Genomic DNA, 56580 nt, shown 5'->3' on the forward strand with positions numbered 1-56580 from the left:
CCAACGGATACTGAACAGGCATCTCCCAACCCGCAAAATCAACCATCTTTCCACCCAACTCAACATGAAGAGAGTACAAGGGAGTGCGTTTCGGGGAAGTCATGGCGGGTACTGCCTTTCGTCTCTAATGGTCGCAACGCATGCGCATCAGTCTGCCGCAAGCAGCAAAATTTGCAACGATTCAGCCCCGGATTCTAACTGCGGGGCTTTGCTGCGGCAAACCTGTATACGGGCGTATGCATCAATAATGTTCCTATAGGAAACTTTTTTCCGTTAGGCAACACTCGTTGCAATAGACCCTGCGCTTCACCGAAATTAATCAAAGGCGCGAACCCCGCCAAAGGGACTTACCCTGGGGTCAATACGCTGAGAAGTCTGGATATTCCATGTCTTCTATTCAGATTACCCAGCCAAAGCTCTTACAGCATGTTCCAACACGCAAAGACCAGCGACTAGGTCATCCTCGGCCGTATCCTCGGCGAAATCATGGCTGATTCCATTGATCGAGGGCACAAATAGCATCGCAACTGGCATCAGGCGGGCGACATTGGTGGCGTCATGCAGCGCACCCGATGGCATTCCGCGCCAGTTGTCGGGCGAGACCTGTTGCGCACCACGCTCCAGCGCCGCGCGCAGGGTCGAGTCCATGGCCACCGGCTCCAGCCCCAGCATTGGGCCGTAACTGAGGGTCATGCCAAGCTCGTCGGCGACCTGCTGCGCGGTGGATCGAGTGATCTCCTCCATGCGGATCAGCCGGTCCCCATCGCCATCGCGCCATTGCATCGAGAACCGTACACGCCCCGGCACGATGGAGGATGCATTGGGATGCAATTCGACGCGACCGATAGTCCATACGGTCTGAGGGGTCACCACGTTACGGAAGCGGTCATTCAATCGCGCGTTAAACAAAGACAAGGCCTGAAACGCATCGCGCCGCAAATGCATCGGCGTGGTACCCGCATGGTTCTGTTGCCCCTCAAACGTGATCGACATATCCCGGATTCCGACAATATCGGTGACAACGCCGATTTGCTGCCCCGCTGCGTCCAGCGCGGGGCCTTGTTCGATATGCATCTCGATGAAACCGCGGAACCGGGATGGTTCGACAAAGCCTTGTGTCAGGTCAGCCATCGCAGATCGGGCCGCGCCAAAGGGAACTCCAGAGCCGTCGGTCAGCTGATCGGCCTGTTCCAGCGGCAGCCCACCTGACCAAACCGCCGATCCAGTGGTCACGCCAAAGCGACCCTCTTCATCTTGAAAACTGACAACCGAGATCGGTTGATCGCTGGCCCGTGCAATCTCGAGCGCGGCAATCACACCCAGCGCCCCGTCCAGCCAGCCGCCTTCTGGCTGGCTGTCGGAATGTGATCCCATCAGCAAGGACGTGCCTGGGGCAAGTCCAAACAGGTTCCCAACCGGATCAAAATGCGGCTCCAGCCCCGCTTCGGTCATACGGCCCGCCAGCCATTGCCGTGCGGCAATGTCCGCTGGGGAATAGGCCGGACGCACGACACCTTTGCCAACACCCGACGCCCCGAATTCGCGCAGCTTGTGCAGATCGGCCAGAAAACGATTTGGATCGATGCTCATAGGTCCTCCAGACGCATAGTCGCGGCAACCATAGCCAGAACACAAAAAGCTGTAAGGATTTTTTGCCACCAGAAGGAAACCCCTCTGGCCCCGGCCCGGAACCTGCCCTAAGACATCCGCATAAGAGGGACCGACATGTCACATATTACATTGGTGCGGCACGGGCAGGCCAACACGGCGGCGCGCGACGAGGCAAACTATGACAAGCTGAGCGATTTGGGGCATAAGCAGGCCCGTTGGCTGGGTGCGCATCTGCGCGACACGCGCAGCCATTATCCCCGCGTCTATTGCGGCACGCTGACCCGGCACGCCGAAACAGCGGCGAGCATGGAGCTAGCCGACCCGATCCGTGACCCGCGATTGAATGAGATCGAATACTTCACCCTCGCGCAATTGTTCGAGGAGCAACACGGCGTTGCCATCCCCACAGATCGCGAAGGCTTTGTAGAACATTTGCCCAAGACGTTTGCCGCCTGGGCCAATGGCGAGATCGAGAACGCGCCCGAGACCTTTGAACAATTCGAAACCCGCGTCAGAGATGCGCTGCGAGACATCGGGACCGAAGGTGGGCCGGCTATCGTTGTCACATCAGGCGGGTTGATCTCGATGGTGGTGCGGCAGGCAATGGGTCTGGATATCCCTTCGATGGCACGCGTCGCCCTTGCCATCATGAACACGTCGCTGCATCGTCTGCACCCGATTGGCGCACATCTCAGCCCGGTTCTGTTCAACGCCGTTCCGCATCTGGAAACGCCCGATCGGCAATTCGCACAGACGCATCTGTAAGGAGACCCCTATGCAGCTTTACTACGCCCCTCTCACCATCTCGGTTGCCGTTGCCATCGCTCTGGAAGAGGCGGGGCTGGACTATGAGGCCATCAAGCTGGATTTCGCCGGGGGTGAGCAGACCAAACCGACCTACAAACAGATCAATCCCAAGGGTCGGGTTCCTGCGCTGGCGGTCGACGGAGGCATCCTGACCGAGACCGGCGCGTTGCTGGAATTCATCGCGGCCAAAGCGCCCAATGCCGGGTTGGTGCCTGCCGATCCGGTGATGGCCGCCCGAATGCGCGAGGTGATGTTCTACCTCGCCTCAACCATGCATGTGAACCACGCGCACAAGCAGCGTGGCCATCGCTGGGCGGACAAGGAATCCAGCTGGAAGGATATGACGGCCAAGGTCGCGGAGACAATGACTGCGTCTTGTGACTACATCTCAGCCAACGGGCTGCGCGGGCCTTTTGTGCTGGGTGAAGCGGTCTCGCTGGCGGATGCGTACCTTTACGTGGTGTGCAGCTGGCTTGAGGGCGACGGGGTAGATGTTTCGGCCTTTCCCAAAATCGTCGCTTTCCGTGATGCGATGGAGGCGCGGGGGTCGGTTCAGGCCGTGCGTGCCGCCGGAATGCTCTGAGCAAAGGAAACTGCATGACACATCTGTGGGTCCGGGCAGAACAGCGCCCGAACGAGGAACGGGTCGGTCTGACCCCCGAAGGCGCCGCCGCGCTGATCGGAGCGGGTATCCGCGTGACAGTCGAAGAAAGCTCGGTCCGCGCTATTCCGATTGATGGGTACAAAGACGCAGGCTGCGAGATCGCGGTCGAGAATTCCTGGCCCGAAGCCCCATTGGATGCAATCATCTTTGGCCTCAAGGAATTGCCCGAAGATGGCTCGCCCCTGCCCCATCGCCACATCATGTTCGGCCATGCCTATAAGGGTCAGCATTCGGGGCGCGCGTTGTTGCAGCGATTCAAGGCCGGGGGCGGCACGCTTTATGATCTGGAATATCTGGTCGATGAAGATTGTCGCCGGGTGGCCGCCTTCGGATACTGGGCCGGATACGCCGGGGCGGCTGTCACCCTGAAAACTTGGGCCGCGCAACAACGCGGCGAAGAATGTCCGCCAGTCGGCGTCTATTCGAACAAAGATGCGCTGAACGCCGAACTGCTGGCGGAACTCGACGCTACGGAGACCACCCGCCCCCGCGCCATCGTCATCGGCGCTCTTGGCCGCGTGGGCACCGGGTCAGCAGACCTGTGCGAAGCGATGGGCGTCAGCGTCACCAAATGGGACATGGCTGAAACCACCAGCGGAGGGCCATTCCCGGAAATCCTCGACCATGACCTGTTCCTGAACTGTATCTTCGCGCGCCCCGGCACGCCGGTCTTTGTTCCGCGCGAGGCGCTGACCGCGCCGCGCAACCTGACCGCCATCGGCGACGTGGCCTGCGACCCGGACAGCGATTACAATCCGGTGCCCGTCTATGACCGAGCGACCACGTGGGACGCCCCCGCCCTGCGCATCGCCACCGAACCAGTGATGGACGTGATGGCCATCGACAACCTGCCCTCGATGCTGCCCGTCGAAAGCTCGCAAGATTACGCCGCGCAATTGCTACCCTCTCTGCTGACGCTGACCGATCTGGACAACGGCGTCTGGGGTCGGGCAGAAGCAACCTACAAAACTCATATCGAAGGACTCTGAGCGATGACGATTCACTGGTGTGGCACCGGCCTGTCGGCCATCCCCGGCCTGCGCCGCCTGATCGAAGGCGGTCAAAAGGTCACTGTCTGGAACCGGACCGTCGACAAAGCCCGCGCCGAAGTCGGAGACCTGACCAACGACATCCACGCCTTCGACATCAACACTCTGGGGGCAGTGCTGGAGAAAGGCGACGTGATCGTCTCGATGCTGCCGGGCGACTGGCACGTGCCGCTGGCGGAGCTGGCGATCTCGAAAGAGGCGAACTTCGTCTCCTCCTCCTACATAGCGCCCGAGATGCGCGCGCTGGACGACAAGGCACGCGACGCCGGTGTGGCGCTGGTCAATGAGGTCGGGCTGGACCCGGGCATCGACCACCTGATGGCGCATGCTTTGGTGGCCGACTACCGCGCCTCGGACGCGTTCGATGCGCAAAACCACCTCAGCTTCATCTCGTATTGCGGCGGTATCCCGAAGAACCCGAACCCGTTCCGCTACAAGTTCAGCTGGTCACCACTCGGCGTGCTGAAAGCGCTGCGCTCACCTTCAAAATCGATCCGTGAATACGCCCCACTGGACGTTGCCCGCCCATGGGACGCGATCAGCAGCTATATCGCGCCGCTGCCAACCCCCGAGAGCTTTGAGGTCTACCCAAATCGCGACTCGCTGCCCTTCATGGCCGAATACCAGTTTGAGGATCACTGGCCGGTCAAAGAGTTCGTCCGCGGCACCCTGCGCCTGAACGGCTGGACCGACGCCTGGGCCGACGTATTCACCGAGATCGAAACCCTCTCAGGCCCCGAAGGTGACGCGCGTCTGAAAGAGATGTCGGACCAGTTCTGGGCCGAAAACGCCTATGACGAAGGCGAGCCCGACCGCGTAGTGCTGTGCGTCGGCCTGAAAGCTGAGAAAGACGGCATTGAAGTCTGGCACAAAACCTATGTGATGGACGCCTGGGGCGACGAACGCGGCACCGCCATGGCCCGCTTGGTGTCGATCCCGGTGTCATTGGCCATCGAGGCCGTCCTGAACCGCGCGATACCGGCTGGCGTTCACGCAGCCCCAAACGACCCGAAACTGGTGCAGGGCTGGATGGCTGAGATCGACACCCTGGCCCAGCATTTGCAGATCGTGGATCATTTGGTCTGACAATACCTGCCGGAGCAGGCCGACCAATCCTTCTTCTGTTCAAAAATACCTCGGGGAGCCCGAGGGGCTGGCCCCTCGTTTCCAACTTTAGCAACGCCTACATCAGATCGTTTTCCACATCCTCGGCCGAAATCCCCAGCGCATCCAAGCCGTTCTCCAGATGGTCCGACAGATGCGGCGTTCCGATCAGGTAGTCAGCACATGGGGTTGAGGCCTCCGACCTTGCGGTCGCAATCGCCTCAGCCAGATCCTCGGCGAAGAAGCTCTCGCGCCCAATCCACATGATAGCGACCAGCTCGGCCTGCTCATCCTCGCTCATCCGGTCGACAAAGGCGCGTAACTCACCTTCGGCCCGCTCCAACTCACGGCCCATCATGGCGACCTGGGCGACTTTTCTTGCTGAGATTTCCAGCATGTTTCCAGCTCCTTCTGTTCGCGGTCTCAGAGCATCAAACCCGTTCCAAGGGCCCGAGTCTTTGATCTTACGCAAACAAGAGATGGCTTAGCGCCGACTGCGCGATACTGGGTGATCCGGCACGGGCGCGTGACGGAACGGGCGAAACCGGGCTTTCTTGAGCCAAAGCTTCAGCGCTTGCCAAACGATCAGGGCAAATGTCCGCCGCGCGCCGAAAGGCCGGCGCAGCAACGACCACAGGATCGTGCGATTGGTCAGTGGCTGTCGTGGCCCGGTCAAAGTGGCGATCAGCCCCCCGTCCGCACGTTCGTAGTCGATCCAGACCCCGATACGGTCAGAGCAATAGTCGAAGCGAAACGTGTAGCTGCCCTCGATCTGCTGGAACGGAGACACATGCATCAGCTTGTCCGCCACCACACGGTCAGACGGGCCAATAGGCGAAAAATCCGGCTTATGGCAGACATAGCTGTGACGGGTTCCATAGGTATTGGTGACCTCGGCAACAACCACGTACAGCTGCGCCTCAGTGTCAAAGCAAAGCCAAAAGCTGACAGGGTTGAACACATGGCCCAACACGCGGGGCTGCGTCAGCAACATGATCTGCGCGGGCTGCGGCACCTCCAATTCATCAAAGCGGGCACGCAACCAGCTTGCGCCAGCACCTTGCTTTGGCACGCCTCCGTGATCAGTACGCCGCCAGTTGAAGACATTCGCACGATCCATCGAAAACAGAAGGGGTGTTGTCAATTGCGCCTCGGGGTCGAACAGGATGTAGTCAACCGAATATCGGAACGCATTTTCAATCGCACCTTTGCGACCATGATATGTATGGCCTGCGATATGGTCGATTTTCTTCATGTCGTCGCGTATCCTGTCTGACCCGTAAACCGTTAGAATGGCGCTCTTTTCCTCAAAGAGCTGACATATCTAATACGAAATCTAGCGCGGATTGGATTATTTTGTCTCAGGAAAGTGATCCGCCTTGGGCCGCCCCGCGTAATGTGGTTATGTTTACCGAGATCAATACCGTGACCTTGGACGAACCTGCGGCTGAACAGGCCGCCCCTCAGCCTTGGCGCGCGAAGAAACGCATCAAGGGTAGACAGGTGAACGGAACGAACGGCAGTTGCGACACCAGGACTGAGTGGGTGGACCAAGTCAGGCGTATCCGGGATGCGCAGGACCAGGCGGCCTTTGCCGAGCTGTTCCAGCATTTCGCGCCGCGTATCAAGGCGTTCCTGATGAAGTCAGGGTCTGACGCCACGATGGCCGAGGAATGTGCGCAAGAGGTGATGGCGACCTTGTGGCACAAGGCCCATCTGTTCGATCCATCGCGGGCCACAGTGGCCACCTGGGTGTTCACGATTGCTCGGAACAAACGCATTGACGTCCTGCGCAAGCAGCGCCGCCCCGAACCCGAGGAACTGGGATGGGGACCCGAGGCCGAGCCTGATCAGGACGATGTCCTTGCGTTACAACAGGAAACCGCGCAGCTGCGTACCGCCCTATCGGCGTTGCCAGACGCGCAGAGACAGCTGATCGAGAAGGCGTACTTCGGAGATCTGAGCCATCGAGAGATTGCATCTCAGACCGGATTGCCGCTGGGCACGATCAAATCACGGATACGGCTGGCGCTGGACCGCTTGCGCCACGCGATGAATTGAGATGAGTAATATGAGCAACCCGATCAAACATCACCTGACGGATGATCTGCTGATGGCCTACGCAGCTGGCACCCTGCCCGAGGCGTTTGACCTTATGGTCGCCACCCATCTGTCGCTATGCGACCACTGTCGCGCGCGTGCTGAAAGCTTTGACGCCGTGGGCGGGCATGTGCTTGAGGATCAGTCAGACAGCATTAGCATGAGCGATGCGTCACTTGCGGCCACCATGGCTTTGATCGCCCAAGGCGCACCGACCCCCAAGCCCGCGAAACCGGGCTGCGCCGTTCTGCCGACTCCACTGCAGGACTATGTTGGCGGAACCGTGGATGACATCCAGTGGAAATCCATCGGTATGGGGGTGAAACAGGCGATCCTACCCACGTCCAAGGATGCCACTGCGCGGCTGCTGTTCATTCCAGCGGGCGTTGCCGTGCCGGATCACGGACATCACGGGACTGAGTTGACCATGGTGCTGCAAGGCGCTTTCTCGGATGAGGTCGATCGGTTTGCCCGTGGCGATGTCGAGATTGCGGATGAGGATCTGGAGCATACGCCTGTGGCTGACATGTCAGAGGATTGCATCTGTCTGGCCGTCACCGATGCGCCATTGAAGTTCAATAAGCTGATGCCCCGGCTGTTCCAGCCTTTCCTGCGTATCTGACGTGCAGTCAGGCGCTGCAATCCGGCCGGGGTATTCCGTATACATCCAACGCACCGCTGCGCCCGCGTACCTCTACCGGGGGCAGCGATATCAGTTCGGTATCAGACACCGAGGCACTTGCGGCGTCGAGTAACGCGGCGGACATAATCAGGGTCATATCTGCTGTACGCGTCAGGCTTTCCAACCGGGCCGCAATGTTGACCGTGTCACCAAACACCGAATACTCCAGCCGCTCCTGATCACCGATCACACCAACAAAAACCTCACCCCAATGCAGGCCGATGCCCGTTTCCAGCGTGGGCAGGTCCGCGTGCCTGCGCTCGATACTCCAATCGCGCATCTCGTGCGACAACCCCAGCCCACATCGCAAACACCGTTCAGCCGCGCGTTCACCCTCAAAAACGATCATCACCGCATCCCCGATGAATTTGTCGATGATGCCATTCTCTTGCCGAACCACCTTTGAGACACGACTGCGATAAGAAGTAATTAGCTCGGACACCTGCTCGGGCTGCAAGTTTTGCGATAAGGTCGTAAAGCCGCGCAGGTCTATGAAAATCACTCCGGCCAGCTGCCGCCGCCCCTGTTTCAGCGCTGACAAACCGCTTTCGCCCAGATCTCCGACCACTTGCGCAGGCAAGTATCGGGTCAGGTTCGCGCGACGCTGTGCTTCGGTCACCGACTGAAACAGCAGAGCATTTACGCGATAGGCGGCAACGATCAGAACCACACCCGCAAGTGTGATCATGAACAGACGGATCAGGTTGGGTGGCGGCGACAAGAACAGCCAGATCGGATTTGTATCTTGCCCTCTCGAAAGTCCCGCATCCTGACCGATGAGATACAATAGTCCAAGAACAAGCAGCGCAACTTGCAACGCCATGACCTTGGGGTTGCCGCGCAAAACGCCAAATGCCAGCACCACGGGCACCAGCCACACCGCTGGCAGTACAAACATCGCGTCGCCGGATAGGCCGACATTGCGCATTCCCAGCCAGACATTGAAAACCAGAAACAGCGCGTCTGCGGCGGAAACCGGCCAGGCCATCCAGCCGGCAAAGCGCTGTTGTCGCGCAACCGTCCACGTGACCAAGCCAAGCGCAAAATAGGCGAACATAGTGCCAAGGGCGGATACCCATTGCCGTTCCAACACGGCATGACCCGTATTCTGGACCGGTTGCACTGTTACCAGAAAGAACACCCCCAAACCAAAAGCCACCAGCATACGCAACAGACCAACAATCTGTTCAGCATCCTGCTCAGCCTTGCCCAGCAGTTCGGCAATCTCTGACGGCGGAATATCTTTTGCCATATCTCTGCCAGTGCGCCCCATGATCTTGCGACGCCGATACAGGCCAGGCTTAGCCTTCTTGGCGCGCCAGCGGAACAACGTCATGTGAGTCGTCCGGAGCTAACTCCTCAAAGTCGAAATTGTCCAGCCGGCGCGCCCTGCGCCCAGCCTTGTCAGCACTGATCTTGATCTCCGAGATATCCTTGGCCGCCTGTCCGAAATGACGATCCAGGTTGGTCACCCGATCACCCAGACGCTCAACATCCTTGTGCAGCGCACCCAGTTCCTTGCGGATCGCGCCCGCCTGTTCGCGCATACGGGCATCTTTCAGGATCGCGCGCATGGTGTTCAGCGTCGCCATGCAGGTGGTGGGCGAAACGATCCATACCCGTTTGTTAAAGCTTTCCTGCACCAGTTCGGGGAACTTGGCGTGCAGCTCGGCATAGACGGCTTCGGACGGCAGAAACATCAGCGCGCCATCGGCGGTTTCGCCATCCAGAATATACTTCTCGGCAATGTCGTTGATGTGCTTGCGCACGGTGCTACGGAACATCTGCAGCGCCGCTTTCAACTCCATATCATTGGTCGAGCCAATAAGCGCCTCATAGGCCTCCAACGGGAACTTGCTGTCGATCACGATGGGGCCCGGCGGGTTCGGCAGATGGATCAGGCAGTCGGCGCGCCGCCCGTTCGACAGCGTTGCCTGCAACTGAAAGCTGTCCGATGGCAGCGCCTTAGAGACGATGTCATTCAACTGAATCTCACCAAACGCGCCGCGCGTCTGTTTGTTCGACAGGATATCCTGCAGCGAAAGTACATCACCAGACAGTTTGGTGATATTGTCCTGCGCCTTGTCGATGGCCGACAGACGTTCCTGCAATTGGGTCAGCGAAGTCGCGGTTTGTTTCGACGAGCCATGCAGCGATTCCTTCATCCGTTCCTGCATCTCGGCCAGCGCACGCGCCGATTTCATCGCGTTATCGGCCAGCCGATCGTTCATTTGCTGCTGGACCGAGGACAGGCGCGCCTCGACCGTCTGAATCACCTGCACCTGCGCATTGGCCTGCGTGTCCGAAACGTGCTGCAATCCGCCGCGTAACTGTTCCTGCCCCTGCCCCAATTGCTGCACATGCTGGCCCAAATGCGCGATCTGTCGCGACAGCGGTTCCGTCATCCGAGCCGAGCGATTGGCCGCCCGCAGCGACAGGAACAGCATCAGCACGATCAGCGCAACAATCCCGGCTACGGTCAGGACAACCGGGTCATTTATTGCAATCTGTGTACCTGCGATCTGGATCATGTGATTCAATATGTTCTCGTTTTGTTTCTATCTTCTTAACGGGTCTGGAACACCGGATCAACTGCGCCCGAACAGCCGCTCGATATCGCTCAGTTTCAATTCCACGTAAGTCGGCCGCCCATGGTTGCATTGGCCGGAATGGGGCGTCGCCTCCATCTCGCGCAGCAGGGCGTTCATCTCTTCGGCGCGCATCCGGCGGCCGGAACGGATCGAGCCATGACAGGCCACGCGGCTTAGGATCGCCTCGATTTTGGCCTGAACCATCTGGCTTTCGCCCTGATCCGCCAGCTCGTCGAGGATATCCAGGATCATCGCGCGGGCATTGACCTCACCCAAAATGGCCGGGGTCTCGCGCACGGCGATTGCCCCGCCACCGAATGGCTCTAGCGTCAAGCCAAGGCGGGACAGATCATCGGAAACGGCCATCAGGCGGGCGCAATCGCCCTCGGACAGTTCTACGATCTCGGGAATCAGCAGGGCCTGCGCGGCGACGCCACTCTCGGCCATCTGAGCCTTGAGTTTCTCGTAGACCAGCCGTTCATGTGCAGCGTGCTGGTCGACAATCACCATGCCATCGGCGGTCTGGGCGATGATGTAATTCTCGTGCACCTGTCCGCGCGCCGCGCCCAAAGGCAGGTCCTGTGCCGGTGGTTCTTCGGCGACCGGTTCGATCGGGGTCGGTGCAACAATGCTGCCGCTATAGTCATTGGCCAGTTCCGCAAAACCCGGAGATTGCGTCCGGTACGCGGCCTGGCGCGCCACAGGGGTTGGCCGGTCCATCTGATAGACCCGCGCCGGGGTCGCCTGTGCCGGTTCCGGGCGCATCGCCCCAAGCGTTGCATTAGCCACGGTCGAGGATGCACGATGCCCAGCCTCGGCCAGCGCATGGCGCAGGCTGGACACGATCAGCCCGCGCGCAACGCCCGGATCCCGGAACCTCACTTCGGACTTGGCCGGATGGACGTTCACATCGACCAGCATAGGATCACAATCAATGAACAACGCCGCGGCCGAATGGCGATCCCGGCTGAGAAAATCGAAATAGGCCGCGCGCAAGGCGCCAGTCAGCATCTTGTCCCGGACCGGGCGACCATTGACGAACAGGTACTGCGCCACCGCCGCGCCACGGGAATAAGTCGGCAGGGCGGCATATCCGTACAGGCGCAGCCCTTCGCGTGTGGCATCGATACGCAGAGCGTTTTCGGCGAACTCGCGGCCAATCACGCGGGCCAGGCGGGCGTGCAGTGCGTCAAATAAATCGCCATTCTCACGGTCAGCACGAAAGGTCACGCGCCCCTCACCGCCTCCCGAGACATCGCGCAGGGAGAAGGTCACGGCCGGTTCCGCCATCGCCAGCCGCTTGACGGTATCGGTGATCGCCTGACCCTCGGCCCGATCCGTGCGCATGAATTTCAGCCGGGCGGGCGTAGCGTAGAACAGATCGCGCAGTTCAACCACCGTGCCCACGCGCAGAGCAGCGGGTTTCACCGCCTCCATCTTGCCACCAGCTACGTGGATTTGCGCAGCCTCGGCACCGGGCACTCGGCTGGTGATCGTCAAACGCCCGACAGCGCCGAGCGAGGGCAGAGCCTCGCCTCGGAACCCGAATGTATGGATATTCAGCAGGTCCGAGCCGTCGATTTTCGAGGTCGCATGCCGCGACAAGGCCAGCGGCAAATCCTGGGCGGAGATACCGCAGCCATCATCCGTGACCCGGATCAAGGTCTTGCCACCGTCCGCGATATCTATGGCCACCCGGCTGGCGCCAGCATCAATGGCATTCTCAACCAGTTCCTTCACAGCCGACGCCGGGCGTTCCACCACCTCGCCCGCCGCGATCCGATTGATCGCTGCATCGTCGAGTTGCCGAATAACCGGGCGAATGTCGCTGATATTGGGGTTTGCTTGCGCCATACCACCACAGCTAGCACATGGCACTACGATTCCGCCACCGATTTTGGCATCGGTTTCGATTTGATTTTAAACCTGAGAGAGGGGGTGTCCGGGCAGTTGCGGGCGGGTTCCAAATAAGGTGCCGCTTGTCCTCAACCACCCGGACGTTCTGAAGTGAGTGGTAGGTAACGAAATCTTACCGTCACGCGTACCATGCGCATTTTCAGAAGGCTCATTAAGAGTCACATTCGAACAATCTGGGCAGAGTCCAGCCGATGACCTGCGGAAAGCACTGGCAGGAAAGCGCCAATTCACGCTGTCGTGTGCGCACCAACTCTGGCTCGGCAAGGGCCGAACATCGCACTCAGAGCCAGAATCACACCCGACATTGTGGCAATCATACCGGCCGCGCTGACCGCATCCGCCGCGCCCAGCCAAAGCGGTCCGTAACCGGCCAGCACATATCCCGACACAGCAGAGATCACGGCGAACACAACGCTCCAGGCGACCTGAGCCTCAAGCCGGTTGGTCATCATCCGCGCCGCAGCGGGCGGGCAAATGAACATGGCGATCACTATGATAGAACCGACCGCATCAAACGCTGCCACGGCGGCAATTGCAGCTACAACCACCAGTGCCAACCCAAGCGCATTGGTACGAATCCCCAAGGTGCGGGCGAACCCCTCATCGAAGGTTGAGATTTTCAGTGGACGCCAGAATAGCCAGGTGAACAGCAGAACCCCCAGCAATGTAATTGCGATCCGGGGCAGTTCAGGCGGCAAACCGGCCAGCGCCTCGATATCCCAAAGCGAGGACCAGCCCGTCGCATCCAGCCAGATCAGGCTTTCCAGATTGCCATAGAGCGCGTGTTCCACGTCCAAATGCACGGTCGAGGTATCGGTCTGTTCCAGAAGCAGTACACCGCCTGCGAACATGGTGGTGAAAACAACGCCCATCGCCGCACCGGGTTCGATCTGACCCAACCGCCGGATGGCCTCGATCAGGACCACCGCGACAATCGCCGCACCTGCCGCGCCCAGCATCATGGGCCAGGTTGAGATTGCACCGGTGACCAAAAACGCCACAACAATACCCGGCAACACGACATGGCTGATCGCATCCCCGATCAGAGCCTGTTTGCGCAACACCAGAAAGTTGCCGGGCAGCGCGCAAGCAATGGCGGCAAAGGTGCCAATCAGCAAGGGCGTCAGGGAAAGGGGAACGAATTCTTCACCACTCATACCGGAACCTCCTGAGGGCCACCGATCTGGCGGTCGATCTCGGCGATCTGGTCGCGGGTTAGCACGGTTTCGATATCTCGCAACCCGTCATAGAGCGCCGCCGTCGCCTCATGCGCCTGATCCGCGCGCACAACCTCCCAACGCTTTTCGTCTCGCAACGCCTTGGCCGCACGAGCCTTTCCGGCCTCGGTTGCCACCCCATCTGCACGAACCAGATCGGCACGGCGCAGCAGGCGTAGTGTCAGTGGCTCATATATCTTTTGGTCGTGCGCTAAGGCCAGCAGCCCTTGCCGGATATGCACACGGCGCTGAAACCGCAGGTGACGCAGAACAGCGGCCAGAACACCTCGGATCGGGGCAAAGAATAGCGACAGGACAAAGAAACCAAAGCTGACCAGAACGATGATCGGTCCGGTGGGCAGGTTCGGCGCAGTGGCAGACAAAGCGGCTCCGATATAGCCTGCCAATCCACCGGCCAGACCGGCCAGTATCACAACCCGATCAGAACGGTCGGACCAGAACCGCGCCGTGACGGGCGGGATAATCAGCAAAGCGACAATCAAGATCAGGCCAACGATTTTCAGCCCGACCACGGTGACGGCCATCACCAGCCCCATCATCGCCAGATCAATCCGATGCACTGGAAAGCCTTGGGCCGTCGCATAATCCGGATCAAAGGCCACTAAAGTCATCGGGCGACGCAGGATCATGACCAGTACCAGGGTGGCCGCGCCACCAATCGCGATGATCATCGCATCCGCCCATAGCATACCGGCGGTGGAGCCCAGCAGGAAACCTTCGAGCCCCGCCTGACGACCCACACCCATGGTCTGAATGACAGTCAGCAGGACGATGCCAAAGCCAAAAAACACTGACAGGACTGCGCCAATCGCAGCGTCTTCAGCCAGCCGCGTGTGGCGTGTCAGCCAGTTCATGCACAGCAGCCCAATCCAGGCGGAAACCGCCGATCCCGCCAGCAGGCCCAACAGATTGCGCCCATCCCCACCGAACGCGACCAGCACCATGAAAGCAAGGCAGACACCGGGCAGGGTTGCATGGCTGATCGCATCACTGACCAGCGCGCGTTTGCGCAGAAAAAGAAAGGTGCCAGTGACACCCGCCGACACCCCCAGCAACGTCGCACCAATGGCAACGAGCGTGGCGTTATAGCCAAGCTGCAGGCTAAGCGCATCCCAAAGCATGTGTTACCCGACTGCGCGCGAAATCTGATCGATCTGCGCGGTAGCCAGAAGCCCACCATATGCGGATTGCAGAGTTTCTGCGGTGAACGCCTCAGACACCGGACCTTCAGCAACCTTGCGGGTGTTGATCAGGAAGACATGGTCGAAATAGTCAGTGACGGTTGCCAGATCGTGATGCACGACGACCACGGTCTTGCCCGCCTCTTTCAGCGACTTCAGCACTGCGATGATGGCCTTTTCAGTGGCCGCATCGACCCCGGCAAAGGGTTCGTCCAACAGATACAGGTCGGCATCCTGCGCCAGAGCGCGGGCCAGAAATACCCGCTGCTGTTGTCCACCCGAAAGCTGGCCGATCTGGCGATCTGCGAAATCACGCATCCCGACCCGGTTCAGGCAATCCATCGCGCGGGCCATGTGGCGCGCACGAACCCGGCCCAACAGGCCCAGCTGCCGCGACAGACCCATCAAGACCACGTCGATCACGCGGGTCGGGAAATCCCAATCCACACTGGCACGTTGCGGCACATAGGCGATCCGGGCACGTTGATCTTCTAGCGATTTCCCGAACACGGTTACCAGACCGGACAGAGGCTTCACGATCCCAAGCGCCGCTTTCAAAAGGGTCGATTTCCCCGCGCCGTTCGGACCAATAATCGCCGTCATCGCACCCGGTTGAACGGTCATATCAACCGAGAATACCGCCGGTTTCTGACCATAAGAAACGGTCAGACCCCGCACCGCCAACGGGCTGGATTCAACGCTTTGATCTTCGATCGAAACACCCTGTGAAGCGGCCAGTTCCAGCATCGTTTAAAACCCCGCCGACAGTTTGCCGTTCAGGCCGCGCTCGGGCACGTCTGCACCCAATGCACCTGCAATCACGGTGATATTGTGATCCAGCATGCCGACATACGTGCCTTCATAGGTGCCATCGACACCCATTGCGTCAGAGAACAGCTCCCCCCCAACAGAAACCTCGTGCCCCTTGGCCGCAGCCCCTTCGATCAGTGCGCGCATGGAACGGTCAGAGACCGAGCTTTCCACGAAGACGGCGGTCAGTTGACGGTCAACCAACGTATCGACGAGCTCTCCGATCCGGTTCAAGCCGGCTTCGGATTGGGTTGAGATCCCCTGAACGCCCATGACCTCATAACCATAGGCCGCCCCGAAATATCCAAAAGCATCATGGGCGGTCAGCAACACACGGCTTTCTTCTGGTACAGCCGTCAGAGACTGTTCTGCATAAGCTGCCAGCGCTTGCAGCTCAGCCAGATGCGCCTCGGCATTTGCCGCAAAAAGGTCTGCCGATTCAGGGCGGGCTGCGGTCAGTGTGGCCTGAATCTCGGTCACAACCTCGCCCCACAAGGCTGGGCTCATCCAGATATGCGGGTCGTATTTGTCGGCATAATCGTCATGGGCACGCAGCTTGGATTTATCGATGCTTTCTGCCACAGCAACCACAGTCTGTTTGCGCGAAAGGTTTTCAAAGAAGTCCTCCATCTGCGCTTCCAGATACAGGCCATGCCACAGAACCAGATCCGCACGGGTCATGGCAACGATGTCGCTGCGGGTCTGGCGATACGCATGCGGGTCAACGCCAGGCCCCATCAGGCCCTTCACATCAACTTGATCTCCACCAACCTGACGCACCGCATCTGCGATCATGCCGGTTGTTGCGACGATTTTGAGAGGAGCCTCGGCCCAAGCGGCAAGCGGTAGCGTTGCAGCAACAGCCAATGCGGCAAGGAAATGGCGACGAATCATATTCAGACCTCGGAACTCGGGCTCAGTTGAGATTGAATATGAGAACCATTCGCAACTAAGTCAATGCTATTGAGAATTATTCGCAACAAATTCCGCATTATTTGTCCAAATGGTCAAATTATTCTGTGTCGCGCGGTTCTGATGCCTTCCATTTAGCCGCAGCCCGTGCGATTTTGGCGCAAACCTCCCAAAGGACGTGACAATGGAAACGCAGAGCTCAGACAGCCCCGTGCGCACCGCGCATCTGCCGCAAGTGACCGAACCCCGCAACCCCGGTATGGACCTTGACCTGGACTGGGTGCGCGCCGTGCAGGCAAACACCTCTGCGATCGAACGCCGAGCGGCCACCCTGCCGGGTCGGCGGTCGGTGAAGAAAGACTATCAAGCCGCATGGCTGCTGAAGGCGATCACGATGATCGACCTGACCACCCTGTCGGGCGATGACACTGTGGGACGGGTGCGTCGACTGTGCGCCAAGGCACGCCAACCGGTTGCATCCGCCACCTTACAGGCGCTGAATATGCCCGCGATCACCACAGGCGCGGTTTGTGTGTATCACGACATGATCGAAACTGCGGTTGATGCGCTCAAGGGCACTGGGATTCCAGTGGCAGCCGTTTCCACCGGCTTCCCCGCCGGCTTGTCCCCGTTTCACTTGCGTGTGGCCGAGATCGAGGAAAGCGTGAAGGCCGGCGCCGAAGAGATCGACATCGTGATCTCGCGCCGTCATGTACTGTCGGGTGACTGGCAAGCGCTGTACGACGAAATGAAGGCGTTCCGCGTGGCTTGTGGAGATGCACATGTGAAGGCGATCCTAGCGACCGGAGAACTGGGCAGCCTGCGCAACGTCGCCCGTGCTTCGCTGGTGTGCATGATGGCGGGGGCGGATTTCATCAAAACCTCAACCGGTAAGGAAAGCGTCAACGCTACCCTGCCCGTTTCTCTGGTGATGATCCGCGCGATCCGCGACTACTATGACCGCACTGGGTATCGCGTGGGATACAAGCCTGCGGGCGGGATTTCCAAGGCCAAGGACGCGTTGGTCTATCTGTCGCTGATCAAGGATGAGCTGGGCGACCGCTGGCTGGAGCCCGATCTGTTCCGCTTTGGCGCCTCATCGCTGCTGGGCGATATCGAGCGGCAGTTGGAACATTATGTGACAGGCGCGTATTCCGCCGGTTACCGTCACTCCATGGGCTGAGGACAAAACAATGACAGTCAAAGAGATTTTCGAAACCATGGATTACGGCCCAGCCCCCGAAAGCGCTGCCGAGGCACTGGCCTGGCTGGTCGATCAGGGCGACAAGTTCGGCCACTACATCGACGGGGCCTTCACCAAACCCGGCAAGGGGTTCGACAGCCGCAACCCCGCGACCGGAGAGGTTCTGGCCAAGCTAACCCAGGCGAAGCAAGCTGATGTGGACGCTGCCGTCGCCGCTGCCCGCAAGGCGCACCCCAAGTGGGAGAAACTGGGCGGCGCAGGTCGTGCACGGTACCTCTATGCTATTGCACGTCTGTTGCAGAAGCATTCTCGCCTGTTTGCCGTGCTGGAGAGCATGGACAATGGCAAGCCGATCCGCGAGTCCCGCGATATCGACATCCCCCTGGCGCAGCGACACTTCTACTACCACGCCGGTATGGCGCAGCTGATGGAAAGCGAACTGCCCGATGCTGAGGCCTTGGGCGTTTGCGGCCAGATCATCCCGTGGAACTTCCCTTTGCTGATGCTGGCGTGGAAGATCGCGCCTGCGCTGGCGATGGGCAATACAGTGGTTCTGAAGCCGGCCGAGTATACCTCGTTGACCGCGCTGCTGTTCGCCGACATCTGCTCGCAGGCTGGATTGCCGAAGGGCGTCGTTAACATCGTGACCGGAGACGGCGCGGTGGGCGAGATGATCGTGAACGCGGATGTGGACAAGGTTGCCTTTACCGGCTCGACCGTGGTTGGCCGCCGTATCCGCGAAGCAACCGCTGGATCAGGCAAGGAACTGACTTTGGAGCTGGGCGGAAAGTCCGCTTACGTCGTGTTCGACGACGCCGATATTGACTCAGCTATCGAAGGTTTGGTCGATGCGATCTGGTTCAATCAGGGTCAGGTCTGCTGTGCGGGTTCGCGCCTGTTGGTGCAGGAAGGCATCGCCGACCGCTTTCACGACAAGCTGCGCGCCCGGATGGATGGCTTGCGCATCGGTGATCCGCTGGACAAATGCATAGACGTCGGCGCTGTGGTGGACCCGGTTCAGCTGCAAACGATCAAGGGCATGGTCGATAGAAACACGGTTGGGCATGTGCATCAGGCCGCCTGTGAGTTACCGGAAAACGGCTGCTACTACCCTCCGACACTGATCTCGGGTCTCGAAACTTCGGACCCGCTGATGCAGGAGGAAATCTTCGGCCCGGTACTGGTCTCGTCCACTTTCCGCACTCCGGAAGAGGCGGTGGAACTGGCCAACAACACCCGTTACGGTCTGGCCGCGACGGTCTGGACCGAGAATGTGAACCTGGCGCTGGATATCGCGCCCAAGCTGGTCGCGGGCGTGGTCTGGGTCAACGCCACCAACCTGTTCGACGCCGCCGCAGGGTTTGGCGGCGTGCGCGAAAGCGGTTTTGGACGGGAAGGTGGCTGGGAGGGGCTGACGGCCTATACCAAACCCAAAGGCAAAGCTAAGCCGCTGGCCAAGGTCGAAGCGGCCATGGGCGAAGGGGCTCCGGTCGATCCCATCGACCGCACCGCCAAGATGTATATCGGCGGCAAACAGGCACGACCCGACAGCGGATATTCAAAACCAATCTGGGGCAAATCCGGCCTGCTGGGCCATGTGGGCTTGGCCAACCGCAAGGACGTCCGCAACGCGGTTGAGGCTGCGGCGGGGGCGAAAGGTTGGTCCAAAACTACCGGCCATCTGCGGGCGCAGATCCTTTATTATATCGGCGAGAACCTCTCGGCCCGCGCGGGTGAATTTGCCGCCCGTATCGACGCCTTGACCGCCAAAAAAGACGGCGCGAAAGAGGTCGAAGCCTCGATCCAGCGCCTATTCACCGCCGCCGCCTGGGCCGACAAATATGACGGTCAGGTGCATGGCGTTCCGATCCGGGGCGTGGCAATCGCCATGAAAGAACCCGTGGGCGTGATCGGCGCGCTCTGTGCGGATGAGGCACCACTGCTGGGTCTGGTTTCGGCCTTGGCCCCAGCGATTGCGATGGGCAACCGGGTGGTGCTGGCAGCGTCTGAACCCTACCCGCTGGCGGCGACGGATTTCTATCAGATCCTCGAAACCTCGGACGTGCCCGCCGGTGTGGTCAACATCCTGACCGGCAGCCACGCGGAACTGGCGAAACCGCTCGCCTCGCATCTGAACGTGGACGCGGTCTGGTCGTTCTCATCCACCGACCTATCGAAAGAGATCGAAGCCGCCTCAGCCGGGAACCTGAAACGGACCTGGGTCAATAACGCGACGGCAATCGATTGGAGCGTGGACCAGTCGCGCCGCTTCCTGCAAGCTGCGACCGAAGTCAAAAACATCTGGGTGCCCTACGGCGAGTAGGGCTCCTGCCAACGGAGGCCTACATGGATTTTTCAGGAAAGACCGTCATCGTCATTGGCGGGACCAGCGGTATCAATCGTGGCATTGCCGAGGCCTTTGCAGCCTCGGGCGCGAAACTTGCGGTGGCTAGCCGGTCGCAGGAAAAAGTGGATGATACTGTCGCGGCCCTGAAATCCACAGGCGCTCAACAGGCCATCGGAGCAGCCTTTGATGTGCGCGATCCCGAGGCCGTTGCAGAAGGCCTGGAACAGTTCCACGAAGCCTTGGGCGAGTTCGACGTTTTGGTTTCCGGTGCGGCAGGCAACTTTCCGGCACTGGCGGCTGAGATGTCGGTCAACGCATTCAAGACAGTGATCGATATCGACCTGATGGGCACGATCCACGTGATGAAAGGGGCCTACCCCTATCTGAAACGTCCCGGTGCTAGCATCATCAACATCTCGGCCCCGCAATCCTATCTGCCTTACGAAGGCCAATCCCATGTCTGCGCCGCCAAAGCCGGGGTCGACCAGATCACGCGCACGCTGTCGATGGAGTGGGGGATCGAAGGGATCCGGGTGAACTCGGTCGTGCCTGGCTTCATTGAAGGAACCGAGGGCGCCAAGCGCCTGACACCTTCCGAAGACGCGCATGAAGAAATACGCAAGGACATCCCATTGGGCCGCTGGGGGCAGCCGCAGGATGTGGCCAATGCCTGCCTGTTCCTCAGCTCGGACCTGGCCAGTTACATCAGCGGGACGGTAATGGCCGTGGACGGTGCACTCTATCAGCGTGGGTCGGGCAAATTCGGTCAGATGATGGGGGGTATGCTGCGCACGCAGGCAAAAGCACGGACATAATCGTTAATAGATTGTGAAGCTGTTCATATACAGCATCCAGTTTTGAAGACAGCCTTTGGCCTATCACATCGCAAGGGTGGGCCTGAAGATGCTAATACTGCCGACGGACGTCACAGACATTGCACAGCTGATCGTTATGATCGGCGTATTCGGTGCCGGGCTATACATTCTCAACTACTTTCTGTTGCAGATGGGTATCGTGCGCGGGTCGGGCGTTTTGTATCCCGTTCTGGTCATCGTTGCGGCAAGTTGCGTGCTGATCAGCATGGCGGAAGAGTTCAATCTGGCAGGATCAATTATCCAGTTGGCTTACATCCTGATCTCGGTGCTGGGCCTGTTGCGCGGATATCTCTCACATCATCTGGTGCGTTTTTCCGAACCCGAGCAGCAGTTTGTTGACAACTACCTTGAAACGCTCAAACCCCATCACGCGCGCAAGCTGCTGAATACCGCAAAGCTGATCACATACGAACCCGGCGTCACCCTGATCGAGGAAGGCATGACCAGTGACTTTCTCGCTTATGTCCTGTCAGGTCGAACAACAATCCTGAAGAACAGTCAGGTGATTAATCAATGCGGCCCAGACCAGATATTGGGAGAGTTGACCTTCGGCATCGGCCTACCCGCAACAGCCACGGTGCGCACCGATGAGCCGACGGTCTGCCTGGTCTTTGACAGCCAGCGTCTGGCCCGGGTGTTGCGGCGCAACCGCCAGATCGACGATGCGCTCAAGGCCGCGCATTTCCGGCATGCGCGCCAGAAACTGCTGAGCAGCAATAATCACACTGTCAAGGCGCGCACGATGTTGGCGGCTGCGGCCTGAGCTTTATCCGTCCAGCCCGACTGGCTTGCCCACGACAGTGAAGTGCAAACCTTCTGGGTCCAGCAGTTCACTCGCGACCCGGTTCACATCCTCCAAGGTCACCGCATTCACCTGATCGTTGCGGGTTGCAATATAGTCGATAGGCAGACCTTCCATCTGCATTCCAACCATGATCCCGGCGATCTGACCATTGCCGTCAAAGCGCAAAGGGTACGCCCCCGTCAGATAGGTCTTGGCATCATCCAGTTCTTTCTGTGTCACGCCTTCGCTGGCTGCGCGTGCCCATTCGTCGCGAATAACCTCAACCGCTTCGGCGATGCGATCATTGGAGGATGAAACCGACCCAATATAGACCGAGGCCAAATCCTTGGGCACAAGATAGGTGCCGACACCGTAAGTCAGGCCGCGCTTTTCGCGCACCTCCTGCATCAGGCGACTTTCAAACCCACCGCCGCCAAGGATGTGATTCAAGATATAGGCCGCGAAGAAATCCGGATCGTCCCGGTCGATCCCTTTCTGGGCGAACAAGGCAACCGATTGCGGCGTGTCAAAGTCGACAACGGTGACCCCGCCTTCGATCGACACTTCTGCCTTGCCCGGAATTGGCTTTGCGCTGTCAGGCAGATCAGCCAGCAATTTGTCCAGAAGCACGCCCAGTTCTTCGGCGGTGATGTCACCAACCGCACCGACATAAAGCCGGTCTTTGGCGAAGACACTGTCATACGCCTCGACCACGTCATCGCGGGTCAGGGCCGATACGCTGTCAATGGTACCTTTGCCTTCAGACCCATAGGGATGATCGCCATAGGCCATCGACGAGAAACTAAGACCCGCAATATCATTGGGGTCGTTGGCATCAGATTTAAGCCCGGATAGGATCTGCGCCTTCACCCGGTCGACCGCGTCCTCATCAAACCTGGGTTCGTGGATCGTGGTGCGCAGCAGGTCCGTCACTTCATCACGGTTCTCAGTCAGAAAGCGCGCTGAGATCGAGACGGTGTCATCGCTCGCGTTGTAACTGAATGACGCGGCCAGCGCTTCAAGCTCGCGGGCATAGGTACGGGCATCCATGTCGCCTGCACCTTCTTCGATCAAACCGCTCATCAGGTAGACCGCACCGCGTTTTTCGGGGTCATCCAGTGATGTCCCGCCACGGAAACGCAATTCCAGCGCAGTGAACGGGATCGCATGATCCTCGACCAGCCAGGCGGTGATGCCCCCGGGCGATGTCACCTCTTTGATCTCAATCTCTGCCCATGCCGGCAGTGCGACCAGAAGGGCGAACAGAGTTGTAAAAAGCCGTTTCATTGCGTCACCTCATCGTCGCGCATCAGCCAGCCGGTCACCGAGGTCTCGGGCTGCAAGACCTCGCGTGCGGCCGCGATGATCTGGTCACCGGTAACATCCTGCAGGATATCGGGCCAGGCCTGTACGTCTTCGACTGTCAGACCGCTGGCCAAGGCACGACCGTAGCGGTTGCCGATCCCATCCACATTGTCACGGGCATAGATCTGTGAGGCGCGGAGCTGCATCTTGATCCGGTCCAGATCCTCTTGGTTCACGCCTTCAGCGATGAAGTCTGCTACGGCCTGATCCATGGCGTCTTCGGCCTCTTGCAACGTTACGCCCTGCGCTGGGACAACCAGCAGATCAAAGGTCGTGTCATCCAGCGAAACGCCGCGATAGAACGCACCGGTATAAACCGCGATCTGCTGATCGAATTGCAGTTCTTCGTTCAAATAAGATGTGGTGCTGCCCCCCAGCAGTTCGGCCAGTAGGAACAACGCGGCGGCTTTCTCCTGTTCGCCCGGGTCACGTTCGGGTGCCAGATAGCTGCGGTGCACATAGGGTTGCGCCACGCGCAGGTCCTTGTAGATCAGGCGACGCTCCGCTGTCTGCGGTGGTTCCTGTGGGCGGGCGCGCTCGGCAATCTCGGGATTTGATGGGATGACGCCATAATACTGATCGGCCAACGCGCGCACTTCTTCAGGATCCACATCACCGGTGACAACCAGAATGGCGTTGTTAGGTGCATAATGGTCAGCGTAAAAGGACAGCGCGTCGTCCATGTCCAGCGCCTCCATCTCATGCATCCAGCCGATGATTGGCACGCCGTAGCCATGGTTGAGATACTGTGCCGCGCTCAGCTGTTCGCCAAACAGGGCACGTGGGTTGTTTTCGGTTCTCTGGTTCCGCTCTTCCAAAATCACGCCGCGTTCAGCGGTGATATCATTTTCTGTCAGGCGCAGATTACGCATCCGGTCGGATTCCATCTGCATCATCAGCTCCAGCCGATCCGCAGCGACGCGCTGGAAATAGGCGGTGTAGTCGTATGAGGTGAAGGCGTTGTCATCGCCGCCATTGGCTGCAACGGTCGCCGAAAACTCCCCCTGTTTCAGGGTGTCCGTCCCTTTGAACATCAGATGTTCCAGGAAATGCGCGATACCTGATACACCCGCAGGCTCATCCGCCGACCCTGCCCGATACCAGACCATATGCTGCACGACAGGCGCACGGTGGTCTTCGACCACGACCACTTCCATTCCGTTATCAAGCGTAAATGTCGTGACCGCTTCTTGACCATCCTCGGCAAAAACCGGGGTCGCGGCAATCAGGGCGGCAGAAAGTGCCAAGGCCCGAACCATGGGGCATCCTCCGTTTCGTTATGAGCATAAACTACGGTGGCGCGCGGCAGGTTCAAGTCAGATGACAAAAAGTTAAAATTTATTCATCTGGCGGTGACGAGGGCGTTTCGAGCCCGGCACGGCGGGCAGCTTCCGTCTGCGCAAAGGGATCCAACGCCTGACGTTCATAGACCTGCTGATAGCGATCCACCGGGAACAGGCGCAGGCCGGTCCACCGGCCACGACGTTGGCGGAACTCATCGTCTTCGGCCTGAACGATCTGGCGCGTGTTCGCCGGCACACCATAGCGGCTGGACGCGGTCACCAGCGCGGAATCCGAGGCCGGGATCGCCCCGTTCGGGTTCGTCGCTGCCGGTTTACCGCCCAGTGCAAGAACCGCATCTGCCTTGGGATTCGGATCTGTCAGATTGCTACCACCCGGGGTTGGGGCGGGCAGAAATGCATAATCCTTGGGTTCTGTCAGAGGTTTGACCGGCAGCACCGAGAACTCATCCGGGCCATCCCCGGGAGGCGTCAGTTCGCGCAAACCGGGGTTCGAGCACGCCGCAACTGCAGCGGCAAAGAACAAAACATAGGGTGCGCGCGACAACCGCATCAGAGTCTCCAACCAGTTTCGGACGTTTTATCGCATATCCTTCGGCGCGTCACGAGGGCTTTTTCCCGTCAAACAGAACGAGCCCGATGGCCCCTGCGAAAACAAAAACATCCGCCAAATTAAACACATACGGGTTGCTGATACCGCAGCAAGACATGTTCAGGAAATCCAGAACAAAACCGTAAAGCACCCGGTCAACCACGTTACCCAGCGCGCCACCGATCAATAAACCGCCGCAAATCAGCATCAGTTTGGACGGTGTTGAACGGCGTAGCCAGATAAAAACAGCGACACAAATCGCAACGGAGATCGCGACCAAAACCCAGCGCGCGGCATCCGAATTGCCCTGAAACAGGCCAAAGTTGATACCGCGGTTTTCACCGTATTTGAACACGACCAAAGGCGGCAAAATGTCGATACCGCCGGGCTGATCCGCCACGCGCATGACCCGAACGACCAGATATTTGCTGATCTGGTCGATCAGAATGGCCACCAGCGCAGCCCAGTAGAGCAGCCGATAGGACATCAGTGCCGGAAGTGCCGCATGCCGGTGAAGACCATCGCCAGCCCGGCCTCATCCGCCGCTGCGATCACCTCATCATCGCGCATTGAACCACCGGGCTGGATTACGCAGGTCGCTCCCGCCTCGGCGGCCTCCATCAAACCATCGGGGAAGGGGAAGAACGCATCCGACGCGACGGCGGAGCCGATTGTCAATGGCTGGGGCAAGCCCAGAACATCGGCCATGCGCTCAGCTTTCTTGGCTGCGATGAGTGCGGAGTCGACACGGCTCATTTGCCCTGCACCCACACCTACAGTTGCTCCGTCTTTGACATAGACGATGGCGTTGGATTTGACATGCTTGGCCACCTTCCACGCGAACAGAAGGTCTCGCATCTGTTCGTCGGTTGGCGCTTTCTTGGTGACCAGTTTCAGGTCATCCATGCCAACAAAGCCGTTGTCCTTGTCTTGGACCAGCAGGCCACCGGCCACCTGACGCACGGTTTTGCCACCGGCGGTCACGTCCGGCAGAGCCTCGGTTGTCAGCAGGCGCAGGTTCTTCTTGGCCGCAAAGATCGCCTTGGCCTCATCCGACGCGCCGGGGGCAATGACGACCTCGGTGAAAATCCCGGTGATTTCCCGCGCGGTTTCAGTATCGAGCGGTTGATTTAGGGCTACAATGCCCCCAAAGGCTGAGGTTCGATCGCAATCGAAGGCCGATTTATAAGCGTCGAGCAAGGTTTCACCTGTCGCAACACCACAGGGGTTGGCGTGTTTGATGATGGCGCAGGCCGCGCCCTGTGTCGGATCAAACTCTGCCACCAACTCAAAGGCCGCGTCAGTGTCGTTGATGTTGTTATAGCTCAGCTCTTTGCCCTGATGCTGAACTGCGGTCGCTACACCGGGACGGTCGCTACCATCGGTATAGAACGCTGCCTGCTGATGGCTGTTTTCACCATAGCGCAGGGTCTGTTTCAGTTCGCCGGCAAAGGCACGGCGCGTAGGCGCCTCAAGCTGCAGCGCGTCAGCCATCCAATTCGACACCGCTGTGTCATAGGCCGCCGTGCGGGCATAGGCCTTTTGGGCCAGCCACTGGCGGAACCCGTATGAGGTCTTGCCGTAATTCTCTTCCAACTGATCCAGCAGGGACGAGTAATCTTCGACATCCACAACAACACTCACAAAGGCATGGTTTTTTGAAGCCGCGCGGATCATCGCTGGGCCGCCAATGTCGATATTCTCGATGCATTCATCATAGCCTGCACCTTTGGCGACAGTGGCCTCAAACGGGTAGAGGTTCACAACCAACAGGTCGATTGCACCGATGCCATGTTCGTCCATCGCGGCGACATGGGTGTCGTTGTCACGCAGCGCCAACAAGCCGCCATGCACCATCGGGTGCAGCGTCTTGACGCGACCATCCATCATCTCGGGGAAGCCGGTCACATCGCTGATGTCCTTAACCTCAAGCCCCGCGTCACGCAGCGCCTTGGCAGTACCGCCGGTCGACAACAACTCAACCCCGCGCTCGGCCAATGCCTTTCCCAGCTCGATCAACCCGGTCTTGTCGGAAACGGAAAGCAACGCGCGGCGCACGGGGTGAAAATCTGTCATGGGTCCAAAGGTCCTTTTGGCGTCAGTCGAATTCTGGCTCGTCCCGGTGCAGGTCACGCACGGCATAGGCAGTATCCTGCGCCTTGCTCAACGTCCACTGGATGCGCGTCGCATACTCCATTGCGCGGCCAGATAGAACGATCTGTTTTGTCGCGCGTGGCTTTAGGCGGCCTTTTTCAAGGTAAACGCTTGGCTGAACGTCCAATTTTCCTATGCCATCATGGCGGAAAACCCAGATCTCACCACTTTTGAGCGCCATCGACACCGCCGCCCCGCCCAGATCAACTGCTGTATCCACATCCGGATGCAGGTGAAAACGGATATCAAAGGGCATGCCCGAGAGGCCCGAGGCGTCCATCGCCTTGTCAAACTGCCGTTTCGCTTTGTCGGTTGTGGCCAGAAGGATGTCTTCGACCGTCAGTTGACGCCCATCAAAGCGCAGCTCAAAGGTGCGCGCATGCGTCAGGCCAAAGACTTTGGCGTAGCCATCATGCCCAGTCATAAAGCGAATGCCTTCGATCGCATCCTCAAAATCAAACGGAACACTGCGCGGGGCATCGACAAGCGCCTGTTGTTCACTGCCCGGTGTCGGCTGAGCCAGACGGGCGCTGGAATAGCCGTCCAGACATAAGGTGGAATGCGACGGCGTTGCCCGGCCCGCCCGTCGCCAATCCAACCCGAAACTGGCCCCAGACCCGCAATTGACGATCAGAGGCCGACGGCCCGACGTTAGTTCAAATGCCAAGGTCGAGGCATGCGCGTTGAACGAGGCCGCACCGGATGGCGGCGGGCTGGCATCGATAACAACCGTGGTCCGTCCAGCAGAGAGGCAAGAATACCCCATCGGCAGCTCGGTCGCCGCTTTGTGCTTGACCCCGCTTTGCGCCAGCGCCTGTTCCAGCCGTCCCTCGACCCCGCGCCCGCCGCCATGGAACCGGGCCAACGCTCCATCCGCGTGGCGCAAACTGCGCAATGTGGGAGCAATCCGCTTGATCGCGCTGGCCTGCGCCACAGGTGCACCCCGGCCCACATCGTTCAGGGCGGCCGCTGTCCAGCTGAGCAGGGTGAAGACTTCCAACAACTCCTCGGGGTTGCGGGTCGGGATGCCCCCTTGCGCATCCACCTGACGTTCGCATTCCCGCGCCAGAGCGCGGACTGCCGGGTCAGCCATTGCCTCCAGCCCTTCCAAAGCCAACCCCGATTGCACCAGCCCAGCTAGCGCTTCGAACCGTGGCAGGCCCGGCGTCGCCGCATGCCAACGCTTGGACAGGAACCACGTTTGTTGCGCCAGAGACCGAAAAAACAGCTTGCTTTGGGCATCATCGACGCCGCGCAGCAAGAACAGCGCATGGTTGATCCAGCGCATAACCCGTCGGCCCGTCAGATCGGGCACCCACCCGGGCCCGCGGCCGCGGCCATGGGCAGCGATCCAGCCCCAGACCCAGCGCTGCGCCTTTTCCCGCGCGCGACTGTCTCCAACCGCAGCCAGATCATCAAGCCAGGCAAAGCCGTGGCGTTCATCGTCAAATCCAACGCTTGGGGCCGCGACCTCCCACAAACCCGTATCTTGCGCCTCGACCAGATAGCCGGAGAACAGCAGGTTTCCGGCGACCAGCTGACGCCCCCGCGCATAAGACCCAACGGTGCGCGGTTCGGGCTGTGAAACAAACCCGGTCACCGCCCGCTGCCTTTGACTTAGACGCGCATAAAACCGGTTCTGAAACCGCATCCACCGGCTGGTCATGGTGTCCGTTTCTGACATGACGCGTTTTACTCTGCCCCTTGCGCTCTGCTGGCGCTTGCGACCCAACGATAGACCGGGCTGATCGTCAAGTCATCGAAAAGCGTGACCTCAGGCGGATTTACTCAGGCAGGCGATGTAGAACCCATCCATGCCGCCGTGATCCGCCCAATAATCCGGCCGCAGGCGCAAACCGCCTTCCTCGGTGATCCAGCTGTTTTCGACCCCCGGCAGGTTCAGCGCCACGCGATCCACCACCATATCCGGATGGCTTTCCAGCGCCTCTTCGATCTGCACCTCGCCTTCGTCTGGCAACAAAGAACAGGTGCAATAAACCAACCGCCCGCCAGGTTTTAGCAGACCCCAGGCATGAGCCAGCATCTGCGCTTGAAGATCGATCAAACCACCAAATTCGGACCCATCCTTGGCAAAAGGCAGATCGGGGTGCCTGCGGATGGTGCCCGTGGCCGAACAGGGCGCATCCAGAAGGATGGCGTCATACTGACCCTGATGTTCCAGTGCGTCGCCGACAACAACCGCTGCCTTCAATCCGGTCCGTGCGAGGTTCTCTCGTACCCGCTCCATCCGCGCCTCTGAGATATCCAGCGCCGTGACATCTGCCCCGGCAGCGGCCAGTTGCATCGTCTTCCCGCCCGGCGCGGCGCAAAGGTCCAGCACCTTTTCACCCGGCTTCGGGGCCAGAACGCGCACCGGCAGGGCAGCCGCCGCATCCTGTACCCACCACGCCCCGGCCTGATATCCCGGCAAGGTCGAAACCTGACCTGCATCTTTGATACGCACCGACCCGGTTGGCAGCGTTTCACCCGACGGCGCAGATGCCCCCGGCTTGACGGTCAGATCCAGCGGAGCCCCGGCAAAATGGGCCTGTTCCATGCCGATAACAGCACCCGCGCCCCAAGCGGTGATCAGGGGATCGCGCAACCATTCGGGCAGACGTGGTACACGCATCTTGGGCCAGGCCTCAGGCCCTTCGGCAGCGACCTTGCGCAATACTGCATTGACCAGACCCTTAAGGCGACCATGCTTGCGTGACCGGCTGACAATCTCGACCATGGAATTCACCACCCCATGCGCGGCTTCGCCATTGCACAGCTCAACCGCACCAAGACGCAGCGCATTATGCACAGTCAGGGCGGGTGTCCGGTTCAAATGATTGTCGAGCAGCCGATCGGCCCGCTCCAGCCCGCGCAGCGTTTCAACGGCCAGGCGCTGCGCACGCGCGCGATCTTCGGGGCCCAGCCGGTCCAGCGCACCTGCGGCCAGGCATTCGGACAGCAACCTGCCCTCACCCAGCACCTGATCCAACAGATAGATTGCGCTGCGCCGTGCTGCTGTTGCGCTGTTTGACATGATCCCGCCTTCATATGACCTGCGCCCGCATTGCCATTGGCGGACGCGGGCGTATATCAAGGCTGTGCCCGGAAAGGAACCCGATGTCATGAGTGATGACCGCAAAGACCTGCCCCCCGCGGCCCAGCGCGCGCTGGCCGAAGCGGAAGAACGCCGCCGTAAGGCCGAAGCCAAAGCAGAGGCATTGCCCAAAGAACTGGGCGGTCGTGACGGGCCAGACCCTGCCCGCTATGGCGATTGGGAGAAAAAGGGCATCGCCATCGATTTTTAGGCGATCAGCCACGCAGCGCTTGCAGAAAATCCTGAATCAACGCGCGCTGTTTCTTGGATGTCGCCCGGTCTTCAGGCCATGTCAGCCAATAGCCATCCTTGGTCTGCAATTCTGGCAAGTCTAGCCTTTGCAATCGCCCCGATTGCAAATCCGCCTGCGCCAGAGGCACCGAGCCCAGTGTCACACCCTGCCCCTGCCGGGCTGCGGAAATCGCATGTTCCATCGAATCAAAGCTCACTTTTGACGGCGGAAGCTCCGCCCCGCCCGTTTTCCTTGCCCAGTCCCGCCAGCCCGGGCGTTCGCCACGCAGATCAATTAGCGGCGCGCCCCAAACGACACCGGGTGCGGCCATCGGCACCAGAACCTCGGACGCGATCAGCGCGGCATCGCGCCCCGGCCACGCTTCGCGCCCATAGCGGATTTGCAGCCAGGTGCGCTCTTCATCCAATGACGACCGGCGCGCAACCGAGTCTGTCATCACGCGCACCTTGGGCCGCATGTCCTGAAATCGGTCCAGACAGGGCAGAACAAGCGCATGAATGCTCGATGATAGCCCTGCAACCCGCAGCTCACGCGGGGATTTTCCGAACAAGTCCTCGGTATTGCGTTCCAACGCCTGCAAACTGTCCTGCACCAGCGGCAGATAGCTTTCACCTTCGACCGTCAGTGACACGCCGCGCGCTTCACGCACAAACAAGGACCGGCCCAGCCAGGATTCGAGGTTGGCAATCCGCTGGCTAACCGCCGCCTGCGTCAGCCCGAACTCTTTTGCCGCCGCTGAAAACCCACCGAGCCGGCCAGCAGCTTCGAACACCCGCAGCCAGTCCAGGGGCGGCAATCCGATCTTTTTCTTAGCCATAAGTTTTTCCGAGCCTCAGCCGAAAGAAGGATTAATTGTCGTAATGCCATGAACATCGTATCTGCTCAACCAAAGCTCGCGCCGAACAGGAGACCCCCCATGCTGCGCACCGCCACTCACACCGCCTCTGTCGTTACTGTTGTGTTTGACAGCGGAACCGAGGCCCGCTTTCACGCCATCTGGCTACGCGACAACGCGCTGGACCCGGACACCCGTGCGCCCGGCAATGGCCAGCGCCTGATTACTATCAGCGACATCCCCTCCGACGTCTCGGTCAGCGCGGTGCAAGTTGTTGCGGGCGATCTACAGGTCACGTTCCGGCCCGAGGGCAAAACAGTCACCTTTCCTGCCGACTGGCTGGCTGAACATTGCTATGACGGCGATCATGATGGTGCACTGGGCCGCGTCGCGCCCGGCATCACCACATGGGAGCGTGGCATCGATGCGCCCAGCGGTGACTGGTCTGAGGTTCATGCGAATCCTTCCGCCAAGCGCAACTGGCTGGCAGCGGTGGCTGAATATGGCTTTGCCAAGCTAACCGGCGGCCCGACCGAGGCGGAATCGCTGCTGAAAGTGGTCGACCTGTTCGGCTATGTGCGCGAAACCAACTATGGCCCCTATTTTGAGGTTCGAACCGAAGTGAACCCGACCAACCTGGCCTATACCGGGCTTGGATTACAGGCCCATACCGACAACCCTTACCGCGACCCGGTGCCCACACTGCAAATCCTCTATTGTCTTGAAAACTCCGCCGAAGGCGGCGATTCCATCGTGGTTGACGGATTCCGCGCGGCCGAAAAGCTCCGTGATCAGAACCCCGTAGGCTTTGCCCTGCTGGCAGGCTACCCGGCCCGGTTCGAATACAAAGGCTCAGACGGGGTCTGCCTGCGGTCGCGCCGCCCGATGATCGAACTGTCCCCGGATGGAGAGTTGATTGGCATCCGCTTCAACAACCGCTCCTCGGCCCCGTTTGTTGACGTGCCCTTTGACAAGATGGAAGCCTACTACGCCGCCTATCGCCAATTGGCCGAAATCATCGATGACCCGGCGATGGGCGTGTCGTTCAAACTGGAACCGGGCGAAAGCTTTATCGTCGACAACACCCGCGTGCTGCATGCGCGTCTGGGCTATTCCGGTGCGGGATCACGTTGGCTGCAGGGGTGTTACGCAGACAAAGATGGCTTGCTGTCGACCTTGGCCGCGATGGAAATGGCCCAGCCGGAGGCGGCGGAATGAAACCTGATTTCACGACGCTGAGCCGCGACAATATCGTGGCTTTCATCGGCGACATCTTCGACCGACGCGGCGGCGAAGAGTATCTGGGCGAACCTGTCACCATGGCCGAACATATGCTGCAGGGCGCCACAATCGCAGAACAGAACGGCATGGCCGAAGAGATCATCGTGGGCGCGTTGCTGCATGACATCGGCCATTTCACCTCCGAGTTCGGCACGTATCATCCCGACGACACCGAGGACCGCCATCACGAGGATGCCGGGGCTGAAGTGCTAGAGCAGTTCTTCCCCTCGGTCATCACCGATTGCTGCCGATATCACGTTGCGGCCAAGCGCTATCTCTGCGCCACCAAGCCGGAATATTTCAACCGGCTGTCCGCCGCCTCGGTCCATACGCTGGAATTGCAGGGCGGCCCGATGAGCGCCGTAGAGGTCGCGGAGTTCGAGGCCAATCCAAACCTGAAAGAGATCATTCAGGTTCGCTACCTCGACGAAGCAGGCAAACGCGCTGATATGGAAACACCGGATTTCGCTCATTTCGCGCCGATGGTGCAGCGCATGGTCGATCGTCATCTGAAGACCGATTGACGCAATCACAAGCGACTACCGAGGGCAACAAACACTTGTCCTCGCTGGTGCTGCGCAGGGCTACAGTCCCAGAACATCCACCATGTCATACTGACCCGGCGATTTCCCCTGTCCCCAAAGCGCGGCTTTCAATGCGCCTCTGGCAAAGATTGCGCGGTCGGTTGCCAGATGGCGCAGAACAATACGTTCGCCCGGTGCTGCGAACAAAACGTCATGTTCTCCTACAATGTCACCACCACGAATAGCGTGAAACCCGATATCGCCACGTTTGCGCGCCCCGGTGATACCGTCGCGGCCCCGATCCGAGACATCGGCCAGCTTGACTCCACGCCCCTCGGCAGCAGCCTCGCCCAGCATCAGCGCGGTGCCCGAGGGCGCATCGACCTTGTGGTGGTGGTGGCCTTCGATGACCTCGATATCGAAGTCTTCATCCAGCGCGGCGGCGACTTTTTTGGTCAGTTGCACCAGCAGGTTGACGCCGAGGCTCATATTGCCCGCCCGTACGATCACCGCGTGGCGCGAGGCGGGTTCCAGCGCGGCGATCTGTTCGTCGCTCATGCCGGTGGTACCGATCACGTGGACACAGCGCGCCTGTGCCGCCAATGCTGCGAATTCCAACGTCGCCTCGGGTGCTGTGAAATCGATCACGGCCTGCGCCTGCGCAAAGGCTTCCAACGGGTCATCGGTGACTGTGACACCCAGCGCCTGACCGCCCATGGCCTCACCTACATCCTGACCGATCCAATCATGGCCCGCGCGCTCGACCACGCCGACCAGACGCGCCTGATCGCTGTCGCTGACGGTCTTGATCAGCATCTGCCCCATACGGCCCGAAGCCCCTGTGATAACGATCCCCGGAATATGGGTCATGGCGGTGTTCCCTTGCTGCAAACTGCTCAAAGCCTCCTACCCGGTTCGCGCCCGCTTGGCAAAGCCCTGCTTTGCGCTTAGATCGGGGTTTATGGCAAAGAACAAATTCCACGATGGCCCCGGCCCGTCCCAACGACAGCTGCGAGTCGGCGAACTGATCCGCCGCACCCTGTCCGAGGTTCTGGCGCGCGGAGATGTCCACGATCCCGACCTGAACCGCATGTCGATTACTGTGGGTGAGGTGCGCACCTCGCCCGATCTTAAGATCGCCACCGCCTATGTGCTTCCACTCGGGGGCAAGGGGCAGGAGGACGTGATCGAACTGCTTGCCCGTAACAAGGGTGAGCTGCGGCGCGTGATAGGCAAGAAACTGAACCTGAAATTCTCTCCCGATCTGCGGTTCCGTCTGGATGACACGTTTGACCGTCTGGACGACACCCGCCGCATGTTCGAACAGGACGCGGTACGCCGCGATCTGGACGAGTGATCCGGTCACTGACCATTTTGGGCGCGGTTCTCTGGGCCGTGCAAGCGGGTGCGGTGACCTGTGAGAAGGTCACGCATCAGGACAAGCGCTATACGATCTGCGAGGTAGATGCCGCCAGCGAAGACCTGCGACTGTTTCTAAACGATGAAAACGGCGATCTGCTTGGGCACTTTTCCTCGGTCAACGAAGCGCTTGAACCCGGTGGCAAACGCCTCGTCTTTGCGATGAACGCGGGCATGTATCACGACGACCGGTCGCCCGTGGGCCACTATGTCGAGTATGGTCAGGAACAGATGCGCGTGATTGCCAATCCGGGCCCCGGCAATTTCGGTTTGTTACCCAATGGCGTGTTCTGCATCCGCGACGGGCGTGCCGATGTGTTTGAGACGTTGGAGTTTGTCGAACAGGCCCCGCAGTGTCGTTTTGCGACTCAATCCGGTCCGATGCTGGTGATCGATGGCGAACTACACCCACGCTTTCTGCCCGATTCCACCTCGGTCTATGTGCGTAATGGGGTCGGCACCAGCGCGGATGGGACGCGCGCAGTGTTCGCGATCTCTGATGACTACGTCACTTTTCACGAATTCGGCAGCCTGTTCCGGGATGTTCTGGAAACACCAAATGCGCTGTTCTTCGACGGCAATATCTCTCGCATGTATGAACGTGCCAGCAACCGGTCGGATGTCGGGTTCTCGTTGGGGCCCATCGTAGGCGTGGTCGAGGATATGCCTGTAAATTGACAGCGTCTGGGCGATCCGCTAACTCGCGCGCCTCAGCAAGATTCTAGGTGCAAAATGGGACGCAAACGCAAAGGTCGCGATATCTCTGGCTGGCTGGTGGTGGACAAGCCCGCCGGCATGACCTCGACCGCGGTGGTCAACAAGGTGCGTTGGGCGATGGACGCCAAGAAGGCGGGGCATGCAGGGACGCTAGACCCTGAGGCGACTGGGGTTCTGGCCGTGGCTCTGGGTGAGGCGACCAAGACCGTTCCCTATATCACAGATGCTTTGAAAGCCTACACCTTCACTGTGCTTCTGGGTCAGGCCACCAATACCGACGATGCCGAGGGTGAGGTGATTGCACAATGCGATATGCGCCCCTCGGATGACGAGATCAAGCAGGCGCTTTCCCCGTTTCTGGGCGACATCATGCAGGTGCCACCTAAGTTCTCGGCGGTGAAAATCGACGGGCAGCGCGCCTATAAGCTGGCCCGCGATGGCGAGAATGTGGAACTGTCCGCTCGCCCCTTGTGGGTCGAAGAACTCATACTGGTTGATCGCCCCGACGATGACCATGTGGTGCTGGAGATGACTTGCGGCAAAGGGGGCTACGTCCGCTCCATCGCGCGTGATCTCGGTGAGGCTTTAGGCTGCTACGGCCATGTTCGCGAGCTGCGCCGCATCTGGTCCGGCCCGTTCGAGGCCGAGGATGGCCTGTCCATCGAGCAGATCGACGAGATGGCCAAGACCACCGCGCTGGACGACTACCTGCACCCGCTGGAAACCGGCCTGTCGGACCTGCCCGAACTGAAATGCACCCCCGAAGGCGCCACCCGCCTGCGCAACGGTAATCCGGGTATGGTTCTGGCCTCAGACGCAAAATACGGCGATGAGGCCTGGGCCTCGCTCGACGGCAAAGCCGTGGCGGTGGGCATCTATAAATCGGGCGAATTGCATCCTAGCCGGGTGTTCGTTGCCTGACCCACGTGCTAGGCGATGGGCATGATCACTCGAACCCACACCAAGGGCGATGCGCCATCAACCGCTGTTTATTCTGATTGCGAAAACTATCGCTATAGCCTCACCCGAATCTGGGATCCCGAGGGTCGCAAGGCGCTGTTTGTGATGCTGAACCCGTCGACCGCGACTGAGGTGCAGAATGATCCCACGGTTGAACGCTGTGAACGCCGCGCGCGCGCTTTAGGCTTTGGGGCGTTTCAAGTGACAAACATCTTTGCTTGGCGCGATACCGACCCACGCAAGATGCGCGCCGCTGTCGATCCGGTAGGCCCCGAGAACGACGCGGCCATTCTGGATGGCGTTCAGTGGGCCGATCAGGTCATCGCCGCCTGGGGCACCCATGGCGCGCATCTGGAGCGCGGACCAACAGTGGAAACCCTGCTGCGGAACACCGGGCACCCTCTGTTCCATCTGGGTCTGACGAAAGACGGCCACCCGAAACATCCGCTGTATATCGCATACACCCAACAGCCCGAAGCCTGGTGACAAAGGGTTAACCACACCTCCAGCTTGGCTTTGACCAAGCAACAGGCCGGATGGGATAGTCCATCCTCGGAGCAGTTTGCTTTCGGAGGGTTCCCATGTTTCTGGCCGGACTAATTGGATTGGCAGCCGTTGGTGGCGCAGCATATGCGATTGGCGATGTTCTGACCTCGGAAGAAGACGAGCGGGACGAAGACGAACCGCAGGACAATATTGCCGACGACATCCCCGAAGGTGAGTTTCTGGAGGTCGGCGAAAATGTCGATCCACCCGCGACAGAATACATCCCCGACATTTCAACAGGTACGGTGATTTCCGAACATCTGGGCGATCTCGTGATCGCAGGAACGGATGGCGTGGATGAGATCACCGGGCAGGAGGGCGACGACCAGATCAACGGCTATGCCGGCGATGACCTGATCAACGGCGGATGCGGCAATGACGTTTTGCATGGCGGCGATGGGCAGGACTTGATCTCAGGCGGTCATGGGGAGGACACGCTGCACGGTGAAGATGGTGACGACCTGCTGTTCGGCAATCAGGGCGACGACCTACTTGCGGGTCATTTCGGTGACGATGAACTGGACGGTGGCGCGGGCGACGATACGCTCTACGGTGGTCAGGGCGATGATGAACTGGCGGGTGGCAAAGGCGATGACGCGCTGCATGGCGGATATGGCGATGACAGGCTGACGGGGGGCGCGGGCAACGACGCGCTATTCGGGGGCGATGGCGATGATCTGCTGCTTGGCCGTGACGACGGAGGGTTCGACCAGACCGACTTTCTGAACGGGGGTGATGGCGAAGATACCATCGTGGCCCATACATCAGATGTGGCCAATGGGGGCGACGGGGCTGATAACATTGTCCTAAGTTCGGAGGCCGAGGATGTCACCATCATGGGCTTTGAACCGGGAGACGACAAATTGTTTATCACCTGGGAAGACCAGACCAATCCCGACATTCAGATCGAACGGGATGAGGACACTCCCAACCTGACCCGTATCGTGGTTGACGGAGAAGAGGTTGCCCAGGTCTTTGGCGCTGACGGCATCAGCCTTGATGATATTCAGCTGATCACCGAGGCCGAACTGGCCCAATATGGATCGATAGGCTAGGGCCCCAGAAACCCTTTGCCATTCCTTTCAAAAGCGCCTATACGCGCCCATCCGCATCGGAATCGGTGCGGTTTTCTCCATGGGCCTGCGCTGGACGACATCCCGGCCTGCGCCATTAACTCTAACCTTTGAAGGAGACCCCGATGTCGATCACTGCCGCTGAAAAAACACGCGTCATGAAAGAATTCGCAACCAAGGACGGCGACACCGGTTCGCCAGAAGTCCAGGTTGCCATCCTGACCTCGCGCATCAACACCCTGACCGAGCACTTCAAGACCCACAAGAAAGACAACCACGGTCGTCGTGGTCTGCTGAAAATGGTTGCCCAGCGCCGTAAGCTGCTGGACTACCTGAAGGGCAAAGAAGAAGCGCGTTACCAGGACCTGATCAAAAAGCTGGGCATCCGCCGCTAAGGTTGGATCTCACCGCTTGCAGAATTCAAACGCCCGCCACTTTGGCGGGCGTTCTTGGTTTCCGGCCTAGATCGCCTGCCACTTTTTGTAGGTATCAACCGCCAGCGCGGTATCGATTACGAACATCGCCACCGCAGCGACCATCGCGACCATCGACAGCCAGAACGATCCGCTGGCCGAAGCCAAAGCCAGTGTCATGCCGCCCACGCAGGTGGCAATCGCGGCCGCCTTTTCCAGACCGCTCATATCGGTCAGAACGATACCTGCCAGCTTGGTGAAGCCGACCGATGCTTTGGCCACGCCCAGCATGGCCTTCATCTTGGCGACATCACCGCCTGCTTTGCCAGCCTTTGCGATGGCACCTGCATGGCGGGCAATCGGTTTGCTACATTTGACAGCGATACCGGCACCTGCCTTTGTCACGGTTTTGCTGCCTAGCGCTTGATAGACCCCCAAGGCGGCCATCGCCATGGTGATGATATCGGCAAAGGCCTTTGCTGCCGCGCCGATAAACGTATTCAATGCAGCCTTTTTCTTCTGGCTTTTGCTGGACCCAAGAGGTGCGCCCAGCAATGGCGTATTGCCTTGCATCAGGATTAGGCTGTCCGCCGTTTCTTCAATCGAGAAAGGCGCATCATCGATCGGGACAGTCGCGGCATCAGCTTCGGAGATCGGGTCCGGCGACAGGAAACGCGCCTTAATCTGTGCCTGCTGTTCTTCGGGAAGCGACCGGATATCGGCCCCCTCGTCAGAGTTATAAAGCTCTTGCCACGCGCTTTCCATGATCGCAGCAACATCCGCGTCACTTGGCTCGGCGGTTGGCGCGGCGGTCATCAGCGGCATTTCAGTAGTTTCGTCTATATCAATATCCTCGACCGCATCTTCGGGAAGATTGTCGAGCATATCGACAAATGATTCATCGAACACATCGGGATTGAATGAAATGCCTGAGGCGGAATGAAGCTGCATGAGAAAACCTTTGCTAAACTATGAAACAACAACGCGGGTAGAATAGACGGGTTTTGGATTTTCTCTGTGGTTAACCTCACACATAAAAAACGCCCGCCAAATAGGCGGGCGTTTCATTTTCTCATGGCTTAAGGTGTTTTACATCTTCGCCTTTTCTGATTTCAGTGCCAGCCACAGGCAATAGCACATGATCAGAACCACCAGTGTAAACGGTATGCCCGTAGACACCGCAGCACCCTGCAGGGCGGACAGTCCGCCACCCAGCAACAGCGCGATGGCGACCAGACCTTCGAGCGTGCACCAGAAGACCCGCTGGATCACCGGCGCGTCCATCTTGCCGCCTGCGGTGATCGTGTCGATCACCAGCGAGCCCGAATCCGACGAGGTAACAAAGAACACCACGATCAGGACCAACGCGATGGGCGCGACGATCCCGTAAAGCGGCAGCTCTTTCAGGAAGCCGAACAGGGCACCTTCGGGCGCATAGCTGTCGATCACTGTGGCACGCACTCCTTCGGCTCCACCCGCGTTCAACATGTCGATGGCGGCGCCGCCAAAAGTTGACATCCACAGCGCGCAGACCGCTGTCGGAGCCAGTAGCGCGCACAGGATAAACTCACGCACCGTGCGGCCCTTCGAGATGCGGGCGATGAACATGCCCACAAAGGGTGACCACGCGATCCACCAGGCCCAGTAGAAGGTTGTCCAACCATGGAAGTAACTCGTGTCCTCGCGCCCGAATGGGTTTGACAACGCGGGTAAATGCGTCACGTAATCCACCATGACGTTGAAGTACCGGGCGATGGCGGTGCCGACGCCGGTCACGACGATCACAAAGATGAACAAGCCAACGGCCATGATCATATTGATCTCGCTCAGCCGTTTGACACCTGCATCCATGCCCATCAGAACCGACCCCAAGGCGATCAGCGTGATCCCGATGATCAACAGAACCGTCACGGTCGGGCTGGGTTCGATACCAAACACCTCGTTCAGACCAGCAGCAACCTGTTGCGCGCCCAGACCCAGCGAGGTTGTCAGACCGAACAATGTGGCAAATACCGCCAGCGTGTCGATGAGGTGACCCCACCAGCCCCAGACGCGCTCACCCAGGATCGGGTAGAAAGCCGACCGCAGGGTCAGCGGCAGGTCCAGATTATAGGCAAAGATCGCAAGGCTCAGACCAACAGCTGCGTAAACGGCCCAACCTTCCAGGCCCCAATGGTGGATCGTGCCCACAATACCGGCGTATTCATTGCCCGGAACCGCGATGTCGATACCCAATGGCACAGCGTTACCGCCTTCGGCAAAATTGTAGTAGACCGGTTCCATCACGCCAAAGAACAACAGACCGATGCCAATACCGGCGGCGAACATCATCGCAATCCATCCGGCATAGGAATAGTCAGGTTTGGCATCCTTGCCCCCGATCCGCACCTTGCCAACCGGCAGGACGATCAGAACAAGACAGAACAGGGTGATTGCATCGACTGAAAGCACCAGAAACCAGTCAAACGTACTGGTCAGCCAGGGCCGCAGCCAGCCAAAAAACGTAGCAGCGGATTCCTGATTGGCCAAAGCGATCAGAACGAACGCAAAGATCAAGATACTTGAGATCAAAAAGACAGGATTGTGGATGTCGAGACCGAAGGGGCGGACATTGTCCTGCCCCAGCTCGTATTCGGTCTCAAAATCATAGATCCGTGGATCCGGATCCAGCATTTTCTTGGTTTGAGCCATTCGACTTTCCCTCAGTTTGCTAGGTGCAAACGCCAAGGTCTTCGGTCGGAGGCGGCATCTGTTTTTGTGTTACCTTGGCGCGTTACCGTCCTCACGACCATAGGTCTTGTAGGCCAAGCCTACACTGTCACTAAATTTACACAAAACTATTCTGCTTTTCGAATGTATCTTTTGTCCTGTGGTATCGGGTTAAGGTGCATCGACAGCACCGCTGGACTTTCGCCCCAATGCTGCGCGTAACCGATCATGCAACGTTAGAAATTCATTGAATTGAACCTCCCCGCCGTCCAGAATCTCGGCCTCCTGAACCTCCATGCTGAAGGTTGCGTGCATAGGAACCTGCCCATCGATGACAAACGTCTCGTACCTGGTTGGTGCAATCGCTAGACGACCGATCAGACGCACATGCTCATAGTAGCCGGCCGGGGCCCAGTGATCTGAAAGCAGGAGCCGGATCATCTGGTTGGGCGGCGGCGGCGGCAGATGGCTGCACATGCCGGGCTGAGGCACCAGATAGGCAACCGTGCGACCCTGTTCATCAGGCGGTACGGGGATGACGTAGCCCGCGATCGAAATGATCTGATCGTCGAGCACAGGGTTGCCTGTGATATTGGCAGTCTCGCGCCGCTGGATCACCGCCTCGCGCTGAGACATGAGCCAGTCGATATCGATTTGATCAGCAGCCAGGGCGGCTTCGGTTTCGACCAACATCTCTTGCCATTGCTGCCGTTCCCCTGCGCTGCCGACATTCTGTTCCAGCCGCCCACGCAACCGCAGCGCAAACCTGATGTCATCGGCCTGCTCATCATTGAGATCACGAAAAGGATCTTCGAAGACCTGCGCTGCGGGGTCAGGCAAGGCGGACCACTCAATAGGTTTGACGGGCGCTGCTAGTGATGAAACGCCTGAAAGGGCCAATATGATGACGGTCAGAAACCGCTGGCAAAAGGTCATCGCATCCTCAGTTATCAGATATGTATGACCATGTATGCAATCCTACGCCGTTTGCCATGGCGTTCATTTGGGTGGGCCTATAGATGCAGGATGGCGACCCGCCGCTGCTTTGTTCGGTTTCGCTTCCCTTCGGCCCCAATCTCCTGTATGCGCGCGCTATCTGAGACGTTGTGCCCTGACCCCGGCACTCGAATGGAAGATAAAGTGGGGTCGGCGGCAATGGGGCCGCCATGCAAACCGGAGACCCGCAGGGGCGGGAGTGCTCCGTTCTAGGATACGCATATGTTTGATGTAACGAAGAAATCAATGCAGTGGGGCGAGGAAACGCTGACACTGGAAACCGGCAAGGTTGCCCGTCAGGCCGACGGCAGCGTGATTGCCACGCTGGGCGAAACCAGCGTCATGGCAAACGTGACCTTTGCACGGGCGCAAAAACCCGGTCAGGACTTTTTCCCGCTGACCGTCCACTATCAGGAAAAATACTATGCCGCCGGTAAAGTTCCGGGCGGCTTCTTCAAGCGCGAGGCGCGCCCGACCGAGAAAGAGACGCTGACCGCGCGTCTGATCGACCGTCCGATCCGCCCGCTGTTTGTTGACGGCTTCAAAAACGAAGTTCTGGTGATGTGCACCGTGCTGTCCCACGATCTGGTCAACGATCCCGACATCGTTGCAATGATCGCTGCATCCGCTGCCCTGACCATTTCCGGCGCGCCGTTCCGTGGCCCGATCGCTGGTGCCCGTGTTGGGTTTGAGGATGGCGAATACGTCCTGAACCCGACCGTCGACGACATGCAGGACCTGCGCCTGAACCCCGAACAGCGTCTGGATCTGGTTGTCGCTGGCACCAAAGACGCCGTGATGATGGTTGAATCGGAAGCCTACGAGTTGTCCGAGGCGGAAATGCTGGGTGCCGTAAACTTTGCTCATGAGCAGATCCAGCCGGTGATCGACCTGATCATTTCGCTGGCCGAAGAAGCCGCAAAAGAACCGTTTGACTTCCAGGCGCCGGATTACTCTGAGCTGTCCGCTGCCGTTAAGGCCGCCGGTGAAGAGCAGATGCGTGCCGCATTCGCGATCACCGACAAGCAAGAGCGCACCGCCGCTGTTGCCGCTGCCCGTGAAGCGATCAAGGAAGCGCTGACCGAGGAACAGCTGGAAGACGGCAACCTCGGTTCCGCGATGAAAAAGCTGGAAGCCGGCATCCTGCGCGGCGACGTCGTCAAGGGTGGCAAGCGGATCGACGGTCGGTCGACCACCGATATCCGTTCGATCGTTGCAGAAACCTCGATGCTGCCGCGTACACACGGTTCCGCCCTGTTCACCCGTGGTGAAACTCAGGCGCTGGCCGTGACTACGCTGGGCACTGGCGACGATGAGCAGTTCATCGACGCGCTGCATGGTAATTTCAAATCGAACTTCCTGCTGCACTACAACTTCCCCCCCTATTCGGTTGGTGAAGTTGGCCGCGTGGGTGGCCCCGGTCGACGTGAGATCGGCCACGGCAAGCTGGCATGGCGCGCCCTGCAGGCGGTGCTGCCTGCGGCGACCGACTTCCCTTACACGATCCGTATCGTGTCGGAGATCACCGAATCCAACGGCTCCAGCTCAATGGCATCGGTCTGCGGCGGTTCGCTGTCGATGATGGATGCGGGCGTTCCGCTGAAAGCCCCGGTTGCCGGTGTGGCCATGGGTCTGATCCTGGAAGATGACGGCGAATACGCCATCCTGTCGGACATTCTGGGTGATGAAGACCACCTGGGCGACATGGACTTCAAGGTGGCGGGTACCGAAAACGGCATCACATCGCTGCAGATGGACATCAAGGTTGCGGGCATCACGCCCGAGATCATGGAGAAAGCCCTGGCGCAAGCCAAGGACGGCCGGATGCACATCCTGGGCGAGATGGGCAAAGCCCTGTCCGAGACCAATGAATTCTCGGTACACGCCCCGCGCATCGAGACCATGAACATCCCGACCGACAAGATCCGTGAAGTGATCGGCTCGGGCGGTAAGGTCATCCGCGAGATCGTCGAGGTTTCGGGGGCCAAGGTCGACATCAACGACGATGGCGTCATCAAGATCGCCTCGCCCGATGGTGAATCGATCAAAAAGGCCTATGAGATGATCCACTCGATCGTCGCCGAGCCGGAAGAAGGTCAGGTTTACACCGGCAAGGTCGTCAAGATCGTCGACTTCGGTGCTTTCGTAAACTTCTTTGGCAAGCGCGACGGTCTGGTGCACGTGTCCCAGATCGAAAACCGCCGCCTGAACCATCCGTCGGATGTTCTGAAGGAAGGTCAGGAAGTTAAGGTCAAGCTGCTGGGCTTTGACGACCGCGGCAAGGTCCGTCTGTCGATGAAAGTGGTCGATCAGGAAACCGGCGAAGAAGTCGTGCCCGAGAAGAAAGAAAAGAAAGAAGACGCAGAATAAACCGCCCTTTCTTTCGATATCAAAGGCCCCGGTTTCGACCGGGGCCTTTTTACATGGTGGGTTGTGGTAGCGCGCTTCCCTACAGGTGCTCAGTTCATTCCCGATGTCGGCTTCGAGCCCAAAGTGCCACATGCTGCGCACTGCACCAATGACGGCTTTTAATTTCGGGGCGTTACTCTGCCGCGCGGCACAGGTATGTCTCCAACCATGTTGAACTCCTTTATACTCGCAACCGTTACTCTGGCTGGAGCGGTCTTGATCTGGCCCCGGCTGGCCAATGCGCAACTGTGGCGCGCCACCATCACACCCTTGGCGTCGATCATTGGCAGCGGTTTTCTTGTTCTGGGACCCATTCTCGATGTGAGCTTTGGAGGTTATGCGCCGCTTGTGATGATCGGTCTGTGTGCGGTGGCCTATCTGTTTGGCACTGCGATCCGGTTCAACATCGCCGACATTGACCGTCAGCCGCACACCTCCCCGGTCATAAATGCGCTCGAAACGATGTCGTCCTGTGTCCTTGCCTTCGCATTCGTGGTATCCGTTTCCTATTACCTCAACCTGTTTGGGGCATTTGGCGTTAGCTTGACGCAGCTTGATGACGCGTTCCACGCCAACCTGCTCACCAGTGCGGTCTTCCTCCTGATTCTGTTTACGGGTCTGACGCGTGGCTTTGCCGCGCTGGAACGGATGGAACAGATTTCCGTGGGGTTGAAGCTTGCCATCATCGCGGGCTTGCTATTTGGCCTTGCCGTTCATTTTGGCGACGTGGCGGGGCAACACGCGCTGCAATTCGAGACACCGCAGGTCACGGGCTGGACCGCCTTCACGCTCATGGCCGGGTTGATCGTCACGGTTCAGGGATTTGAAACATCGCGCTATCTGGCCGGAACCTACGATGCCGCGACTCGCATCCGCTCCATGCGCTTGGCGCAGGTGCTGTCGACCGGCATTTACTGTCTGTATGTCGGATTGTTGACCTTTGCCTTCGAGACCGATCCGGAGTCGCTAGACGAAACCGCGATCATCGACCTCATGCAGGTTGTTGCCCCAATCCTGCCGCTGCTTTTGGTCGTGGCGGCGTTGAGCGCGCAGTTCAGTGCCGCTATTGCAGATACCAGCGGATCAGGCGGTTTGATTGCAGAAGTGAGCGGCGGGTTTGTCTCTGAAAAGTTGGCTTATGCTTTACTAGTTGCTGCTGGTCTTACGCTGACCTGGACCGCCAATATCTTTGAAATCATCAGCTATGCGTCGCGGGCCTTTGCGCTTTACTATGCGCTTCAATCCATGGCCGCCACGATCCGCGCCGCAAGATCCCGCGATCCTGCACGCATGGTGTTCTTTACAGCCTTGGCTTTGCTCGGGTGTGCTATCGCTGTCTTCGGCACCCCGGTCGAATGAAAGGCGGACCTTTGTGGACGAAGCAGTGAAAGGCAGCTTCGTCGGCATCGCTACAATCGACCGTCCACTGAATGGCACAGTATTTCTCGCGCCGCTCCGCCGACGAAACAACCGCACCGCGGATTGGTAAATCAATTGTTAACTCTTATCGCGTGTATTTGCTCAACCTTAAGGTTTGTTTTGTCAATTCCAGGGATGCCTTTCGATCGTGGCCTCAGTTACCGTATTCGAAATCAGTGCGGACCCGTTCAGCAATCGCAGCGTCGACATCACGCAGGCGTATTCGGTTGAGATCATCGACAATGATGCCTTCCTCCAAGACCCTGACCCAGACAGCGCCCAACTTGATCTGACATCCCTGCCCGGGTTTTCGGGCTCCTCCCAGAACTTCAGCACATTCGAAAGCTACACCGGCACGGTCAACGGGGCGCCGGTGCGCTTTACCCTGATCCAGTTCAGCAACCCGCGATACATCATCGTCACCTCGGGGCAGGCTGCGCTGGGTGACACAATCTCGGATACCGGCTTTGCTGGAACCGCTCAGTCGGCGGCGTATCAATCCCTGCCCTCCTTCGTGTGTTTCACGTCGGGGTCTCTGATCCTGACACCCAATGGCCTCCGCAAGGTCGAGACGTTGCAACCCGGCGATCCGGCCTGCGTTGCCCAAGGTCAAACCAGCACCATCCGCTGGATCGGCCGACGTCGCCTAAGCCGCCTCGATTTGCAGGCCAACCCCCATTTATGCCCGGTTCGGATCAGGGCAAACAGTTTTGGCCACGGTTGCCCGCGCCGCGATTTGCTGGTCTCTCCACAACACCGGATCGCCGTCACGTCCCCCGTCATGGAGCTGACACATTGCGAACCGCTCATGCTGGCCACAGCCAAAGCGCTGATCAATCAGAACACTATAACGCAGGAAACACCCGAGAACGGTGTTGAATACATCCACATCCTGTTCGACCGGCATGAGCTGGTGAATGTAGAAGGACTGTGGTCTGAATCCTTTTTTCCCGGCGATACAACCGTCAATACAATGGCTCCTGCAACCCGCCGAGAATTGTTCGAACTGTTTCCGGATCTTTCGAAAGGGGCAGTAGGCTACGGTTCAACAGTGCTACCTGTGCTGAAAAACTACGAGGCGCGAGCGCTGCAATCCGTTCTCACCGCGCCACAGTTGGAGATGCAGCACCACGCCCAAGAGAAAGCGGCGTAACGCATACGACACCAATTGCCCTGCACCGCGGAATCGACACACCTCCAATCGAGGGATGCAGGAACAACTTGGAACAGGAATTTATTCCCTCACCAGCTTCCAATTTAGAGTGATCCAACGTGAAGGCCCGCTGCCTTTTCTTCTGATCTTGCCCGCTCATATTGCTGCGAGAAATCAATCGGAACAAAGGACAACGATCATGGTCATTCGCGGTATTCTGGCATCGGCAACCCTGGCCCTTGCCGCAACGCATGCCTCAGCTCAAAGCCTGACTGATGGTGCATATATACAGGGGTTTCTGGGCTATAGTCAGCTTCAGGACAGTGACTTCTCCGGCACGATCGGAGGCGCAACACAATCTGTCGATACCGATTTCGATGCAGGCTATGGCATTGGTATCGCGATCGGCAAAGAAATTCCGCAATGGTCAAATGACCGGATCGGCACTCGCCTGGAGCTGGAACTGTCCTATCGCGACAATGATGTCGATGGCGTAAACTTCTCGGGCAACGGGCCAGCGCCAGAAGGCAATATTTCGGGCGATATCGCGCAAACCTCTTTGTTTGCCAATGTTCTGCTTGATTTCAAACAGTCCGGTAAGGTTACCCCGTTTGCTGGCTTTGGGCTGGGCGCTACCTATTCTGACATCGACTTTGCTTACGGCCCGGGCGTCGTTCTTGATGACAGCGATACCAACTTCGCTGCTCAATTGATCGCGGGTGTGGCCTATGAAATCAACGCGTCCACCGCCTTCACGGTTGATGCCCGTTATTCACGCGCTTTCGATGTGTCGTCGGCCCGCTTGGCCCCCAACGGCGCGCTGACTGGCACGGTCGAAGATGATCTGGATACGTTCAGTGTGAACTTCGGGCTGCGCTACAGTTTCTGATCCGCTAAAGTTCTGCGGCCGCGTGCACCCCTGAGGGCCCGAAGCCACTTGCTTCATCTGGCCACAAATATCCTCGGGGGGAGTCGCGCCACTAGGCGCGACGGGGGGCAGACAGCCCCCCTGACCCGGTCCCGCCTTACGACGGGGCCTTGGTCTTACGCAGATAGGGAAAGATCGTTTCAAACTCACCAAATTTCGCCTTGGCATCTTCGTTTGAAACGCTCGGCGGGATAATCACATCTTCGCCCGGAATCCAGTTGGCAGGCGTCGCCACACCTTTGGCCGACATCTGCAACCCGTCCAGCGCCCGCAGGATCTCGGCAAAGTTCCGGCCCACGGTCATCGGGTAGGTCATTGACAGTTTTAGCTGCTTGTCGGGCCCGATGATAAAAACAGACCGTACTGTGGCACTATCGGCCGGCGTGCGGCCATCGGGCAGGTAGGCTTCGGCAGGCAGCATGTCAAAGGCTTTGGAAACAGCCAGACCATCGTCGGCAATAATCGGAAAGCCGGGATTGGCCTTGCCGTATTCCTCGATGTCCTTTTTCCACTTCTTGTGATCCTCAACCCCATCGACCGAGACACCAATCACCTTGGTATTGCGTGCAGCCCATTCATCGTTCAGCTGAGCCACGGCCGAGAACTCGGTCGTGCAAACCGGGGTAAAGTCCTTTGGGTGCGAAAACAGGATCGCCCAGCTGTCACCAATCCAATCGTGAAACTGAATGGTGCCCTGATCTGTTTCTGCGGTAAAATTCGGGACCGTGTCGTTGATGCGCAAACCCATGGGGCATCTCCTTCTTTGGTTACTGACCGAGTCGAATGCTGTGAACCTAACCACTTTGCGCCAGAGTTAAACCTTCCGCAAATCCAGCTTTGCTTTTTTCTGAGTAAGCACCCGCAAGAAATTTGATCAAATTCTCCTCTTGTCGCGCGCCGGGGTCGGTGACAGTGTGTGCGCAACCCCAGTTTAGGACATCACGATCCCGGAGGATTCGCCATGATCGAAAAGCGTAATTTCTATATCAACGGTGAATGGGTTGCCCCGTCCCAAGCCCATGATTTTGAGGTGATCAACCCATCGACCGAAGATCCCTGTGCAGTGATTTCACTGGGGTCCGAGGCGGATACAAACGCCGCCGTGGCAGCAGCCAAATCCGCGCTGCCCGGCTGGATGGCCACTCCAGTCGAACAGCGGATCGCGCTCGTCGAGAAACTGATCGAGATTTACCAGACGCGCAGCGAAGATCTGGCTCAAGCCATGTCGCTTGAGATGGGCGCGCCCATCGATATGGCCCGCACACAGCAGGCTGGTGCCGGAACATGGCATCTGCAAAACTTCATCAAAGCCGCCAAAGCCTTTTCGTTTGAACGGCCCTTGGGTGATCATGCACCAAATGACCGCATCATTTACGAAGCAGTAGGCGTCGCGGCCCTGATCACCCCCTGGAACTGGCCGATGAACCAGATCACGCTCAAGGTGGGGGCAGCTGCAATTGCGGGATGCACCATGGTGCTGAAACCCTCGGAACAAAGCCCGCTGAACGCGATGATCTTTGCCGAAATGATGGATGAGGCAGGTTTCCCGCCCGGCGTATTCAACCTTGTGAACGGTGACGGGGTCGGGGTTGGCTCGCAACTGTCGGCACATCCGGACGTGGATATGGTCAGCTTCACCGGCTCGACCCGCGCCGGGACGGCCATTTCCAAGAATGCGGCAGATACCTTAAAAAAGGTGCATCTGGAGCTTGGAGGCAAGGGCGCGAACCTAATTTTTTCCGACGCCGATGAGAAAGCCATTAAACGTGGTGTACTGCACATGATGAACAACACGGGCCAAAGCTGTAACGCCCCCAGCCGGATGCTTGTGCAGCGCCCGATCTACGATCAAGCCGTTGAAACTGCTGCTGAGGTGGCCAATTCCGTATCTGTCGCTAGCGCGGCGGAGGAAGGCCGTCATATCGGGCCTGTGGTGAACGAACTTCAGTGGACCAAGATTCAAGATCTGATCCAGAAAGGTATCGACGAAGGCGCGCGCCTTGTCGCCGGTGGCACCGGGCGGCCCGACGGGCTGAACAAGGGCTACTATGTCCGCCCCACGGTCTTTGCCGACGCCAACAACCAGATGACCATCGCGCGCGAGGAAATCTTTGGCCCGGTTCTGACCATGATCCCCTTCGACACCGAAGAAGAAGCAGTCGAGATAGCAAATGACACACCCTATGGTCTGACCAACTATGTCCAGACACAAGACGGCGGGCGCGCCAACCGCATGGCAAGGGTATTGCGGTCAGGCATGGTTGAGATGAACGGTAAATCGCGCAGCGCTGGGTCGCCGTTCGGCGGCATGAAGCAATCCGGAAACGGGCGCGAGGGCGGCGTCTGGGGGTTGGAAGACTTCCTGGAAGTCAAAGCCGTCGGCGGCTGGGTTGCTGAGTAACTCAACGCGTAATTAGTCATGAAAGGGCGAGGCGCATCCAGTGCCTCGCCCCTTTTTATGCCGGTTGAACAACAAGCTGAGGCTCGCCGTCCGATGTGCACCGGGTGGATCGGCCATCCCAACCGATCACACCTGTAACGCGCTGCCGGATCGCCGAAAAACTGTCGAACCGCACCACATCCACGGGCGCGTCGAATTGCAGGGTCAACCGACGTTGCGCACCATCACCCAGAACGGTCAATCCGCGTATCTCCGCAGTGAAGGGCTGACCCAGATATCGGCCCTTTACCCGGTCACCCACGCTCAGATGCATTCGGCTTCCGGCGATTGCCGTCAGCGTGTTCCAATCCCGCACGCCGTGCTGCCGGGCCAGAAGCTCCAGCGCCGCGCTGTGCGAGACGATAACCCCGGTGGTTTTCAAAGCCTCCCGCAGGCGTTTCGCTTGCGATTTCAGCTCCGCCACTGGGGCGATTGAGTCAGATCTTGTCATCATGTGCCTCGTTTTCTGTAACGGGCGCGAAGTCAGAACGGGGTTCGCATTTCCATCCACGCGCCAGAAAAGGGCAACAGATGTTCATTCAAACGGGTTTCACCAAAGCCAAGGGCCGCGAACGGCAGGAGACCCGAACCTGCCGCGCCTTTTGGCGATGTTTGGATCACTTGTCAATCAGGCGTCAGCTTGCGCGGCTTCATAGGCCAGCATCGCCCGCTTGACGGGCAAGCCCCAGTGATACCCACCAAGGCCGCCTGATTTGCGTAGCGCCCGGTGGCAGGGGATCAGCCAACTTACCGGGTTGCGCCCGACCGCCGTTCCGACTGCACGAACGGCCTGTGGCGAGCCAACCCGCTGCGCAATTTCAGAATAGGTGGTGACTTGACCCGAAGGGATGTGCATCAGCGCCTCCCACACTTTGATCTGCAGGGGTGAGCCGATCAGGTACAATGGCGTCGGCTGCAAACGGTCGCTGACCGACCCAAAGGCGCTCAGAACCCAGGGCCGCAGGTGCATCGGATCCTCGACGAACGCAGCCTGTGGCCAGCGCGACAGCATATCCTCCATCGCCTCTTCCTCGCCAGTCTCGGCCCCGAAGGCCATGCCGCAGATGCCCTTGTCGGTGCCCATGACCAGCGCAGGGCCAAAGGGACTTTCGAACCAGCCCCAATAGATCGTCAGATCCGCGCCTTTGCGGGCGTATTCGCCGGGGCTCATGGATTCCCATTTCAGGAACAGGTCGTGCAGGCGACCGCTGCCAGACAGGCCGACGTTATGGGCGGTCTCCAACGTGGTGAACCGTTCCCGCAGCAACGCCTTGGCGTGGCCCAGTGTCAGATATTGCTGGTACCGCTTCGGCGACACCCCGGTCCAGCGCGAGAACAGGCGCTGGAAATGGGCAGGGCTCATATCCATCTGTTGCGCCAGTTCCTCAAGGCTGAGGCCCTCGCCGCCCTGATCGATCAGCTCGATTGCGCGTCGCATGACGTTGTAGTGATAGCCGCTTTCCGGGGTCTGGATGTTCATGGTTCTCACCTCATTCTGTGGCCTAAACCATAGCGCGCGAGACACGTCCAAGCGACCCGGAACTTGCGCATTGGCTTTGGGCTTGTGTCATTGGCCCTTGGGCGGCATTAAGGCTCAGATGGCAAAGCAACTCGATTACCACACGATCCGCGAGATCTTTACGCGCTTTCAAGAGGCCGACCCCGAGCCCAAGGGCGAGCTGGAACATGTGAACGTCTACACTCTGGTCGTCGCAGTGGCGCTGTCGGCGCAGGCGACTGATGCGGGCGTCAACAAAGCCACGCGTGAGCTGTTCAAGATCGCAGATACTCCGCAAAAGATGTTGGATCTGGGCGAAGAGGGCCTGATCGAGCATATCAAAACCATCGGCCTGTTCCGCCAGAAGGCGAAGAACGTCATCAAGCTCAGCCGCATACTGGTTGAGGACTATGATGGCAAGGTTCCCAACTCGCGCGCCGCGCTGCAATCGCTGCCCGGTGTCGGGCGCAAGACGGCCAATGTGGTTCTGAACATGTGGTGGCGGCAGCCGGCCCAAGCCGTGGACACCCATATCTTTCGCGTTGGTAACCGCACTGGTATTTGCCCCGGCAAAGACGTAGACGCTGTCGAACGCGCCATCGAGGACAATATTCCAGCCGACTTTCAACTCCATGCACATCACTGGCTGATCCTGCACGGGCGCTATCACTGTAAAGCGCGCAAGCCGCAATGCCCGACCTGCATCATCTGTGATCTCTGTCAATTCGAGGACAAGACCCTATGAAAACCTACCAACTGACCGGCATCGGAAATGCCGTTGTGGATGTCATTTCCCAGGCCGATGACAGTTTCCTGGAACTGATGGGCATTGAAAAAGGCATCATGCAGCTGATCGAGCAGGAGCGCGGCGAAGTGCTCTATGCCTCGATGGAGGGGCGGGTGCAGACGCCGGGCGGCTCGGTCGCGAACACCATTGCGGGCGCGGGTGCGCTGGGTCTGGATGCAGCCTTTATTGGCCGTGTGCATGATGACGCGCTGGGTCGCTTCTATGCCGATGCGATGAACGAAGACGGCGTGGATTTCGTGAACCCGCCTGTGCCGGGTGGCGAGTTGCCGACCTCACGCTCGATGATATTTGTCTCGCCTGATGGTGAGCGGTCGATGAACACCTATCTGGGGATTTCGTCGGAACTGTCGTCTCAGGACGTGTCGGACGAGGTTGCCGGGAACAGCCAGATCATGTTCCTCGAAGGGTATTTGTTCGACAAGGAAAAGGGTAAAGCCGCGTTTCTTGAGGCCGCGCGCGCCTGTCACAAGGGCGGTGGCAAGGCCGGTATCGCCATTTCCGATCCTTTCTGCGTCGAGCGTCACCGGGTCGATTTCCTGCTGCTGATCGAGAATGAGCTGGACTTCGTGATCGGCAACGAGGCAGAGATCAAATCTCTGTTTGAAACCGACGATCTGGAAGAAGCGCTGACCAAAACGGCCGAGATTTGCCCGCTGGTCGTGTGCACCCGGTCGGGCGACGGCGTGACCGTGCTGCACGAGGGTCAGCGCGTGGATGTGGCGGTCGAAAAGGTGGTTCCGGTGGATGCAACCGGCGCAGGCGATCAGTTCGCTGCAGGGTTCCTGTTTGGCATGGCCACAGGTCGGGATTTTGAGACCTGCGCCAAGATCGGCAATGTCTGCGCCCGCGAGGTGATCAGCCATATCGGTCCGCGCCCTGAAGCGAATATGGTTGAACTGCTTAGAAGCGAGGGATTGCTTTAAGCGGTTCTGCTTAGCGACCTTAATAAGGCCGGAGCGTGCGCTCCGGCCTTTTCATCTGTTCGAAAACAGCGCGAGCCAGATACCCGCAAACATGAATATCCCGCCGATATTCACGCAGGAATGCCAAATCGCATAACGAAACGGCATAGTTTTTCGCGCATAGAAAACCGTTCCGACTACATAGCTGGCAGCCCCAGCCACGATGCACCACAGGGTCGCCACCGGAACAGTCGTCATATCGGGAATTGCGCTTAATCCAATGGCCCCAAGCCCAAGATAGGAGGCGGTCGACCATTTGGATTTGATGGTTTCATTTGCGATCTTGTTCCAGACCGCCACAATGGTCAGACCCCAGCACAGCCAAAGCAAGGTCATGGTCCATGTCGTGCCTGCCTGAACGAAGAAGGGCGTAAACGTTCCGCAGATACTGGGGTAGATTGCTGCGTGATCGATCCGGCGCAGCACCATGCGACGATCATGCCAGGGGGCGAAGTGATAGGCCCAGGACGCCAGGTTCGAGACCAATGCGCACAGAACATAGACCACAACCGCAAGAAACAAAGCCGTCTCAAGTCGGGCATAGGCATTGATCACAAGAACGCTGCCCGCTGACAGGATCAGCAGCAACCCGACCGCATGAACGGCCATGTCTGCACTACGGTGTGCCCGAGCGGTGCTTGGAAAGGTCGTATACGTCATGAGTAGCCCGAACATGCCATCTCCGCGCTACCCATCAGCCCGGGAAATGTCCAACCTTCCCTTACGTTAGGCCTTACGCAAAGGGTGGGTTCAGGACAGATGCGCCTTGAACGCGCTCAGAACCCGTTCGTAGACATCACGTTTGAATGGCACGATCTCATTCACCAATTGGTTGGGCTCTTGCCATTTCCACTGAGCGAACTCGGGATGATCCGTGGCGATATTGATCTGATCATCGGTCCCGATGAAACGCAGCAGGAACCACTTCTGCTCTTGCCCCCGATAGCGGCCTTTCCAGATGTTCGGCACGATGTCATGCGGCAGATCGTAGGGCAGCCAGCCCGCAGTCTCGGCCAAGACCTCGATCAGGTCAGCGGTCACCCCGGTTTCTTCCCTAAGCTCGCGCAGAGCCGCATCGCGCGGGTCTTCACCCTTGTCCACTCCACCCTGCGGCATCTGCCATGCGTCTTGTGGGCCGTCGTTTCGCATACCCACAAAAATCCTGCCGTCGGCATTCATCAGCATCAGCCCAACGCAGGGGCGATAGGGCAGTTTGGCAATCTCTTCAGGGGTCATATGTGGCCTCGTCACTTGTCCGGCCAACCTCTAACAAGGGTAAAAGCGCCCGCAAAGGGGGTGACGTTAGGTTTCGCGTGACAAAGGTGACGTGCAGGTCAATTTAGAGCCCAACTTCGGGAGGGAGAGTTTCGCCATGACTGCGTACCCAAACATGCTGGCCCCGCTGGATCTGGGCTTTACCACGCTGAAGAACCGCGTGCTGATGGGCTCGATGCACACAGGGCTAGAGGAAACCGGTGACTGGAACCGGGTGGCCGAGTTCTACGCAGACCGGGCTCGCGGTGGCGTGGCATTGATGGTGACAGGCGGCATCGGTCCAAACCTCGAAGGCTCGGTTCTGCCCGGCGCATCGATGATGACTAATGATAAGGAAGTAGCGAACCATTCTATCGTGACGCAGCGCGTGCATGAAGCAGGCGGCAAAATCGCGATGCAAATCCTGCACGCAGGTCGCTATGCCTATGGCCCGAAATGCGTTGCCCCCAGCCCGGTGAAATCCCCGATTTCTCCTTTCCCCCCTCATGAGCTGGACGAAGATGGCATTGAGAAACAGATCAACGACATCGTGAATGCTGCGGTTCTGGCGCAAAAGGCTGGCTATGATGGCGTCGAGATCATGGGGTCCGAGGGGTACTTTCTGAACCAGTTCCTGGTAACGCACACCAATAAGCGCGAGGATCGCTGGGGCGGTTCTTATGAAAACCGCATGCGCCTGCCGATTGAGGTGGTGCGCCGCACGCGCGAGGCTGTGGGCACAGATTTCATCATCATCTACCGCCTGTCGATGATCGATCTGGTGCCCAATGGCTCGACTCATGACGAGGTCGTGCAACTGGCACAAAAGATTGAAAAGGCCGGTGCCACGATCATCAACACCGGTATCGGTTGGCATGAGGCGCGCATACCAACCATTGCAACCAGCGTTCCACGCGCGGCGTTTGCGTGGGTGACCAAGAAGCTGATGGGCAAGGTATCGATCCCGGTCATTACCTCGAACCGGATCAACACGCCCGAAGTGGCCGAAGAGGTGCTGGCCACCGGCTGCGCCGACATGGTTTCATTGGCGCGACCAATGCTGGCGGATGCGGATTTTGTAAACAAGGCCATCGCCGGGCAGTCGGCGCAAATCGCGCCGTGCATTGCCTGCAATCAGGCCTGTCTGGATCACACGTTCAGCGGCAAGCTGACGTCGTGCCTGGTCAACCCGCGCGCCTGCCACGAAACCGAATTGGTGATCGAGGAAGCCGGAGCACCAAAATCCGTCGCAATCGTTGGGGCGGGTCCGGCAGGCCTGTCTACTGCGATGACTGCGGCCCAGCGCGGCCACAGCGTTACCCTGTTCGACCGCGCGCCTGAGGTCGGCGGGCAACTCAACATGGCCAAACAGGTTCCGGGGAAAGAGGAGTTCTGGGGCCTTGTCGATTGGTATCGCACCATGATGGACGATCTGGGCGTAAACGTGGAACTGAATCGCGAGGTCAGCGTGGATGACCTGACCGGCTTTGATGAAGTGGTCATCGCCACCGGCGTCACCCCCCGCGATCCGGAAATCCCCGGCCAGGATCGGGACAACGTGCTCAGCTATATCGACGTGTTGCGCGACAAGGCTGATGTCG

At 59.0% G+C, this 56580-nt stretch carries 54 protein-coding genes (1 of these 54 only partly in view); 27 read left to right on the forward strand and 27 right to left on the reverse strand.

Translation table 11 applies throughout. The features are described from left to right. Window positions 1-402: 402 nt before the first annotated feature. Window positions 403-1590: a Zn-dependent hydrolase gene (locus ACR0DH_RS16800; RefSeq protein WP_480551157.1), complete on the reverse strand. Its 1188-nt coding sequence runs from the start codon at window positions 1588-1590 to the stop codon at window positions 403-405. Between the two features lie 135 nt (window positions 1591-1725). Between ACR0DH_RS16800 and ACR0DH_RS16805 the strand changes: the two genes are divergently transcribed. Genes ACR0DH_RS16805 through ACR0DH_RS16820 form a run of 4 tightly spaced genes read left to right on the forward strand, consistent with a single transcriptional unit; the run spans window position 1726 to window position 5217 of the window. Beyond that, the gene (locus ACR0DH_RS16805) at window positions 1726-2376 is read left to right on the forward strand and encodes a histidine phosphatase family protein (RefSeq protein WP_480551155.1); all 651 of its coding nucleotides are present in this window, start codon (window positions 1726-1728) and stop codon (window positions 2374-2376) included. Window positions 2377-2386: 10 nt separating this feature from the next. Next, window positions 2387-3001 (forward strand): glutathione S-transferase family protein, encoded by a 615-nt coding sequence (locus ACR0DH_RS16810; protein WP_480551153.1) that lies wholly within the window; start codon window positions 2387-2389, stop codon window positions 2999-3001. 14 nt (window positions 3002-3015) lie between these two features. Next, complete coding sequence (locus ACR0DH_RS16815; protein WP_480551151.1) at window positions 3016-4071, forward strand: saccharopine dehydrogenase; 1056 nt, start codon at window positions 3016-3018, stop codon at window positions 4069-4071. A gap of 3 nt (window positions 4072-4074) precedes the next feature. After that, window positions 4075-5217 (forward strand): saccharopine dehydrogenase family protein, encoded by a 1143-nt coding sequence (locus tag ACR0DH_RS16820; protein WP_480543284.1) that lies wholly within the window; start codon window positions 4075-4077, stop codon window positions 5215-5217. Window positions 5218-5314: 97 nt separating this feature from the next. Here the strand turns inward: ACR0DH_RS16820 and ACR0DH_RS16825 are convergent, their stop codons facing one another. Then, the gene (locus tag ACR0DH_RS16825) at window positions 5315-5632 is read right to left on the reverse strand and encodes a DUF3775 domain-containing protein (RefSeq protein WP_170533669.1); all 318 of its coding nucleotides are present in this window, start codon (window positions 5630-5632) and stop codon (window positions 5315-5317) included. Between the two features lie 87 nt (window positions 5633-5719). Continuing rightward, the gene (locus ACR0DH_RS16830) at window positions 5720-6490 is read right to left on the reverse strand and encodes a DUF1365 domain-containing protein (protein WP_480551149.1); all 771 of its coding nucleotides are present in this window, start codon (window positions 6488-6490) and stop codon (window positions 5720-5722) included. Window positions 6491-6639: 149 nt separating this feature from the next. Here ACR0DH_RS16830 and ACR0DH_RS16835 point away from each other — a divergent pair, with 149 nt between their 5' ends. Continuing rightward, window positions 6640-7296: a sigma-70 family RNA polymerase sigma factor gene (locus ACR0DH_RS16835; protein WP_353009261.1), complete on the forward strand. Its 657-nt coding sequence runs from the start codon at window positions 6640-6642 to the stop codon at window positions 7294-7296. Window positions 7297-7306: 10 nt separating this feature from the next. Next, on the forward strand, window positions 7307-7957 hold the full coding sequence (locus ACR0DH_RS16840) for a ChrR family anti-sigma-E factor (protein ID WP_480551147.1): 651 nt from the start codon (window positions 7307-7309) through the stop codon (window positions 7955-7957). Between the two features lie 7 nt (window positions 7958-7964). Here ACR0DH_RS16840 and ACR0DH_RS16845 read toward each other — a convergent pair whose 3' ends face one another. The 7 genes from ACR0DH_RS16845 to ACR0DH_RS16875 all read right to left on the reverse strand — a co-directional run bounded on the left by ACR0DH_RS16845 (window position 7965) and on the right by ACR0DH_RS16875 (window position 16648). After that, on the reverse strand, window positions 7965-9353 hold the full coding sequence (locus tag ACR0DH_RS16845) for an adenylate/guanylate cyclase domain-containing protein (RefSeq protein WP_480551145.1): 1389 nt from the start codon (window positions 9351-9353) through the stop codon (window positions 7965-7967). Next, complete coding sequence (locus ACR0DH_RS16850) at window positions 9319-10548, reverse strand: DNA recombination protein RmuC (protein WP_480551163.1); 1230 nt, start codon at window positions 10546-10548, stop codon at window positions 9319-9321. Before ACR0DH_RS16850 ends, ACR0DH_RS16845 begins: the two co-directional genes overlap by 35 nt. A 57-nt stretch (window positions 10549-10605) precedes the next feature. Beyond that, a complete protein-coding gene (gene mutL / locus ACR0DH_RS16855) occupies window positions 10606-12462 on the reverse strand; it encodes a DNA mismatch repair endonuclease MutL (protein ID WP_480551143.1) in 1857 nt (618 codons plus the stop codon). 290 nt (window positions 12463-12752) lie between these two features. Next, window positions 12753-13682, reverse strand: coding sequence for a metal ABC transporter permease (locus tag ACR0DH_RS16860; RefSeq protein WP_480551141.1), 930 nt, complete (start codon window positions 13680-13682; stop codon window positions 12753-12755). Then, the gene (locus ACR0DH_RS16865; protein ID WP_480551139.1) at window positions 13679-14884 is read right to left on the reverse strand and encodes a metal ABC transporter permease; all 1206 of its coding nucleotides are present in this window, start codon (window positions 14882-14884) and stop codon (window positions 13679-13681) included. Before ACR0DH_RS16865 ends, ACR0DH_RS16860 begins: the two co-directional genes overlap by 4 nt. Window positions 14885-14887: 3 nt before the next feature. Next, entirely contained in the window at window positions 14888-15691 is an 804-nt protein-coding gene (locus ACR0DH_RS16870; protein ID WP_480551137.1) for a metal ABC transporter ATP-binding protein, read from the reverse strand. Between the two features lie 3 nt (window positions 15692-15694). Continuing rightward, the gene (locus ACR0DH_RS16875; RefSeq protein ID WP_480551135.1) at window positions 15695-16648 is read right to left on the reverse strand and encodes a metal ABC transporter solute-binding protein, Zn/Mn family; all 954 of its coding nucleotides are present in this window, start codon (window positions 16646-16648) and stop codon (window positions 15695-15697) included. Window positions 16649-16850: 202 nt separating this feature from the next. Here ACR0DH_RS16875 and deoC point away from each other — a divergent pair, with 202 nt between their 5' ends. The 4 genes from deoC (at window position 16851) to ACR0DH_RS16895 (ending at window position 21855) form a co-directional block, all read left to right on the forward strand. Then, the gene (gene deoC, locus ACR0DH_RS16880; RefSeq protein WP_480551133.1) at window positions 16851-17849 is read left to right on the forward strand and encodes a deoxyribose-phosphate aldolase; all 999 of its coding nucleotides are present in this window, start codon (window positions 16851-16853) and stop codon (window positions 17847-17849) included. A 10-nt stretch (window positions 17850-17859) separates the two neighbouring features. Continuing rightward, the gene (locus ACR0DH_RS16885) at window positions 17860-20193 is read left to right on the forward strand and encodes an aldehyde dehydrogenase family protein (RefSeq protein WP_480551131.1); all 2334 of its coding nucleotides are present in this window, start codon (window positions 17860-17862) and stop codon (window positions 20191-20193) included. A gap of 23 nt (window positions 20194-20216) precedes the next feature. Continuing rightward, a complete protein-coding gene (locus ACR0DH_RS16890; protein WP_480551129.1) occupies window positions 20217-21032 on the forward strand; it encodes an SDR family oxidoreductase in 816 nt (271 codons plus the stop codon). 88 nt (window positions 21033-21120) lie between these two features. After that, window positions 21121-21855: a Crp/Fnr family transcriptional regulator gene (locus tag ACR0DH_RS16895; RefSeq protein ID WP_480543306.1), complete on the forward strand. Its 735-nt coding sequence runs from the start codon at window positions 21121-21123 to the stop codon at window positions 21853-21855. Between the two features lie 3 nt (window positions 21856-21858). Here ACR0DH_RS16895 and ACR0DH_RS16900 read toward each other — a convergent pair whose 3' ends face one another. The 7 genes from ACR0DH_RS16900 to ACR0DH_RS16930 form a co-directional block, all read right to left on the reverse strand. Then, window positions 21859-23163, reverse strand: a complete 1305-nt coding sequence (locus tag ACR0DH_RS16900; RefSeq protein WP_480551125.1) for a M16 family metallopeptidase — start codon at window positions 23161-23163, stop codon at window positions 21859-21861. Then, complete coding sequence (locus tag ACR0DH_RS16905) at window positions 23160-24500, reverse strand: M16 family metallopeptidase (protein WP_480551123.1); 1341 nt, start codon at window positions 24498-24500, stop codon at window positions 23160-23162. The genes ACR0DH_RS16900 and ACR0DH_RS16905 overlap by 4 nt, the downstream gene beginning before the upstream one ends. A gap of 79 nt (window positions 24501-24579) precedes the next feature. Beyond that, window positions 24580-25095, reverse strand: a complete 516-nt coding sequence (locus ACR0DH_RS16910) for a DUF3035 domain-containing protein (RefSeq protein ID WP_480551121.1) — start codon at window positions 25093-25095, stop codon at window positions 24580-24582. A gap of 49 nt (window positions 25096-25144) precedes the next feature. Further along, window positions 25145-25621, reverse strand: a complete 477-nt coding sequence (gene lspA / locus ACR0DH_RS16915; protein WP_480551119.1) for a signal peptidase II — start codon at window positions 25619-25621, stop codon at window positions 25145-25147. Further along, entirely contained in the window at window positions 25621-27210 is a 1590-nt protein-coding gene (gene purH, locus ACR0DH_RS16920) for a bifunctional phosphoribosylaminoimidazolecarboxamide formyltransferase/IMP cyclohydrolase (RefSeq protein ID WP_480551117.1), read from the reverse strand. Before purH ends, lspA begins: the two co-directional genes overlap by 1 nt. A gap of 22 nt (window positions 27211-27232) precedes the next feature. Continuing rightward, complete coding sequence (locus tag ACR0DH_RS16925) at window positions 27233-28972, reverse strand: heparinase II/III family protein (protein WP_480551115.1); 1740 nt, start codon at window positions 28970-28972, stop codon at window positions 27233-27235. A 90-nt stretch (window positions 28973-29062) separates the two neighbouring features. Beyond that, on the reverse strand, window positions 29063-30322 hold the full coding sequence (locus tag ACR0DH_RS16930; protein ID WP_480551113.1) for an RsmB/NOP family class I SAM-dependent RNA methyltransferase: 1260 nt from the start codon (window positions 30320-30322) through the stop codon (window positions 29063-29065). Between the two features lie 88 nt (window positions 30323-30410). Between ACR0DH_RS16930 and ACR0DH_RS16935 the strand changes: the two genes are divergently transcribed. Further along, complete coding sequence (locus ACR0DH_RS16935) at window positions 30411-30593, forward strand: DUF1674 domain-containing protein (protein WP_170533727.1); 183 nt, start codon at window positions 30411-30413, stop codon at window positions 30591-30593. Window positions 30594-30597: 4 nt separating this feature from the next. Here ACR0DH_RS16935 and ACR0DH_RS16940 read toward each other — a convergent pair whose 3' ends face one another. Beyond that, window positions 30598-31452: a LysR family transcriptional regulator gene (locus ACR0DH_RS16940; protein WP_480543321.1), complete on the reverse strand. Its 855-nt coding sequence runs from the start codon at window positions 31450-31452 to the stop codon at window positions 30598-30600. A 99-nt stretch (window positions 31453-31551) separates the two neighbouring features. Here ACR0DH_RS16940 and tmpA point away from each other — a divergent pair, with 99 nt between their 5' ends. Then, entirely contained in the window at window positions 31552-32688 is a 1137-nt protein-coding gene (gene tmpA, locus ACR0DH_RS16945) for a 2-trimethylaminoethylphosphonate dioxygenase (RefSeq protein WP_480551111.1), read from the forward strand. Next, a complete protein-coding gene (tmpB, locus tag ACR0DH_RS16950) occupies window positions 32685-33275 on the forward strand; it encodes a (R)-1-hydroxy-2-trimethylaminoethylphosphonate oxygenase (protein WP_480551109.1) in 591 nt (196 codons plus the stop codon). The genes tmpA and tmpB overlap by 4 nt, the downstream gene beginning before the upstream one ends. 60 nt (window positions 33276-33335) lie before the next feature. On the opposite strand, the gene dapB is transcribed toward tmpB, so the two are convergent. Beyond that, complete coding sequence (dapB, locus tag ACR0DH_RS16955; protein ID WP_480551107.1) at window positions 33336-34145, reverse strand: 4-hydroxy-tetrahydrodipicolinate reductase; 810 nt, start codon at window positions 34143-34145, stop codon at window positions 33336-33338. A gap of 91 nt (window positions 34146-34236) precedes the next feature. On the opposite strand from dapB, the gene rbfA reads away from it, so the two are divergent. From rbfA to rpsO, 6 genes are all read left to right on the forward strand, one after another. Then, entirely contained in the window at window positions 34237-34632 is a 396-nt protein-coding gene (rbfA, locus tag ACR0DH_RS16960) for a 30S ribosome-binding factor RbfA (RefSeq protein WP_170453633.1), read from the forward strand. Beyond that, a complete protein-coding gene (locus tag ACR0DH_RS16965; RefSeq protein ID WP_480551105.1) occupies window positions 34629-35372 on the forward strand; it encodes a phosphodiester glycosidase family protein in 744 nt (247 codons plus the stop codon). The genes rbfA and ACR0DH_RS16965 overlap by 4 nt, the downstream gene beginning before the upstream one ends. A 54-nt stretch (window positions 35373-35426) precedes the next feature. Then, window positions 35427-36332 carry a tRNA pseudouridine(55) synthase TruB gene (gene truB, locus ACR0DH_RS16970; RefSeq protein WP_480551103.1) on the forward strand — a complete coding sequence of 302 codons (906 nt, stop codon included), beginning with the start codon at window positions 35427-35429 and terminating at the stop codon, window positions 36330-36332. Window positions 36333-36353: 21 nt separating this feature from the next. Continuing rightward, window positions 36354-36857 carry a DUF1643 domain-containing protein gene (locus ACR0DH_RS16975; RefSeq protein ID WP_480551101.1) on the forward strand — a complete coding sequence of 168 codons (504 nt, stop codon included), beginning with the start codon at window positions 36354-36356 and terminating at the stop codon, window positions 36855-36857. 95 nt (window positions 36858-36952) lie between these two features. Next, complete coding sequence (locus ACR0DH_RS16980; protein ID WP_480551099.1) at window positions 36953-37972, forward strand: calcium-binding protein; 1020 nt, start codon at window positions 36953-36955, stop codon at window positions 37970-37972. A gap of 143 nt (window positions 37973-38115) precedes the next feature. After that, window positions 38116-38385: a 30S ribosomal protein S15 gene (gene rpsO, locus ACR0DH_RS16985; RefSeq protein WP_170428415.1), complete on the forward strand. Its 270-nt coding sequence runs from the start codon at window positions 38116-38118 to the stop codon at window positions 38383-38385. Between the two features lie 66 nt (window positions 38386-38451). Here rpsO and ACR0DH_RS16990 read toward each other — a convergent pair whose 3' ends face one another. The 3 genes from ACR0DH_RS16990 to ACR0DH_RS17000 form a co-directional block, all read right to left on the reverse strand. Then, complete coding sequence (locus ACR0DH_RS16990) at window positions 38452-39354, reverse strand: hypothetical protein (protein WP_480551097.1); 903 nt, start codon at window positions 39352-39354, stop codon at window positions 38452-38454. Between the two features lie 138 nt (window positions 39355-39492). Next, window positions 39493-41094, reverse strand: a complete 1602-nt coding sequence (locus ACR0DH_RS16995) for a BCCT family transporter (RefSeq protein ID WP_480543339.1) — start codon at window positions 41092-41094, stop codon at window positions 39493-39495. 189 nt (window positions 41095-41283) lie between these two features. Beyond that, window positions 41284-42048: a DUF3299 domain-containing protein gene (locus ACR0DH_RS17000; protein WP_480551095.1), complete on the reverse strand. Its 765-nt coding sequence runs from the start codon at window positions 42046-42048 to the stop codon at window positions 41284-41286. Window positions 42049-42330: 282 nt separating this feature from the next. Between ACR0DH_RS17000 and pnp the strand changes: the two genes are divergently transcribed. The 4 genes from pnp to ACR0DH_RS17020 all read left to right on the forward strand — a co-directional run bounded on the left by pnp (window position 42331) and on the right by ACR0DH_RS17020 (window position 47978). Continuing rightward, window positions 42331-44478: a polyribonucleotide nucleotidyltransferase gene (pnp, locus tag ACR0DH_RS17005; RefSeq protein ID WP_480551093.1), complete on the forward strand. Its 2148-nt coding sequence runs from the start codon at window positions 42331-42333 to the stop codon at window positions 44476-44478. 207 nt (window positions 44479-44685) lie between these two features. Further along, window positions 44686-45876: a hypothetical protein gene (locus ACR0DH_RS17010; protein WP_480551091.1), complete on the forward strand. Its 1191-nt coding sequence runs from the start codon at window positions 44686-44688 to the stop codon at window positions 45874-45876. A gap of 208 nt (window positions 45877-46084) precedes the next feature. Next, complete coding sequence (locus ACR0DH_RS17015) at window positions 46085-47089, forward strand: Hint domain-containing protein (protein ID WP_480551089.1); 1005 nt, start codon at window positions 46085-46087, stop codon at window positions 47087-47089. A 199-nt stretch (window positions 47090-47288) separates the two neighbouring features. Next, window positions 47289-47978, forward strand: coding sequence for an outer membrane protein (locus ACR0DH_RS17020; RefSeq protein WP_480551087.1), 690 nt, complete (start codon window positions 47289-47291; stop codon window positions 47976-47978). 136 nt (window positions 47979-48114) lie between these two features. Here the strand turns inward: ACR0DH_RS17020 and ACR0DH_RS17025 are convergent, their stop codons facing one another. Then, complete coding sequence (locus ACR0DH_RS17025) at window positions 48115-48765, reverse strand: peroxiredoxin (protein WP_170533776.1); 651 nt, start codon at window positions 48763-48765, stop codon at window positions 48115-48117. A 213-nt stretch (window positions 48766-48978) separates the two neighbouring features. On the opposite strand from ACR0DH_RS17025, the gene ACR0DH_RS17030 reads away from it, so the two are divergent. Then, window positions 48979-50418: an aldehyde dehydrogenase family protein gene (locus ACR0DH_RS17030; protein WP_480551085.1), complete on the forward strand. Its 1440-nt coding sequence runs from the start codon at window positions 48979-48981 to the stop codon at window positions 50416-50418. A gap of 55 nt (window positions 50419-50473) precedes the next feature. On the opposite strand, the gene ACR0DH_RS17035 is transcribed toward ACR0DH_RS17030, so the two are convergent. Together ACR0DH_RS17035 and ACR0DH_RS17040 are read right to left on the reverse strand one after the other, a co-directional pair. Further along, window positions 50474-50911 (reverse strand): glyoxalase superfamily protein, encoded by a 438-nt coding sequence (locus ACR0DH_RS17035; RefSeq protein WP_480884903.1) that lies wholly within the window; start codon window positions 50909-50911, stop codon window positions 50474-50476. Window positions 50912-51085: 174 nt separating this feature from the next. After that, a complete protein-coding gene (locus tag ACR0DH_RS17040) occupies window positions 51086-51937 on the reverse strand; it encodes a methylated-DNA--[protein]-cysteine S-methyltransferase (protein WP_480551083.1) in 852 nt (283 codons plus the stop codon). Between the two features lie 118 nt (window positions 51938-52055). Between ACR0DH_RS17040 and nth the strand changes: the two genes are divergently transcribed. Both nth and ACR0DH_RS17050 read left to right on the forward strand, forming a co-directional pair. Next, window positions 52056-52700 (forward strand): endonuclease III, encoded by a 645-nt coding sequence (gene nth / locus ACR0DH_RS17045; protein ID WP_480551081.1) that lies wholly within the window; start codon window positions 52056-52058, stop codon window positions 52698-52700. After that, window positions 52697-53686: an adenosine kinase gene (locus ACR0DH_RS17050; protein WP_480551079.1), complete on the forward strand. Its 990-nt coding sequence runs from the start codon at window positions 52697-52699 to the stop codon at window positions 53684-53686. The genes nth and ACR0DH_RS17050 overlap by 4 nt, the downstream gene beginning before the upstream one ends. Before the next feature lie 51 nt (window positions 53687-53737). Here the strand turns inward: ACR0DH_RS17050 and trhA are convergent, their stop codons facing one another. Together trhA and ACR0DH_RS17060 are read right to left on the reverse strand one after the other, a co-directional pair. Next, a complete protein-coding gene (gene trhA, locus ACR0DH_RS17055; RefSeq protein ID WP_480551077.1) occupies window positions 53738-54400 on the reverse strand; it encodes a PAQR family membrane homeostasis protein TrhA in 663 nt (220 codons plus the stop codon). Between the two features lie 75 nt (window positions 54401-54475). Beyond that, window positions 54476-54961 carry an RNA pyrophosphohydrolase gene (locus ACR0DH_RS17060; RefSeq protein WP_480551075.1) on the reverse strand — a complete coding sequence of 162 codons (486 nt, stop codon included), beginning with the start codon at window positions 54959-54961 and terminating at the stop codon, window positions 54476-54478. A gap of 136 nt (window positions 54962-55097) precedes the next feature. On the opposite strand from ACR0DH_RS17060, the gene ACR0DH_RS17065 reads away from it, so the two are divergent. Beyond that, window positions 55098-56580 carry the 5' portion of an FAD-dependent oxidoreductase gene (locus ACR0DH_RS17065; protein WP_480551073.1) on the forward strand. Its footprint extends 545 nt past the window's final position, so the window shows 1483 of its 2028 coding nt (coding positions 1-1483); its start codon is at window positions 55098-55100; its stop codon lies beyond the right edge, outside the window.

The organism is Ruegeria sp. I1 (assembly GCF_056532675.1).

What these genes read in the sequence shown, in the direction of transcription:
- ACR0DH_RS16800 (WP_480551157.1), bottom strand. Translation starts at nt 1,590, where the DNA reads ATGAGCATCGATCCAAATCGTTTTCTGGCCGATCTGCACAAGCTGCGC.
- ACR0DH_RS16805 (WP_480551155.1), top strand. Translation starts at nt 1,726, where the DNA reads ATGTCACATATTACATTGGTGCGGCACGGGCAGGCCAACACGGCGGCG.
- ACR0DH_RS16810 (WP_480551153.1), top strand. Translation starts at nt 2,387, where the DNA reads ATGCAGCTTTACTACGCCCCTCTCACCATCTCGGTTGCCGTTGCCATC.
- ACR0DH_RS16815 (WP_480551151.1), top strand. Translation starts at nt 3,016, where the DNA reads ATGACACATCTGTGGGTCCGGGCAGAACAGCGCCCGAACGAGGAACGG.
- ACR0DH_RS16820 (WP_480543284.1), top strand. Translation starts at nt 4,075, where the DNA reads ATGACGATTCACTGGTGTGGCACCGGCCTGTCGGCCATCCCCGGCCTG.
- ACR0DH_RS16825 (WP_170533669.1), bottom strand. Translation starts at nt 5,632, where the DNA reads ATGCTGGAAATCTCAGCAAGAAAAGTCGCCCAGGTCGCCATGATGGGC.
- ACR0DH_RS16830 (WP_480551149.1), bottom strand. Translation starts at nt 6,490, where the DNA reads ATGAAGAAAATCGACCATATCGCAGGCCATACATATCATGGTCGCAAA.
- ACR0DH_RS16835 (WP_353009261.1), top strand. Translation starts at nt 6,640, where the DNA reads ATGTTTACCGAGATCAATACCGTGACCTTGGACGAACCTGCGGCTGAA.
- ACR0DH_RS16840 (WP_480551147.1), top strand. Translation starts at nt 7,307, where the DNA reads ATGAGCAACCCGATCAAACATCACCTGACGGATGATCTGCTGATGGCC.
- ACR0DH_RS16845 (WP_480551145.1), bottom strand. Translation starts at nt 9,353, where the DNA reads ATGACGTTGTTCCGCTGGCGCGCCAAGAAGGCTAAGCCTGGCCTGTAT.
- ACR0DH_RS16850 (WP_480551163.1), bottom strand. Translation starts at nt 10,548, where the DNA reads ATGATCCAGATCGCAGGTACACAGATTGCAATAAATGACCCGGTTGTC.
- mutL (WP_480551143.1), bottom strand. Translation starts at nt 12,462, where the DNA reads ATGGCGCAAGCAAACCCCAATATCAGCGACATTCGCCCGGTTATTCGG.
- ACR0DH_RS16860 (WP_480551141.1), bottom strand. Translation starts at nt 13,682, where the DNA reads ATGAGTGGTGAAGAATTCGTTCCCCTTTCCCTGACGCCCTTGCTGATT.
- ACR0DH_RS16865 (WP_480551139.1), bottom strand. Translation starts at nt 14,884, where the DNA reads ATGCTTTGGGATGCGCTTAGCCTGCAGCTTGGCTATAACGCCACGCTC.
- ACR0DH_RS16870 (WP_480551137.1), bottom strand. Translation starts at nt 15,691, where the DNA reads ATGCTGGAACTGGCCGCTTCACAGGGTGTTTCGATCGAAGATCAAAGC.
- ACR0DH_RS16875 (WP_480551135.1), bottom strand. Translation starts at nt 16,648, where the DNA reads ATGATTCGTCGCCATTTCCTTGCCGCATTGGCTGTTGCTGCAACGCTA.
- deoC (WP_480551133.1), top strand. Translation starts at nt 16,851, where the DNA reads ATGGAAACGCAGAGCTCAGACAGCCCCGTGCGCACCGCGCATCTGCCG.
- ACR0DH_RS16885 (WP_480551131.1), top strand. Translation starts at nt 17,860, where the DNA reads ATGACAGTCAAAGAGATTTTCGAAACCATGGATTACGGCCCAGCCCCC.
- ACR0DH_RS16890 (WP_480551129.1), top strand. Translation starts at nt 20,217, where the DNA reads ATGGATTTTTCAGGAAAGACCGTCATCGTCATTGGCGGGACCAGCGGT.
- ACR0DH_RS16895 (WP_480543306.1), top strand. Translation starts at nt 21,121, where the DNA reads ATGCTAATACTGCCGACGGACGTCACAGACATTGCACAGCTGATCGTT.
- ACR0DH_RS16900 (WP_480551125.1), bottom strand. Translation starts at nt 23,163, where the DNA reads ATGAAACGGCTTTTTACAACTCTGTTCGCCCTTCTGGTCGCACTGCCG.
- ACR0DH_RS16905 (WP_480551123.1), bottom strand. Translation starts at nt 24,500, where the DNA reads ATGGTTCGGGCCTTGGCACTTTCTGCCGCCCTGATTGCCGCGACCCCG.
- ACR0DH_RS16910 (WP_480551121.1), bottom strand. Translation starts at nt 25,095, where the DNA reads ATGCGGTTGTCGCGCGCACCCTATGTTTTGTTCTTTGCCGCTGCAGTT.
- lspA (WP_480551119.1), bottom strand. Translation starts at nt 25,621, where the DNA reads ATGTCCTATCGGCTGCTCTACTGGGCTGCGCTGGTGGCCATTCTGATC.
- purH (WP_480551117.1), bottom strand. Translation starts at nt 27,210, where the DNA reads ATGACAGATTTTCACCCCGTGCGCCGCGCGTTGCTTTCCGTTTCCGAC.
- ACR0DH_RS16925 (WP_480551115.1), bottom strand. Translation starts at nt 28,972, where the DNA reads ATGTCAGAAACGGACACCATGACCAGCCGGTGGATGCGGTTTCAGAAC.
- ACR0DH_RS16930 (WP_480551113.1), bottom strand. Translation starts at nt 30,322, where the DNA reads ATGTCAAACAGCGCAACAGCAGCACGGCGCAGCGCAATCTATCTGTTG.
- ACR0DH_RS16935 (WP_170533727.1), top strand. Translation starts at nt 30,411, where the DNA reads ATGAGTGATGACCGCAAAGACCTGCCCCCCGCGGCCCAGCGCGCGCTG.
- ACR0DH_RS16940 (WP_480543321.1), bottom strand. Translation starts at nt 31,452, where the DNA reads ATGGCTAAGAAAAAGATCGGATTGCCGCCCCTGGACTGGCTGCGGGTG.
- tmpA (WP_480551111.1), top strand. Translation starts at nt 31,552, where the DNA reads ATGCTGCGCACCGCCACTCACACCGCCTCTGTCGTTACTGTTGTGTTT.
- tmpB (WP_480551109.1), top strand. Translation starts at nt 32,685, where the DNA reads ATGAAACCTGATTTCACGACGCTGAGCCGCGACAATATCGTGGCTTTC.
- dapB (WP_480551107.1), bottom strand. Translation starts at nt 34,145, where the DNA reads ATGACCCATATTCCGGGGATCGTTATCACAGGGGCTTCGGGCCGTATG.
- rbfA (WP_170453633.1), top strand. Translation starts at nt 34,237, where the DNA reads ATGGCAAAGAACAAATTCCACGATGGCCCCGGCCCGTCCCAACGACAG.
- truB (WP_480551103.1), top strand. Translation starts at nt 35,427, where the DNA reads ATGGGACGCAAACGCAAAGGTCGCGATATCTCTGGCTGGCTGGTGGTG.
- ACR0DH_RS16975 (WP_480551101.1), top strand. Translation starts at nt 36,354, where the DNA reads ATGATCACTCGAACCCACACCAAGGGCGATGCGCCATCAACCGCTGTT.
- ACR0DH_RS16980 (WP_480551099.1), top strand. Translation starts at nt 36,953, where the DNA reads ATGTTTCTGGCCGGACTAATTGGATTGGCAGCCGTTGGTGGCGCAGCA.
- rpsO (WP_170428415.1), top strand. Translation starts at nt 38,116, where the DNA reads ATGTCGATCACTGCCGCTGAAAAAACACGCGTCATGAAAGAATTCGCA.
- ACR0DH_RS16990 (WP_480551097.1), bottom strand. Translation starts at nt 39,354, where the DNA reads ATGCAGCTTCATTCCGCCTCAGGCATTTCATTCAATCCCGATGTGTTC.
- ACR0DH_RS16995 (WP_480543339.1), bottom strand. Translation starts at nt 41,094, where the DNA reads ATGGCTCAAACCAAGAAAATGCTGGATCCGGATCCACGGATCTATGAT.
- ACR0DH_RS17000 (WP_480551095.1), bottom strand. Translation starts at nt 42,048, where the DNA reads ATGACCTTTTGCCAGCGGTTTCTGACCGTCATCATATTGGCCCTTTCA.
- pnp (WP_480551093.1), top strand. Translation starts at nt 42,331, where the DNA reads ATGTTTGATGTAACGAAGAAATCAATGCAGTGGGGCGAGGAAACGCTG.
- ACR0DH_RS17010 (WP_480551091.1), top strand. Translation starts at nt 44,686, where the DNA reads ATGTTGAACTCCTTTATACTCGCAACCGTTACTCTGGCTGGAGCGGTC.
- ACR0DH_RS17020 (WP_480551087.1), top strand. Translation starts at nt 47,289, where the DNA reads ATGGTCATTCGCGGTATTCTGGCATCGGCAACCCTGGCCCTTGCCGCA.
- ACR0DH_RS17025 (WP_170533776.1), bottom strand. Translation starts at nt 48,765, where the DNA reads ATGGGTTTGCGCATCAACGACACGGTCCCGAATTTTACCGCAGAAACA.
- ACR0DH_RS17030 (WP_480551085.1), top strand. Translation starts at nt 48,979, where the DNA reads ATGATCGAAAAGCGTAATTTCTATATCAACGGTGAATGGGTTGCCCCG.
- ACR0DH_RS17035 (WP_480884903.1), bottom strand. Translation starts at nt 50,911, where the DNA reads ATGATGACAAGATCTGACTCAATCGCCCCAGTGGCGGAGCTGAAATCG.
- ACR0DH_RS17040 (WP_480551083.1), bottom strand. Translation starts at nt 51,937, where the DNA reads ATGAACATCCAGACCCCGGAAAGCGGCTATCACTACAACGTCATGCGA.
- nth (WP_480551081.1), top strand. Translation starts at nt 52,056, where the DNA reads ATGGCAAAGCAACTCGATTACCACACGATCCGCGAGATCTTTACGCGC.
- ACR0DH_RS17050 (WP_480551079.1), top strand. Translation starts at nt 52,697, where the DNA reads ATGAAAACCTACCAACTGACCGGCATCGGAAATGCCGTTGTGGATGTC.
- trhA (WP_480551077.1), bottom strand. Translation starts at nt 54,400, where the DNA reads ATGTTCGGGCTACTCATGACGTATACGACCTTTCCAAGCACCGCTCGG.
- ACR0DH_RS17060 (WP_480551075.1), bottom strand. Translation starts at nt 54,961, where the DNA reads ATGACCCCTGAAGAGATTGCCAAACTGCCCTATCGCCCCTGCGTTGGG.